Source organism: Pseudomonas fluorescens (assembly GCF_902497625.1).
GTDB lineage: Bacteria > Pseudomonadota > Gammaproteobacteria > Pseudomonadales > Pseudomonadaceae > Aquipseudomonas > Aquipseudomonas fluorescens_BQ.
In genome coordinates, this window is sequence record NZ_CABVGX010000018.1 from 57,672 (window position 1) to 105,579 (window position 47,908).

A 47,908-nucleotide genomic window follows, 5' to 3' on the forward strand; every position below is an offset into this window, starting at 1 on the left:
TCGGCGAAGAGAGAATGCGCGCACTGACCGAGGCGGGAGCACTGGACGGCGACCCCTTGCTGTCTACGGTATTGCTGTTTGTACTGTTCGGATTTTTTGCCAAGTTCTGGACCTGGTCGGGTCAGACCCTGGGCATGCAAGTGTGGTCGATTCGCGTGCAGAATGCCGATGGCTCCTCAATCAGCCTGTGGCAGGCGCTACTGCGATTTGTCGTGTCGATCGCTTCGCTACTGTGTGTCGGGCTCGGGTTCTTCTGGTCGGCCTTCGACAAACAGAAGCGCAGCTGGCATGACATGTATTCCAACACGCAACTCGTCCGCATCCCGAAGAAGACCAAGTGATTGCGCAGAGCAAAAAATCACTGCGGGAGCGAGCCTCCTCGCGAAGACGGCATATCAGCAAACATTAATGTCGACTGACACTCCCTCTTCGCGAGCAGGCTCGCTCCCACAGTTTATGCGACGTGACTGACAGACCTCAGGCGTTCCCCGCCAACTTCATGCGCGCGGCCTGGTTAAAGTCCAGCATCCGCTTCAGAGGTCTAATGGCTTGCGGGATCAAGGCTGGATCGACAAAGATTTCGTCCGTACCCTCTTTCAGGCACTTCAGCATGCGCTCAAGCGTATTCATCGCCATCCACGGACAATGCGCGCAACTGCGGCACGCCGCGCCGTTACCGGCGGTTGGCGCTTCTATGAAGACCTTGTCCGGACACAGTTGCTGCATTTTGTAGAAAATACCGCGGTCGGTGGCAACGATCAGCGTCTTGTTCGGCAGACTCTGCGCTGCAGCAATCAACTGACTGGTGGAACCCACGGCGTCCGCGAGTTCGATGACCGAAGTGGGCGATTCCGGGTGCACAAGGATCGCAGCGTCCGGGTACAGCGCCTTCATGTCTTCGAGCTGCTTGGACTTGAACTCTTCGTGAACGATGCAGGCACCGTCCCACAGCAGCATATCCGCGCCGGTCTTTCGCTGGATGTAGGTGCCCAGATGCTTGTCCGGCCCCCAGATAATCGTTTCGCCGTTGTCCATCAGGCTTTCAACGATTTCGAGGGCGCAACTTGATGTCACCACCCAGTCCGCCCGGGCTTTGACCGCTGCCGACGTGTTGGCGTAAACCACCACGGTACGCTCCGGGTGCTGATCGCAAAACGCCGAAAACTCTTCCACCGGGCAACCCAGGTCCAGCGAACAGGTCGCTTCCAGGGTCGGCATCAGCACACGTTTTTCCGGGTTGAGAATTTTCGCGGTTTCACCCATGAACTTGACGCCGGCAACCACTACGGTCTTGGCCGGGTGAGCATTGCCAAAGCGGGCCATCTCCAGTGAATCGGAGACACAACCACCGGTCTCTTCGGCCAGAGCCTGAATAACCGGATCACAATAGAAATGAGCAACCAGCACTGCGTCCTGAGCTTTGAGCTCGGCGGCGATGGCGGAACGGTAATAAGCCTCCTCATCAGCGGTCAGCGGCTTGGGCTGCTTGGCATCGAGGTGGGCTTGCACCAGAAGGCGTTCGGAAATCTGCGTCATGTTCGCAAGACCTGCAGGCGCATTCGCGCGAAAGTCGAGTATACACCCGGCTCCGGACCCATCAGGGTACCGCCGGGAAAGTGAGTATCATCAGGCACGGACATCGTTGTGGCTGCGCAAGGCTACAGAATATCCCGAGGATGCAAAAGATGATTCTGACCTGTGTTACGCGGTGCAGCTCAGTATCGGTTCGAACTCAAATCGCGGGCAAAAAAAAATCCGGAAATCCTCACTTGCGTGGGCCTTCCAGACTTTTAAAACTGCTACAAAAATGGTGGGTCGTGTGGGATTCGAACCTACGACCAATTGGTTAAAAGCCAACTGCTCTACCAACTGAGCTAACGACCCGCTGTGTGGTGGCGCGTATAATACTGATTTCTAAGGACTATTCAACACCTAATTTGAAATAAATCAGAAATAAGGCGTTGGATCGGTGATTCCAGCCGCTGCGAAGCCTTCTGCACGCAATCTGCAGCTATCGCATTTACCGCACGCACGGCCGTTATCATCAGCCTGATAGCAGGAAACAGTGAGACCGTAATCAACCCCCAGCTTTACGCCCGCCTGGACAATCTGTGCCTTGCTCAGGTTTTGCAGCGGCGCCTGAATGCGGAAACCGTTGCCTTCCACGCCGGCCTTGGTTGCCAGATTGGCCATGCGCTCGAAAGACTCGATGAATTCAGGGCGGCAATCCGGGTACCCGGAATAGTCCACGGCGTTCACACCAATAAAGATGTCACGCGCGCCGAGCACTTCAGCCCAACCCAGTGCCAGCGACAGGAATACCGTGTTACGCGCTGGCACGTAAGTGACTGGAATCCCCTCGCCCAGCTCCTCCGGAATGTCGATGCTGTTATCTGTCAGTGCCGAGCCACCCATGCCATCCAGGTTGAGACCGATCACCTTGTGCTCGACCACACCGAGGTCTTTGGCAACACGCGCGGCGGCGTGCAATTCGGCATGCGAGCGCTGCCCGTAATCGAAGCTCATGGTGTAGCAGCGGTAGCCTTCGTCGCGGGCCATGGCCACCACAGTAGCTGAGTCGAGGCCACCGGACAGCAGGATAACCGCACGTTTTTCAGCAGTATTCAGTGGTTCAGTCATGTCAGCGCCCCGGTTCATCATTCCAAAGATATTTATGTAGCTGCAATTGCAAACGCACTGGCAAATTGTCAGCTACGATCCAATCCGCCAGTTCGCGCGCATTCAAATCATGGTGACTTGGCGAGAACAGGACTTCACCGGCGCGTCGGTCGAGACCGAACTGAATCAGCTTGGAAACCGCCCAGTCATAGTCCTCCCGCGAGCAGATGACAAACTTCACCTGATCGTTCGGCGTCAGCAGTTCGATGTTCTCGTAGCGATTGCGATGAGCTTCTTTCGAGCCCGGCGTTTTCAGATCGACCACGCGACTGACCCGGGAATCTACCGCCGAGATATCGAGAGCACCACTGGTTTCCAGTGACACCTCGTAACCGGCGTCGCACAACTGCTTGAGCAATGGAATGGCGTTGGGCTGAGCTAATGGCTCGCCGCCCGTGACGCAAACGTAACGCGGACGAAAACCGGCCACTTGCTCAAAGATGTCGTCGAGCGAGCGTACAGTACCGCCACTGAAGGCGTAGGCGCTGTCACAGTATTGGCAACGCAAGGGACAACCGGTGAGGCGTACAAAAACAGTAGGCAGCCCGGCCGTCCGTGTTTCACCCTGTAACGAGTAAAAAACTTCGGTGATTCTCAATGTGTCTTGCATATTCGCCACGGGCGTAACAGCTAAACAGGCTGTCCGCCTCCGTCAGGCACTTCCAGAAACCCCGCCAACGCGCAGGCCCCAGGAAGCGTGTTTCAGAAAAAGGGCGTAAATTCTAACGAAAAAACCCGCGACAAGCGCGGGTTTCTTCGAAACCAGTCAAGCAACCTTACATGCGCTGCAGATCGCGTTGGGCGAGCTGAGCAGCGGAAGTACCCGGGTACTGCGACACCACCTGCTGCAGAATGCCTTTGACCTTGTCGGCATGACCAAGGCGGCGCTCTACATCAGCCAGCTTGTACAGCGAGTCAGGCACTTTGTTGTGCTTGGGATACAGCTGCGAAACCTTGGCAAACGCCTGACCTGCACCTTGCAGATCGCCTTTGGCCAGATTGACTTCGCCCAACCAATACTGGGCATTGCCCGAATACTGACTGTTAGGGTATTTGCGCAGGAAAGCGGCGAAGGCCTGACTGGCCTTGTCGAAATCCTTGGCTTTGATCAAGTCGAAGGCTGCATCGTAATACAGTTTTTCCTTCGCTGGATCAGCCGGCTCGCTACCTGCGGCCGGTGCAGTGGCAGCGGTGGCCGCCCCAGCGCCAGCTGCGGCACCAGGATCACCACCGGTTGAAGAATTCTCAGGAGTTGCGGCTGGTGCTACGCCGGATCCTATGCGCCGATCAAGATCCTGGTATCGCTCCAGGCTTTCCTGCTTCATGCGCGCTACATCGTTTTGCAGAACTTCGATGATGCCTTGTTGGCGCGAGATCTGCTCCTGCATCGATTGCAGTTGGTTGAACAGCTCGCCCTGTGCCGAGACAGGGGCCGAAACCCCTCCCCCGGCATAGGCGCCGTTCGTACCGTAACCCGCAGGCGGATAACTACTCCCGCTATTGTTATAGCCGGTATTGTTGTCGACCACAGGAACCGCAGCCCACACCGCAAGCGGTGCGAGACTGAGGGCCAAAACAGTTACAGCACGACGGCACGTTCGCATGGCGAATTACTTACGCAGTTCGACGCGACGGTTTTGAGCCCAGGACTGCTCGTCGTTGCCGGTAGCAACTGGACGCTCTTCGCCGTAGGAAACCAGTTCCAGCTGAGCTGGGGAAACACCTTGCAGTACCAGGTAACGCTGAACGGCTTTCGCACGACGCTCGCCCAGTGCCATGTTGTACTCACGAGTACCACGTTCGTCGGTGTTGCCTTCCAGAACAACGCGAGCGCCGTTTGCTTTCAGGTCTTTGGCGTGAACGTCCAGAGCGCGCATGGCTTCTGGCTTCAGGTCCGAACTGTCGTATTCGAAGTAGAAGGTGGTGATTGCGCGCAGAGCAGCTTCTTCGCTCAGGGAACCGTCAACGGCACCGGTATTTGCGCCGTAACCAGCGTTTGGATCAACAGCTGCGCCTTCACCGGCATTGTCGCCGCCTTTAGACGAGCAACCAACGGCTACGGACAAAGCCAGAGCCAGAGCAGCAAACTTACCAAACTTCAGCATTTCCATCGTGAAACTCCTAATGAACCCCAGTGTGTGTCAAGTAAAACGGTAAAGCGCCGCGTCAGTTCAGGTAAGGGGACCAGGAAGGTTCTCTGACTTCGCCTTGTGCGGTAGGAAGCGGGAGCCTTACGCGTCCATTAATGGACACGAGCATCAAGACTCCCCGGCCCTGCTGGCGGGTGGCGTAGATTACCATGGTGCCGTTGGGCGCAACAGTAGGCGACTCGTCCAGAGTGCTATCAGTTAGAATTTTTACACTTCCGCGCTGCAAATCCTGGGCCGCGACCTTGAAATTAGTGAAGCCGTCCTGACGATGGATCATCACCAGGGTCTTCTCATCAGCCGAAAGCTTCGGATTTGCGTTGTAGTTACCGATAAAGGTCACGCGTTCCGCACCACCACCACTTGCGCTGGTTTTATAGATTTGCGGTTTACCGCCACGGTCGGAAGTGAAGTAGATAGTCGAACCATCCTTGCCCCAGAACGGTTCGGTATTGATGCCAGGACCATTGGTGACGCGAGTGATCTGACGCGAACCCAGGTTCATCACATAGATGTCCGGGTTGCCGTCTTTCGACAGTACGAAAGCCAGGCGATTGCCATCCGGCGACCAGGCCGGGGCGCCATTCAGGCCTTCGAAGTTGGTGATCTGCTCACGGCGACCGGTGTCGATGTTCTGCATGAAGATGCGTGGACGCTTCTGCTCAAACGAAACATAGGCGATGCGCTTGCCATCCGGTGCAAAACGCGGCGACAGGATCGGCTCGCGCGATTGCAGCAGGGTCACGGCGCGCGCACCGTCGTAGTCTGAACGTTGCAGCGTGTAGCGCGTGTTTTTCTCGGAGAAGCGTTCGGCCGTCACGTACAGCAGACGAGTCGAGAACGCACCTTTGATGCCGGTGAGCTTTTCGAACGACTGGTCGGCAATGTAGTGGGACATGTCACGCAACTGGTCAACACTGCCCGACACGCTGCCGGTCAGCACTTGCTGCTCGGTCGCGACGTTGAACAGGGCGTATTGAACCTGCAGGCGACCGCCCGCAGGAGCAATGCTGCCGACCATGACGTACTGGGCACCCAACGCCTTGAAGTCACGGAAGATGATTTCGCTGGCCTGACTCGGCTGGCTGATCATGTTCTGCTTTGGAATCGGCGCGTAATAACCCGAATTACGCAGGTCATTGCCGATGATCTCGGCCATGTCGTCCGGCAGCACGCTGCCGCCCTGGTTGCCGAACGGAACGATGGCGATAGGTGCCGCGCGGTCACTGCCGCTGGTCACCAGAATGTTTTTTTCATCAGCTGTCGCGATACCTGCCAGGCAGCAGATAACGACAAGCATTCCTCGAAGAAGGTTTCTCACAAGGCTAGATCCTCAGGTGTGAATGTCATCTTGAATGAACGATACGGAGCGAAATCGCTCGGCTTCATTCCCTGCATTTCTGTCAAACGTCCAATATTCTTGACCGCTGCAACTGCTGAAGCGTCAAACGGACCGTCGCCACTGGACTTGCCTACGCTGACCGAGGTCACCGTACCGTCCGGCAACATGCCGATTTGCAACACGACCGTCATGCCTTTGCGCGCCGAAGGAGGGCGAGCCCACCCTTCCGCAGCACGGGCACGAATCAGGTCATCGAAACTGCCAGCGACTTCGTCACCCTGCTCATCTGCCAGGGCCTGCTGACGCTGCGGCGTGTCGGAAAGCAGATCTGCCAAGGCCTGAGCCTTTTTCTCTTCGGCGGATTTGCGTGCCGCTTCCTGCGATTTTTTCTTCGCAGCATCGGCAGCAGCTTTCTTCTTCGCGTCTTCGGCGACTTTCTTCTTCGCCTCTTCAGCTTCGGATTTTTTCTTGGCGTCTTCTGCAGCTTTCTTCTTGGCGTCTTCGACGATCTTTTTCTTCGCCTCTTCCGCCGCCGCTTTCTTGGCCTCTTCTTCCGCTGCTTTCTTGGCTTCTTCTTCGGACTTCTTCTTGGCTATATCAGCCAATTGTTTCTCTTCGGCCTTTTTGGCTTCGGCGGTCTTTTTGGCTTCGTCGGCTTTCTTGGCTTCGTCAGCCTTTTTCGCCTCTTCCGCCTTCTTGGTCTCATCGGCCTTCTTGGATTCTTCGGCTTTTTGAGCGGCGTCTTCCTTCTTTTGTTCCGCGGCCTTGATCGCTTCCTGCTCGATCTTCTTCTGTTCCATCTGTTCGACTTCGGTCTGGCGCGCGGCGGATTTCTTCGCCTCACCCGCGATCTTCTGATTGGTCTGGGTGGTCGCCTGACTTTTCGATTTCAGTTGGTAAAGGGTCGCCTGAACAATCGGTTTTGCGGGCGGCAGTTCCGGTGTGAAGGCAAAACTGACGAACAGCATGCCGAACACCAGCACGTGCAGGAAGATCGCCCAGACACTAGGCCAGAAGTAGCTTTCCGAGGCGGACGGCTCTCGCATTTGCTGCATCAGGGCGCCTCGGTAATCAAGCCAACATTACCGACCCCGGCTTTCTGCAATCCGCCCATGGCACCCATGACGGCACCGTAATCGACGGTCTTGTCGCCACGAATGAAGACCTGGGTGCGCTTGCCGCCCTCAGTACCGGCGCGAATGATCTTGGTCACCGCGTCCGTCATCTGCGGCAAGGTCATGGCCTTGTCCTGCTGCTTTTCGGTGTCGACTTCGCTGCCAAGGTTCCAGTAATAGGTCTTGTCAGCCTTGATCGAAATGGTCAGGACCTGGGTGTTGTTGTCCTGCGGCAAGGCTTCGCTGGAAACCTTGGGCAGATCAACTTTCACGCCCTGATTGAGCATCGGCGCGGTCACCATGAAGATGACCAGCAGTACCAGCATCACGTCGATGTAAGGCACCACGTTCATCTCGGCAACCGGCTTGCGCTTTTTGCGAGCTCGAGCGATTAAAGCCATTGGAAATTACCTGCTTATTCTTCGCTGGTGTGCACTTTGCGGTGCAGGATCGCCTGGAATTCATCGGCGAAGGTGTAGTAACGGCCCAGCAAGGTTTCACTGCGCGCAGCAAAACGGTTGTAAGCGATAACGGCCGGGATGGCGGCAAACAGGCCGATTGCCGTAGCAATCAGTGCCTCGGCGATACCCGGAGCCACGGTGGCCAGGGTCGCTTGCTGAGCGGTGGCCAGGCCACGGAAGGAGTTCATGATGCCCCAGACGGTGCCGAACAGACCGATGTACGGGCTGACCGAACCTACGGTGGCGAGGAACGGCAGGCTCTGCTCGAGCTTTTCTTCTTCGCGGGATATGGCGACGCGCATGGCACGGGCCACGCCTTCCATGATTGCTTCCGGATCAACGCCTGGCTGCTGACGCAGACGGGAGAATTCCTTGAAGCCGGCGCGAAAGATCTGCTCGACGCCCGAGTCCGGATCTGGATTGCTGCCCGCCTGACGGTACAGTTTGGACAGGTCGATACCCGACCAGAAGCGCTCTTCAAAGCTCTCCAGGGCGCGTCGACCGGCACGCAGCAAGTTGCTGCGCTGAAAGATCATGATCCATGAGGTCACCGATGCGGCTACCAGGATCAACATTACCAGTTGCACCACGATACTGGCATTGCTGACCAGGCTCCACATGGAGGAATGGTCGACGACGTTAGCTTCCACGCTTTATCTCCTGCTTTGAGTGTGTACCCGCGCCGCTCACGTCGGCAAAGGCCGCACGTAGAGCTTCGGGAATGGCCCGGGGTTTTAAACTTTCGGTGCGCACGCAGGCCACCCAAAACTGCCCTTCGCAGAGCAGCGCATCATCTGTAGCCCGCCTGACCTGCTGTTTGAAACGCAGGCTGACACGGTTCAATTCGATTACTTCAGCACTTACCAGAAGCTCGTCGTCCAGTCGCGCCGGCGCGAGGTAGCGCGCTTCGCTGGAATGCACGACAAACAACAGGTCCTCCCCTGCCAGCTGGGACTGGGCAAAGCCCAGCTCCCGGAGCCGCTCGGTTCGAGCCCGTTCCATAAACTTGAGGTAATTGACGTAATACACGATGCCGCCCGCGTCGGTGTCTTCGTAATAAACGCGACAACGATGTGCGAACGACTCAAGCCCGTTTTGCGCGCGCATACTCTAGTGCTTACTCCTCAGGTTGCCAATCCGGCCAGGCAACTGTTTTTCATTGTTCTGCGGCTTTCTGGCGAAAGTACGGTCCTAGGACAGCACAATGCCCGAAAATTCATTACGCAAACGTTAATTAATCGTCCACTGCATCGAGGAATTCGTCTACCACGGGCATCTCGCCCAATCGTGACGGAATGTTTAAGCCGAAATGCAGATAGGCATGCCGCGTTACCACCCGCCCCCGCGGAGTGCGCATGATGTAACCCTGCTGGATCAAATAGGGCTCCAGCACGTCTTCAATGGTGTGACGTTCTTCACTGATCGCCGCGGCAAGGCTATCGACCCCGACGGGCCCGCCATCGAACTTCTCGATCATAGTCAACAGCAAGCGTCGATCCTGATGATCGAAACCTCGCTCGTCGACATCCAGCAGATTCAGGGCCAGGTCGGCAATCGGTTTGGTGATGTGCCCCTTGGCCCGGACCTCGGCAAAATCGCGCACCCGTCGCAACAGACGGTTGGCGATCCGCGGAGTTCCACGGGCACGTCGGGCAATTTCAAAGGCGCCTTCGGGATCCAGTGGCAAACCGAGGATGGTTGCCGAGCGACTGACGATGGTTGCGAGGTCGGCGGTGCTGTAAAACTCCAGCCGCTGAACGATGCCGAAACGATCGCGCAACGGGTTGGTCAGCATGCCGGCACGGGTGGTCGCCCCTACCAGCGTGAAGGGTGGCAAATCCAGCTTGATGGAGCGTGCCGCTGGCCCCTCACCGATCATGATGTCGAGCTGAAAATCCTCCATCGCCGGGTACAGCACTTCTTCTACGATCGGCGACAGACGATGGATTTCATCGATGAACAGCACATCGTGCGGCTCGAGATTAGTCAGCAATGCCGCCAGGTCACCGGGACGCTCAAGCACAGGTCCCGATGTGCTTTTGATCGAGACGCCCATTTCCTGCGCAATGATGTTGGCCAGCGTGGTTTTACCCAGGCCTGGCGGGCCGAAAATCAGCGTGTGGTCCAGGGATTCGTTACGACCGCGCGCCGCCTGAATGAACAGTTCCATTTGCTCACGAACGGTCGGCTGACCAATGTATTCGGCCAGGCTGACAGGACGGATCGCCCGGTCTTGCACCTCTTCACGGTCACGGGGGGCAGGCGTGGCGGCAATCAGACGGTCAGCTTCAATCACTTAAATCATTCCCTTCAGGGCACGGCGAATCAGGTCTTCACTGCTCAAGCCTTTCTCCTTGATCGCGGAAATCGCCTTGCTGGCTTCCTGTGGCTTGTAGCCCAGAGAAATCAGCGCGCTGACCGCGTCATTTTCGGCAGTTGCGACGGCTGCCGGCGCATCCGGCCCGTCCGGCTGGTTCGGCACAAGGGCAAACATCGCCGGCACGGTTTCCCACGCCTTGAAGCGATCCTTGAGCTCAACCAACAGACGCTCGGCGGTTTTCTTGCCCACCCCCGGCACCTTGGTCAGCGCCGAGGTGTCCTGGGATTGCACGCACCGCACCAGCTCATCGACTTCCAGACTCGACATCAAGGCCAGCGCCAGTTTCGGGCCTACCCCATTTAGACGGATCAACTCGCGAAAGAAGTCTCGCTCACGCTTGCTCGCGAAACCATAGAGTAACTGCGCGTCTTCGCGTACGACCAAATGGGTGTGCAGCGTCAGCGGTTCGCCGACCGACGGCAGGCGATACAGCGTAGTCATGGGCACTTCCAGCTCATACCCCAGACCGTTTACATCCAGAATCAGGTGCGGCGGCTGTTTCTCAGCCAAGGTGCCGCGCAAGCGTCCAATCACGTTTCAGATCCTTGAGCGTTGGCCAACCAAGGGCTGGCGACTGACAGAACAAGGGTTTCGCGCCGACGACCCAGGCGCAAAACCCTCATCCCTTTAAAATGACTGCTGATGCTATCAGAGACGCAGGCGCCCGCCACGACTGCGTGCGGCTCCCAAGCCGTGTGGTAACAGACTGGAGCGAGTGTGGGCATGACAAATGGCGATCGCCAGGGCGTCCGAGGCGTCGATCTGCGGTTTGCTGGTCAATTTCAGCATATGCATGACCATCATTTGCACCTGTTCCTTATTCGCCGCGCCGGTGCCGGTCACGGCCTGCTTGACCTGGGTCGCAGTGTATTCGGCAATTTCCAGGTTTTCTTCGGCACCGGCAACGATGGCCGCGCCGCGCGCCTGGCCGAGTTTCAACGCAGAATCGGCGTTACGCGCCATGAACACTTTTTCGATGCCCATGGTGACCGGGCCGTAGGTCTGAATGACTTCACGGACGCTGCGATAGACGATTTGCAGCCGCTCGTGCAGCTCGCCTGAACCGGTGCGGATGCACCCGGACGCCACGTAAACACAGCCGCGCCCGGTGTCGCTTACCACGCCATAACCGGTGATGCGCGAACCGGGGTCGATGCCAAGTATTAAAGTCATAACGCCTGCAGGTTGGGTAAAGCACGAAATACAGCTACACGAACAACAAATGTGGGAGTAAGCCTGTGTGGCGAGGGGCTTGCCCCCGTTGAGTTGCGCCCCCCTCACTTGATGGAACTACTGATACCCAACGGGAGCAAGCCCCCTCACCACAAGTCGCTCCCGCATTGGATCTTGGTCGCCCCTTAGCCTAGCTGAGCGGCCACGTCTTCCGGAATATCAGCATTGGAATAGACGTTCTGCACATCATCCAGGTCTTCGAGCATGTCGATCAGCTTGAGCACCTTCTCGGCACCTTCCAGATCCAGTTCGGCGCTGGTTGTCGGCAGCATGACGATTTCCGCATCATCGCCCTTGAACCCGGCCGCTTCCAGCGCATTACGCACGGAATAGAAACCGGCGAACGAGGTGAACACGTCAATGGACCCGTCTTCCTGAGTCACTACGTCATCCGCATCAGCTTCCATGGCCGCTTCAATCAGCGCGTCTTCATCGACGCCCGGCGTAAAGGAAATTTGCCCCTTGCGCTCGAAAAGATAAGCCACTGAGCCGTCGGTGCCGAGGTTGCCGCCGCACTTGCTGAATGCGTGGCGCACAGCAGCTGCGGTGCGATTGCGGTTGTCGGTCATGCACTCGACCATCACCGCCACACCGCCTGGCCCGTAGCCTTCGTAGGTCAGTTCGACCATGTCATCGGTATCGGCAGCACCGGCACCGCGAGCAACGGCGCGATCGATGATGTCGCGACTCATGTTCGCACCAAGGGCCTTGTCCAGTGCCAGACGCAGGCGCGGGTTGGAACCCGGGTCACTGCCGCCTTGACGCGCGGCGACAGTCAGCTCACGAATCCACTTGGTGAATATCTTGCCTTTCTTGGCATCCTGACGCTCTTTGCGGTGCTTGATGTTCGCCCACTTGGAATGGCCAGCCATAACACAACTCCGAAATTCTCTAGAAACCTTATCAACCCCGCCCCAGGCGGTCTTTTCTCTTTACTGCAGCTCTTGTAACGCAAAGGCGCATCCGAAGATGCGCCTTTGACTGTGTAAAACCCTATCGCGCTTTCACGCAGCAGCCTTACTCAGCCTTCGGCGTCTCGCGCAAACGGATATGCAACTCGCGCAGAGCCTTCGCATCTACAACACCCGGTGCCTGCGTCATCACGTCGGCAGCACTCTGGGTTTTCGGGAACGCGATCACTTCACGGATCGACTGGGCGCCGGTCATCAGCATCACCAGACGGTCAAGGCCGAAGGCCAGACCACCGTGTGGCGGCGCGCCATATTTCAGGGCGTCGAGCAGGAAGCCGAATTTCTCTTCCTGTTCCGCTTCGTTGATGCCCAGCAGACGGAATACCGATTGCTGCATTTCCTTGCGATGGATACGGATCGAACCGCCACCCAGCTCGGTGCCGTTCAAGACCATGTCGTAGGCCCGGGACAGAGCGCCAGCCGGGTTGGCTTCGAGCTCTTGCGGCGTGCATTTCGGCGCGGTGAACGGGTGGTGCAAGGCGCTGAAGCTGCCGTCGTCGTTCTCTTCGAACATCGGGAAGTCGACGACCCACATCGGCGCCCACTTGCACGTCAGCAGGTCGAGGTCGTGACCCAGCTTGATCCGCAGTGCGCCCAAGGCTTCGCTGACGATCCTGGCCTTGTCGGCACCGAAGAACACGATATCGCCATCGACCGCACCCACGCGATCCAGGATCGCGTTCAGGTTTTCCAGCGGAATGTTTTTGACGATTGGCGACTGCAGCCCTTCAACACCGTTGGCGCGCTCGTTGACCTTGATGTACGCCAGGCCCTTGGCACCGTAGATGCCGACGAACTTGGTGTAGTCGTCGATCTGCTTGCGCGGCATGCTCGCCCCGCCTGGAACGCGCAACGCAGCGATACGGCATTTCGGGTCATTGGCCGGACCACTGAACACCTTGAAGTCGACTTCCTTGAGCTGATCGGCCACGTCTACCAGTTCCAGCGGGTTACGCAGGTCTGGCTTGTCGGAACCGTAGCGGCGCATGGCTTCTTCGAAGGTCATGTGCGGGAATTCGCCGAACTCCAGGTTGAGGACTTCCTTGAACAGGTTGCGGATCATCTGCTCGGTCAGGCCCATGATCTCTTTTTCATCGAGGAAACTGGTCTCGATGTCGATCTGGGTGAATTCCGGCTGACGATCGGCGCGCAGGTCTTCGTCGCGGAAGCACTTGGCAATCTGATAGTAGCGGTCGAAGCCGGCCACCATCAGCAATTGCTTGAACAGCTGGGGCGATTGCGGCAAGGCAAAGAAGCTGCCGGCGTGAGTACGGCTCGGCACCAAATAGTCACGTGCGCCTTCCGGCGTTGCACGGGTCAGGATCGGCGTTTCGACGTCGAGGAAACCATTCTCGTCGAGGAAGCGACGGATGCTGGTGGTCATGCGCGAGCGCAGACGCAGCTTCTCCGCCATCTCCGGGCGACGCAGATCGAGGAAGCGATACCGCAGGCGAGTTTCTTCGCCGACGTCGGAGAACTCGTTGAGCGGGAACGGCGGAGTTTCCGACTCGTTCAGCACTTCCAGTTCGTAGCCCAGCACTTCGATCATGCCCGACGCCATGTTGGCGTTGGTGGCACCGGCCGGACGCAGGCGAACCTTGCCGGTGATCTTCACCACATATTCGCTGCGCACGCGATCGGCGGCGGCGAAACTTTCGGCGCGATCGGGATCGAACACCACTTGGGCCAGACCGTCACGATCACGGATATCGAGGAAAATCACCCCACCGTGGTCACGGCGACGGTGAACCCATCCGCAAAGGGTAATTTCCTGGCCTTCCAGGCTTTCGTTCAGTTGGCCGCAATAATGGCTGCGCATCATGGTCGTGGTCACTTCTCGTAATTCGAAATTCGGTTTGAGCCCTTGCACCCATCAAACTGCTGGACGATGCAAGAACCCGCACGTATGGATCAACCCGGCTCCAGGCCCTAGTCAGCTTTGTCGCCGCCGGCCAGGTTCTTCTTGGAACCGGTCTTGAAATCGGTCTCGTACCAGCCGGTACCGCTAAGGCGGAAGCCCGGCATGGACAGCATCTTTTTCAGCTCTGGCGCCTGACAGGCAGGGCAGTCGACCAGCGGTGCTGCGCTGATCTTTTGAATGGCTTCCAACTGATGACCACAGGAAGCACATTGATAGTCGTACATCGGCATGGGGGTTGTCTCGGCGATCAGATTGCTACCGCGCACGCTGGGTTTTGCGGCAAAGAGCGGGATTATATCCATTAAATGCAGCCCGTGCAGCCGTAAGTCCGCACAGACTGCCACTGGCTGCTGTCACCTGGTCAGGCCGTGATCACGCGATTTCCTTCATTCAGGCTATGGACGACGCAGACAACCCGCACCAGCCCACTGAAATTTTTTACGCCACCGTGCCGCAAGTGCACTTCACGGTCCACGTGCGAGAGTAGCGAACTGATCGAACAGCAATTGACCTTGGCCATCTCGGCGAGAATATCCCAATAAACCTGCTCCAACCGCAGACACGTGGCAAAACCATTCAAGCGCACTGATCGTGACAACGGCTGCGCCAGCCCCATATCGAATTCCCGGATAAACGGATCGACCCTTGCGTCCTTAAGTGATCCGACCCGGTTCGCTTTTCGTCCGTCTTCATAAACCATATCGCTGACACTCCTTTGCCATTTCCGGTTTTCTAGAACTCTGTTGCCAGTCCTATAAAAACGCAGGCGCGAAGTTATCTCCAGATGACTTTATGACCGTCAACGTAGGATAAACCAACAACTTCAGGCGGATAGTGGAGAGCGTCCTAGTCCAGAGGATTTCCTACACAAACATGGGAAGTTTCATTCAACCGGCGGTGGATAAAACGATTGCGCGAACAACGCCAACGGGCATCATTCGCGCAACGCGGTTACTGATCCAGGAGCGAGCGCAACATCCACGCGGTTTTCTCGTGAACCTGCATACGCTGGGTCAGCAGGTCTGCCGTCGGCTCATCACTGACCTTGTCGAGCAGCGGGAAGATACCGCGAGCGGTGCGCGTGACCGCCTCCTGACCCTCCACCAGTTGCTTGATCATGTCTTCGGCGCTTGGCACACCCTCTTCTTCCTTGATCGAAGACAGGCGTGCGTATACCGAGTAAGCACCAGGAGCTGGAAAGCCGAGCGCACGAATACGCTCGGCGATTGAATCGACGGCCAGCGCCAACTCGTTGTACTGCTCCTCGAACATGAGATGCAGCGTCCGAAACATGGGGCCCGTGACGTTCCAATGAAAATTATGGGTTTTCAAATAAAGTACGTACGTGTCTGAGAGCAGACGAGAAAGCCCGTCAACAATGGACTTGCGATCTTCTTCGCTGATACCGATATCAATTGCCATGTTTTTTCCCCTGAAAGGTGGTCATATTCATCGGACAGATGCACGACCACTCTAGCAAGCCTGTCGCCACACTGCAGCCCTGGGCACCCCTTGGCAGTGCGACAAATTGCCATGCGCACACCGCTGGACTGCCTGATTTGAGTAGCCACCAGCTTTGCTGTTAAATAGGCGGGGTGTCGCCGACGCCTATTTTTCCGGGCCCTGCGCATAGGCTGATACCGGGTACGTGTCCAACGCCTCTTTTTATCCTGGAGCGAACCGCACCTCCATCAGCTCTTCCTTGTGATCCGTCTTAACGTGAGTTAATCAAAATGTTGAAAATCGTTCACTTGCTAATGGGCGCAGCTGCCTTGTTGCTGTCCTTCATCCCGAGTCTGGGATCCGACGCCGTACCTTACCTGCAACAACCCGATGCGCTTTATCTGGCCTTTTTCGGCCTGCTCAACCTCACCCTCGCGCCTGTCATCCCGTACTGGAACAAAGGCCCGCGCCATCAATTGCAAAACCTCGTCAGCGTATTGCTGGTACTGGCGGTGGCGTTGCAAACCCTGGCGCTGCTCGCGCCGATGCCGTTCATCGCCGATCAACCGGCCGTGCTGTTCAGCCTCGTTGTTGCACTGATCGCCGTTCTTCTGCACCTGGCCATCAGCTTCTACAGATCGTCACCGGCTGCGGCCTCGCCAAACTACGACATGACTAACCGCGATACCGGCACCGTCAAGTGGTTCAACACGTCCAAGGGCTTCGGCTTCATCTCCCGTGATTCGGGCGATGATATTTTCGTGCACTTCCGGGCCATTCGTGGCGAAGGCCACCGCGTTCTGGTCGAAGGCCAGCGCGTGGAGTTCTCCGTGATGAACCGTGATAAAGGTCTGCAAGCCGAAGATGTGATTGCTGCGTTGCCGCGACGCTGATTCGCCCCCCAAAAAAAACCGCGACTCGTCGCGGTTTTTTTTGCCCTTCATTAATGACAGGCACCTTGTTCCTTAATAATGCGGCGGTGGCGCTTCCTCTTCGGAAGACTCGAACTGCCCGACCATTTCTTCTTGCCGCTTGAGCAGTGCCGCCATTTGTAGCTGCAGTCGCTCGACCTCGCGCTGCTGGACTGCCAGCACATCGCTCAACGCCTGGATGGTGTCATCCTGAAAAGCCAGCTGGCTTTCCAGATCGGTAACGCGATGCTCCAGATTCATGAACCATCCTCCAAAAACGTGAAATCATTGGTCAACACCAGACGCAAGCGCTCGCGAATCGCTGCGACCTGCTCTGCGTCATAGGGTTCGGCCACATGCTTGCCCCAGACTGGAGCGGGCCATGCCACATCATCACGTTTACGCACAATCACATGCATATGTAACTGGCTGACCACGTTCCCCAGCGCCGCAACATTCAACTTATCGGCGTCGAACGTGTCTTTGAGAATTTCTGCCAACGCCGTGGTTTCTTGCCACAACTGCAGTTGATCAGCGACATTCAACTGAAATATCTCACTGATAGCTTCGCGTCGCGGCACCAGGATGAACCAGGGATAGTTCGAGTCATTGGACAACAGCAATCGGCAGAGCGGAAAGTCTCCGATCGCAAGTGTGTCTTGTTGAAGCCGTGGATCTAAGGCGAACACTATGTGCACTCCGTGTTGTCATCAATTCCAGCTTGGAGGCGCCCCGCGAGACGACGCATCAAGCGACAGGACTCAAGCATACCTGCGAACGGGTTCAGCTTCACGAAATCGCGAGTCATTGATGCGCACTTCGCGCCCCGACACGAGCCGTTATTTGCGCCTATGCACCATTTCGGCCCCTGTGTTACCGAATGCGCGCACAGAATCGCAGGGGAACCGTCTGCCGTCCGCTTGCCGCCATGGACCGCGAGGAGAGAATCCGGTGACACACAGATTTTTTTTGCACCAAAACCGAACATTGCGTCTACGCTCAGTGCGGCAGGCATCCGCCATTTACTCACTGAAGGGTGAACGGGTAACGTTTTTTGTTGTCGCCTCAGCCGGGTGGTCGAACCACCACACTGGCAAGGATGCCGTCAAGCATGATTAAAAGCGGCGTGTAACCCCCGGTTTTATGGGGTTTTTACCAACGCCGAACGACTTCTCGAAAAAAAAATCCAGAGGGTGGAGTTTTGAGCACGCTTGTTGCATCACCCCACACATCGCCTCTTAAGCGGCCGCTGGAAGTGGAGCGCTCAGAGGCTAATAAATAAACGTGGCAGGGCTGCCCGGCGGAGATCCACACGTGTTGCCAAGGGACTCCTTTTTAACGATGACCAAGCCTGGAAATACCGGTGCTGAAGTTGTCAAAAAGCATTGTATCGGGGCTTTAAATTTGCGACGTCTACCCAACTGTTTGCGACAGGGTCGTAAAGAAGTTGAAAGGTCAGATTAGCAAGTATCGCCAACAAGGTCGGCGTGATATAAGTTTGCGTCGACACAAAAAGAAAGAGCCGCCCAGATAAAAAAACAGGTGGGACGGCAGTACTCTTCTAAAAACCAAAGGAGCAAATCACGATGCGCGTGATGAAGTGGAGCATAATCGCACTGGCTGTTGCAGCAGGCACCTCGCAGTTCGCAGTAGCTTCCTCTCAAGAGGAATCCAAGGGCTTTTTTGGCGATCAAAGCCTTAAGCTGAAAACCCGTCTGCAATACATGAACCGTGACTTCCGTAATGGCGCCGGCAACATTTCCAATGGCGACGGTACGTTCAAAAGCGGTTACCGCGAAGATACCGGTATCAGCCAACTGCTGACCTACGAATCGGGCTTCACTCAGGGCACCGTTGGTTTTGGTCTTGACGCCATGGCCATGGGCTCTGCACGTCTGGACGGCGGCGAAGGCCGTACCGGTAACGGACTGTTCGCCAACAATGACGACGGCGAGCCAGAACACAGCCAGGGTAAAACCGGCGCTGCGGTCAAACTCCGCCTCTCCGACACCACGCTGAAATACGGTAACCAATTCGTAGCCAGCCCGGTCTTCGCTACCGATGACAGCCGTCTGCTGCCAGAAGTCGCAACCGGCACCCTGATCACCAGCAAAGAGATCGAAGGTCTTGAGCTGAGCGCCGGTCGCTTCACAGCACTGAGCGCACAAACCGGTATGGGCAGGGACTCCATTAACGGCCGCCACACTCAGGGCCTGACCAGCGCCAACATCGTGGGCGCGACCTACCAGTTCAACGACAGCCTCGTGGGTACTGTTGCAGCGTCGGATATTGACGAGTACTTCAAGAAACAGTACGTCAACCTGAACTACACCTTGCCGATCGCCGACGCCCAGTCGCTGAACTTCGACTTCAACGGTTATCGCACCAAGGGCCAAGGCCAGGAACGTGCCGGCAACGTCGACAACAAAATCTGGTCCCTGGCTGCTGCCTATAGCCTCGGCGCACACAAGTTCACTATCGCTCACCAACGTTCCAGCGGCGACGCTGGCTACTACTACGGTGTAGACGGCGGTAGCGCTGTGTTCCTGGCCAACTCCATCCAGATCTCCGACTTTAACGGTAAGGACGAGCGCTCCTGGCAGGCTCGTTACGACATCAACATGGCGGAGTTCGGTGTTCCGGGCCTGAGCTTCATGACCCGTTACGTCAAAGGTGACAACATTGACACCGGCGGTGATTCCGACAGCCAGGAAACCGAACTGAACTACGAGGCCAAATACGTGATGCAAGAAGGTCCTGCAAAGGATCTGTCTTTCCGTCTGCGTAGCGCCGTGTACCGCGCCAACAGTGATTACAACAACGACAACAACGATGTTCGTGTAATCATCGAGTACCCGCTGAGCATCTTGTAATAAAGATGTGAGTCGGCGATAACTCAGAGCTTTGCTCTAATCCGAAAACCGCCCCCTTCTTTGGAGGGGGCGGTTTTTTTGCGTGACTGGTTACCGACAAAAAAGCCCGAAAGAATAATCTTTCGGGCTTTTTGCGTTTTACTGCCGTGGAAAACAGGAGTTGATTACTGCGGCGCAGCTTCCTGAACAACGCGTATCACTCGTTGCGGAAACGGGATATCGATGTCTGCCGCCTTCAAACGATCACGAGCCTGTTCATTGAACATGAACATCACACTCCAGTAATCGCCGGTTTTAACCCACACGCGCAGGGAAACGGTAATGGAGCTGTCGCCCAACGTAGAAATTACCGCCTCGGGCGCCGGGTCAGCCAACACCCGAGGATCCTTGGCCAGCTCCAGCAATACTTCCCGGGCTTTTTGCAGATCGGCTTCATAATCGACGCCGACATCAAACACCACCTTGCGCGTCGGTTGACGGTTGGTGTTGGTGATGATGCCGTTCGACAGATTGCCATTGGGCAGGATGATGGTTTTATTATCGCCAGTGCGCAGTACGGTGTGGAAGATCTGGATGCTGTCAACGGTACCGGCCACGCCCTGCGCTTCGATCCAGTCACCAATGCGGAACGGACGGAACAGCAGTATCAACACGCCACCGGCAAAATTCGCCAGACTGCCCTGCAACGCCAGACCGATGGCCAGACCCGCGGCACCAATTGCGGCCACGAATGAGGTGGTTTCCACACCTATCATCGACGCCACGCTAACAATCAGCAACACCTTGAGGATGATGTTCGCCAGGCTGCTGATAAACCCTTGCAGCGCCAGGTCGGCATTGCGCAATGCGAGCAGACCTCCCAGTTTCTGCGTCACTTTGTTGATCAGCCACCAGCCGATGGCCAGCGTGATGACGGCCAGCAGGACACGGCTGCCGTATTCCATGATCATCGGGATCCAGGCTTGGGACGCCTTGACCAGGTGATCCATTTCAGCATTCAAATCCATCTACGTTCTCCTGATTTGCGTCTAACCCGGCAGAAAATGAACGACAGAAGGTCGAACCCGAAGGCTCAACCGTCCCTGCCGGTACTTGGGCCTCGGACGCCGAAAACGCCGAGAGGTTCCACCTGAAGGTCAGTCGCGGAAGTTGTTGAATTGCAGCGGCATGTCGAACGTCTTGGCGCGCAAGGCGGCGATCGCTTCCTGCAGGTCGTCACGTTTCTTGCCGGTAATGCGCACTTGCTCACCCTGAATGGCGGCTTGCACCTTGAGCTTGGCGTCCTTGACGTGCGCGACGATTTTCTTCGCCAGCTCTTTGTCGATACCTTCCTTCAGGACAGCTTCCTGCTTCATCAACTTGCCCGAAGCGTACGCATCCTTGACTTCAAGGCACTGCACGTCGATTTTGCGCTTGACCAGCGCCAGCTTGAGGATCTCAATCATTGCTTCGAGCTGAAAATCGGCTTCAGCAGTCAAGTTGACGGTGAGCTCTTTTTCCTTGAATTCGAAGGTGCCTTTGCCTTTCAGGTCATAACGACGATCGAGTTCCTTGACGGCGTTTTCGACCGCGTTGGTGACTTCGTGTTTGTCCAGTTCGGATACCACGTCGAACGACGGCATGTAATCTCTCCAGTAAAGGGCGGTTCGCTGTTGATCGAACACGCCTGGCTTGCGGTTAAAATCCGCGCTGATTATAACGGTCTTTTCAATCATTCACTGAGAGCCTCGAATGCGCGCCTCAAACAGAGCAAAAAGCTGATGTCCACCCTTTGGCATGTTCTGGGGGCCGGCAGTCTCGGCACGTTGTGGGCGACACGTCTGGCCCGGGCCGGGCAGCCGGTGCAACTGATCGTGCGGGACGCGGCGCGTCTCAAGGCGTATCAGGCGGCGGGCGGCCTGACGCTGGTGGAGCAAGGCAAAGCGACGACTTACGCCGTGCCCGCCGAGACTGCCGACAGCAGCGAGCCGATCCGGCGTCTGCTGGTCGCGTGCAAAGCCTACGATGCCGAAAAGGCCGTTGCCCAACTGGCCCTGCGTCTGACCCCGGACGCCGAGGTCATCCTGCTGCAGAACGGTTTAGGCAGTCAGGACGCGGTGGCGGCGCGAGTGCCGCAGGCACGCTGCATCAGTGCTTCAAGCACCGAAGGCGCGTTTCGCGACGGCGAATGGCGCGTGGTGTTTGCCGGCCACGGCTATACCTGGCTGGGGGACGCCAGCCATCCGGACGCGCCGATCTGGCTCGAAGACCTCACCACCGCCGGTATTCCTCACGAATGGAGCCCTGACATTCTCACCCGGTTATGGCGCAAACTGGCGCTCAATTGTGCGATTAACCCACTGACCGTGCTGCACAACTGCTGCAACGGCGGCTTGCAGGATCATCGATGCGAAGTGGCCACGCTCTGCGCCGAACTCGCTGAATTGCTCGAGCGTTGTGGTCAGCCGGCCGCTGCAGAAAACCTGCAGCAGGAAGTCGAGCGAGTGATTCACGCCACCGCCGCCAATTATTCCTCGATGTATCAGGATGTCAGCAACCAACGGCGCACCGAAATCAGCTATTTGTTGGGACATGCCTGCAAAGTCGCTGCTCGACATCAATTGAATTTGCCGCACCTTAATCAATTGCAACAGCGACTGATCAATCATCTGCAAAGCCTTGGATTGCCCAGCGACTGAGCAGCGGCTACGCTGCCCACTTGTTCCTCAGCAGCGAAAAACCTGATGCCACTGCGCCAGCGTCTCGAAAACCTTCCGGTCGGCCAGAAACTCCTCGCCGCACTTTTGGTGTTGTTGACCACGGTCCTGCTGGTCGCCAACCTGACCTTTATCAGTGCCGCGTATTACATCTCCCAGGAAAGCATGGCGCCGCAGGCGCTGCAGACCATTGGCCGGCTGGTTTCCAACCCGAGCCTGATATCTGACGCACTGAAATCGCCGCAAAGCGCAGAGCGTCTGCTCAACGAACTCAACAGCTATTCACCGTTGCGCGCCGCCGCTCTCTATGACGGCCAGGGTGAGCGTCTGGCGCAATTGCAAAATGGCGAAAAACTGAGATTGCCCGGGCACTACCGGCAGATCGAATCCTGGCAGGCCACCGAGTTTCGCAGTAACCAGATCATCACCCTGCCCCGCCCCGGCACGGCACCTGGCCATCTTTTACTGGTGGCCAGCAGCGAACTGCCGATGGCGTTTTACACCGGCACCCTGACCGCCAGTCTCGGCATTCTGATCTTCAGCGTATTGCTATGGCTGGTGATCGCCCGGCAGATCAAACGACTGATCACCCGGCCGATCCATCAGCTGGAAGAGCTCTCCCGCCAGGTCACTCGGGAGGAGAACTACGCACTGCGGGCTTCGCGCGGCAATCATGATGAAATCGGCAGCCTTGCCGAGGCGTTCAACACCATGCTCACTCGCATCGAAGCCCGCGAGCACCAGCTTAAACGCGCACGCGACGACTCCCAGGCCGCTTATGACCAGGCTCAGGGCCTGGCCGAGGAAACCCGTCACACCAACCGCAAGCTGGAACTCGAAGTCCAAGTGCGCAGCAAGATCGAGAAGAAACTCACCGGTTTCCAGAATTACCTGAACAGCATCATCGACTCCATGCCCTCGGCGCTTATTGCCCTGGATGAGCAACTCTACGTGACACAGTGGAATCAGGAAGCCAGCGCCCTGTCCGGCACGCGCCTTGATGAAGCGCTGAATCAGCCGATCTTCCTCGCCTTCGAACCGCTGAAACCGTTTTTACCGCAACTTAAGCAGACCGTGGAACAACATACGGTGGCGAAAATCGAACGCGTAACCTGGTTCAAGGATGACGAAGCCAGGCACTACGCACTGACGTTTTACCCGCTAATGGGCGGGGCCGGGCGCGGAGTGGTGATCCGCATCGACGACATCACCCAGCGTCTTTCACTGGAAGAAATGATGGTGCAGTCGGAAAAGATGCTCTCGGTCGGTGGCCTGGCTGCGGGCATGGCCCATGAAATCAATAACCCGTTGGGGGCCATCCTGCACAACGTGCAGAATATTCGCCGTCGCTTGTCTCCCGACCTGCCCAAAAATCTTGAGCAAGCCGAGCTGATCGGCATAGAGCTGGACACCGTGAACAAGTACCTGCAAGCGCGAGAAGTGCCGCAGTTACTCGACGGCATTCAGCAGGCGGGCGCCCGCGCGGCAAAGATCGTCACGCACATGCTCAGCTTCAGCCGCCGCAGCACCCGGCAGATGGCGCCGTGCGACTTGCCGGCGCTGATCGACCAAGCCGTGGAAATTGCCGGCAATGACTTTGACCTGGCGATCGGTTTTGACTTCAAGGGTCAGGCCATCATCCGCCAATTCGATCCCGCATTGGGGCCGGTACCCGGAACCGCCAACGAACTGGAGCAGGTGCTGCTCAACCTGTTGAAAAACGCCGCACAAGCCATTCACCAACGCGAAGATGATCGCGAACCGGGGCGGATTATTCTGCGGACGCGGCTGAACCCGCCGTGGGCGGAAATCCAGGTCGAGGATAACGGCATCGGCATGAGTGAAAACGTGCGCAAACGCACCTTCGAGCCATTCTTCACCACCAAGGAGATCGGCCAGGGCACCGGGCTTGGCCTGTCGGTTTCCTACTTCATCATCACCAATAACCACAAAGGCCAGATGGAAGTGCAATCATCGCCAGGCCAAGGTACCTGTTTCACCCTGCGTCTGCCTTTGGCGAGCACCCCGCTCGTCTCCGAAGAAATCAATCAAACAACGAGGTAAACCATGGGCTTTCGCTTGTCGAAGATATATACCCGCACCGGCGACAAAGGCGAGACCGGACTGGGCGACGGCCGCCGCGTGCCCAAGGACCATCCGCGCATCGAAGCGATCGGCGAAGTTGATACGTTGAACAGTCAGGTCGGCGTATTGTTGGCCGGACTGGCGGTAGAATCGGCTGTCTATCCGGGGCTTGGGGAAGTGATCGAAATATTAGCGCCGTGTCAGCACCGGTTATTCGATCTTGGCGGCGAATTGGCCATGCCGGAATATCAGGCCCTGAACGCTTCGGAGATTGAGCGCCTGGAGGCGGCGATCGATGTGTGGAACGAGGAACTGGGGCCGCTGAAGAACTTCATTCTGCCTGGTGGTTCGACGCTCATCGCCCAGGCGCATGTATGTCGAAGCCTGGCACGCAGTGCCGAGCGACGCTGTCAGCATTTGAACGCGGTCGAACCTTTGGCCGGGGTGGGTTTGGCGTATATCAATCGGTTGTCGGATTTGCTGTTTGTGGTGGCGCGGGTGATTGCGCGGCGCCAAGGTGTTGCGGAGATTTTATGGCAAGCGGCGGTGAAGCCTCAGGAATAAACCGCGCCTGTAAAGCCACTTACGCGAGCAGGCTCGCTCCCACATTGGATCTGTTTACGCCACTAACCCTGTGGGAGCGAGCCTGCTCGCGAAGAGGCCAGCTGCTACACCAATGAATCAGGCCAAAACGCGCGGATCCCTGCGACACCTTGTGCCCCGGCCGCCCAGGCTTTGTCCTGCTCGGCCGGGCCAACGCCTCCCAGCAAAAATACCGGCCTGCTGAACCCTTCAATCAGTGTCGAAGCCTGCTCCCAACCCAACGGCAGTGCATCCGGATGCGTCTGGGTCTTTTGCACCGGCGACAGAGTCACAAAGTCCACGCCCATCTGCTCCGCCAACGCCAACTCTTCAGCGTTATGGCAGGACGCCGCCAACCAGCGTGAGGCTGGCAACGGCCGCCCGGCGCCAGCGTACTTGCGCAGTTGCGCCGAAGTGATATGCCAACCGGCCGATGGAAAATCGCCCAGCCATTCGAGGGGCCCTTTGATCATCAACTGCGCCTTGCCGGCACACAGCCCTGCCGCATCCACCGCCAGATCACGGTATTTCGGATCGTAGCCGTTCGGCGCCCGCAGCTGGATCAGTTTGATGCCGCCGGCGATCGCCTTCTGAATGCCGCGCAACAGCGCCGGCGTTCCCAGGTCTTGCGGAGTAATCAAGTATTGCGCAGGCAAGCGAGCCGCCGCGACAATCGGCTGATTGGCGGCCGGAAAGTCGTAACTCGGCAGATCACGCGGGGCGACCCATTCCAGCGGCTGGCCTTCGGCGCCATGGGGCTCGCCGGTAAAAGCCGAGACTTCCCAGACATCCAGCAACACTTGCTTGTCCGGGTAGTCATGGTGAATCTTTATCAACGGGCGTGCGGCACTGACCGCAATCCCCAATTCCTCTTCAAGCTCTCGGGCCAGCGCGATCTCGACCGATTCATCCGCCTCGACCTTGCCGCCGGGGAACTCCCACAGTCCGCCCTGATGTTGGGAATCGGCACGGCGGGCGATGAGGATTTTGCCATGGTCGTCGCGGATGACGGCGGCAGCTACGTGAACTCGTTTCACTGCCCGACCTCCTGCAGACCTGCCTGTTGCCACGCCTTGAAGGCAGGCCACTGATAGATCGTGTTGATGTAAGCCTCGTCTTCGTCGCCGACGTTTACCTGATAGGTACGCAGGCGCACGGCAATTGGCGCGAAGAACGCATCGGCAAGGGTTGCGCGACCGAACAGGAACGGGCCGCTTTCGCTCGCCGCGGCGCGGCACTCGGCCCACAACGCCAGCATGCGGTCGATGTCCGTCTGCACTTCAGCCGACATAGGCGACAGCATTGCATCGTGACTGAGGTCGAATGGCATGTTGCTGCGCATCGCGACAAAACCACTGTGCATTTGCGCACAGGCCGAGCGCGCCTGGGCACGGGCCGCAACGTCGGCCGGCCAGAGCTGGGCGTCGGGGAATTGTTCAGCGAGATATTCGGCGATCGCCAGGGAATCGGCGATGATGCCGTGTGCGGTTTTCAGCAGCGGGACTTTCGCGGTGGGCGAATGCTTGAGCAGCTGTTCACGGGTGTCGGGCTGGTTGAGTTTGATCAACTCTTCGGTGTAAGTAGCGCCGGCCAGTTCAAGGGCCAAAGCGCCGCGCAGGGACCAGGAAGAATACAGTTTGTCGCCGATGATCAGGTGCAGGCTCATGTTCGGGACCTTTTGATGAAGAAAACAGGCCAGTCTGAGTGGTGACTGGCAGTCCGCCTTCGCGAGCAGGCTCGCTCCCACATTAGATCCTGCAACAAACACCTTTTGTGTTCACTGAGATCCCTGTGGGGATTCTGCAGCAGGCACCTTTGGTGTTCACTGAAATCCCTGTGGGGATTCTGCAGCAGGCACCTTTGGTGTTCACTGAAATCCCTGTGGGGATTCTGCAGCAGGCACCTTTGGTGTTCACTGAAATCCCTGTGGGGATTCTGCAGCAGGCACCTTTGGTGTTCACTGAGATCCCTGTGGGAGCGAGCCTGCTCGCGAATGAGACGACTCGGTATAGAAAGCGTTAAGTACGATACTCAGCGTTGATCTTCACGTACTCATGGGACAAATCCGTGGTCCAGATGGTTTCGCTGCAATCGCCGCGTCCCAGTTCGATGCGGATGGTGATTTCTTCCTGTTGCATCACCGCTGCGCCCTGGGCTTCTGTGTAAGTCGCGGCGCGCGCGCCTCGGCTGGCGATGCAGACCTCGCCGAGGAACACGTCGATCTTGCTAACGTCCAGGTTCGGTACGCCGGCGCGGCCAACGGCTGCCAGAATCCGGCCCCAGTTCGGGTCGGAAGCGAACAGCGCCGTCTTGATCAATGGCGAGTGCGCCACGGTGTACCCGACGTCCAGGCATTCCTGATGGTTGCCGCCGCCGTTGACCTGCACGGTGACAAACTTGGTCGCGCCTTCGCCGTCGCGAACGATGGCCTGGGCGACGTCCATGCACACTTCGAATACAGCCTGCTTGAGCTTGGCGAACAGCTCACCGCTTGCCGAGGTGATTTCCGGCAATGCCGCCTGGCCGGTCGCGATCAGCATGCAGCAGTCGTTGGTCGAGGTGTCGCCGTCGATGGTGATGCGGTTGAACGACTTGTTGGCGCCGTCGAGCAGCAGGTCTTGCAGCACGTCGCGCGCAACTTTGGCGTCAGTGGCGATGTAGCCGAGCATGGTCGCCATATTCGGACGAATCATGCCCGCGCCTTTGCTGATGCCGGTGACGGTGATGGTCACGCCGTCATGCTGGAACTGGCGGCTAGCGCCCTTGGGCAGCGTGTCGGTGGTCATGATGCCGGTGGCCGCCGCTTCCCAGTTATTCACCGACAGGTCATCGAGCGCGGCTTGCAGCGCGCCTTCGATCTTCTCGATCGGCAGCGGCTCGCCGATGACGCCGGTCGAGTACGGCAGCACCAGACTGGCGTCGACGCCGGTCAACTCAGCCAGTCTGGCGCAGGTGCGTTCGGCGGCGGCCAGGCCAGGTTCGCCGGTGCCGGCGTTGGCATTGCCGGTATTGGTCAGCAGGTAACGCACCGGTCCTTGCACACGCTGTTTGGCTAGGATCACCGGCGCCGCACAGAAAGCATTCAGGGTAAACACGCCGGCCACGGTGGAGCCTTCGGCACAGCGCATGACCACGACATCCTTGCGCCCCGGGCGCTTGATGCCGGCCGAGGCAATACCGAGTTCAAAACCGGCAACCGGGTGCAACGTTGGCAAAGGACCAAGACCAACAGCCATGAATGCGCTCCTTATCAATGATGTCAGCACCGTTTTCAGGAATAACGGTGGTTTGAATGGCAAAACGCCGCGACGGCTATGGCCGGTCGCGGCGCGGGTATTTCAGCTTCCGGAACGGGTTTTACTGGATCTGCCCGTGGCAATGCTTGAATTTCTTGCCCGAACCGCAGTAGCACAGCTCGTTACGGCCCAGCTTCTGCTCATTGCGGACCGGCACGGTGGCGAGGGCTACATCGACCTCTTCACCGAGAATTTCCGGTTGCTCGAGACCCGGGGCTTCATCATGCTGGAACTGCATGCGGGCGGCCAGGGCTTCAGCTTCCTGACGCAGGCGCGCTTCTTCTTCGATCGGATCTTCGCGGCGAACCTGAACGTGCGAGAGCACACGAATAGAGTCGCGTTTGATCGAATCGAGCAGCTCGGAGAACAGCGTGAACGACTCGCGCTTGTATTCCTGCTTCGGATTCTTCTGGGCGTAGCCACGCAAGTGGATGCCGTGACGCAGGTGATCCATGGTTGACAAGTGGTCTTTCCACAAATCATCCAGCACGCGCAGAACGATCTGCTTCTCGAAGGTGCGCAGCGCTTCCGCACCCGCCTGGTCTTCTTTCTCGTTGTAAGCGGCGATCAGCTCGTTCATCAGCTTCTCGCGCAGGGTTTCTTCGTACAGGTGGTCGTCTTCGTCCAGCCACTGCTGAATCGGCAACGTCACACCGAAGTCGCTCTGCAACGCAGCTTCCAGACCCGCTACGTCCCACTGCTCCGGCAACGATTGCGGTGGAATGTGCGCGCTGATGGTCGCGTTGAGCACGTCCTGACGGAAGTCGGCGATGGTCTCGCCTATATTGTCGGCGGCCAGCAACGTATTACGCATGTGATAGATCACTTTACGCTGTTCGTTGTTGACGTCATCGAACTCGAGCAACTGTTTGCGGATGTCGAAGTTGCGCCCTTCAACCTTGCGCTGGGCCTTCTCGATAGCGTTGGTCACCATGCGGTGCTCGATCGCTTCACCGGACTGCATGCCCAGCGCTTTCATGAAGTTCTTCACCCGGTCAGAGGCAAAAATACGCATCAGGCTGTCTTCCAGCGACAGGTAGAAACGGCTGGAACCGGCGTCACCCTGACGACCGGCACGACCACGCAGCTGGTTGTCGATCCGGCGCGATTCGTGACGCTCGGAAGCGATTACCTGCAAACCACCGGACTCGAGCACTTGCTGATGGCGTTTCTGCCAGTCGGCCTTGATCTGCGCGATCTGCTCCGGCGTCGGGTTGTCCAGCGAAGCCACTTCCACTTCCCAGTTACCGCCCAACAGGATGTCGGTACCACGACCGGCCATGTTGGTGGCGATGGTCAGTGCACCTGGACGACCCGCTTGGGCAATGATCTCGGCCTCCTTCTCGTGGAACTTGGCGTTCAAAACCTTGTGTTCGATGCCTTCCTTCTCGAGCAGATTGGACATGTGCTCGGACGTTTCGATGGTTGCAGTACCCACCAGCACCGGACGGCCCTGGGTCATGCATTCCTTGATGTCGTTGATGATTGCCGCGTACTTCTCGTCGGCCGTCAGGAACACCAGATCGTTGTAGTCCTTGCGCGCCAGCGGCCTGTTTGGCGGGATAACCATCACCGACAAACCGTAGATCTGGTGGAATTCGAATGCTTCGGTGTCCGCCGTACCGGTCATGCCGGACAGCTTGTTGTACAGGCGGAAATAGTTCTGGAACGTGGTCGATGCCAGGGTCTGGCTTTCGGCCTGGATGTTCAGCTCTTCCTTGGCCTCGATCGCCTGGTGCAGGCCCTCGGACAAACGACGGCCCGGCATGGTACGACCGGTGTGTTCGTCGACCAGTACGACCTGACCGTCCTGCACGATGTATTCAATGTTGCGATGGAACAGCTTGTGCGCACGCAGGCCGGCATAAACGTGAGTCAACAGGCCCAGATTGTGCGCCGAGTACAGGCTCTCGCCTTCAGCCAGCAGACCAACGCGAGTGAGCATGTCTTCGATGAACTGGTGACCGGCTTCGTTTAGCTCCACCTGACGAGTCTTCTCGTCAACGGTGTAGTGACCCGCCTTGGTGACTTCGCCTTCAACTTCCTCGACGTGCAACTCCAGCTGCGGGATCAGTTTGTTGATCTCGACATACATCTTCGAGCTGTCTTCGGCCTGACCGGAAATGATCAGCGGGGTACGCGCTTCGTCGATGAGGATGGAGTCGACTTCGTCGATCACGGCAAAATTGAGTTCGCGCTGGAATTTTTCTTCCATGCTGAACGCCATGTTGTCGCGCAGGTAGTCGAAACCGAATTCGTTGTTGGTGCCGTAGGTAATGTCGGCAGCGTAAGCCAGACGTTTCTCTTCAGGCGGCTGGAATGGCGTGACCACGCCGACCGACAGGCCGAGGAATTCATAGAGCGGGCGCATCCAGTTGGCGTCCCGGCGAGCCAGGTAGTCGTTCACCGTCACAACGTGCACGCCCTTGCCGGACAGTGCGTTGAGGTAAACACCCAGCGTCGCTACCAGGGTCTTGCCTTCACCGGTGCGCATTTCCGCGATCATGCCTTCATGCAAGGTCATGCCGCCGATCAGCTGGACATCGAAGTGACGCATACCCATGACGCGCTTACCGGCTTCGCGGGCGACCGCGAACGCTTCTGGCAGCAGTTTGTCGAGGGTTTCCCCTTTGGCGATGCGGGCCTTGAACTCGTCCGTCTTGGCACGCAATTGATCGTCCGAAAGGGCTACCATTTGCTCTTCGAAGGCATTGACGAGTTGCACCGTCTTGAGCATGCGTTTGACTTCACGCTCGTTCTTGCTTCCAAAAAGTTTCTTTAACAAAGGCGCAAACATATCGGCAGGATCTTCCACACTAAAGGGATGGAGGGCGGCCCCATGAGTCGCCCGAGCAGCCCTCATGGCCGCATGCGAACGAGCATTCTACCCGGAAACGGTGGTGAGGAAAGTGGCGTTATTCCACGATGCTGGCACAGCGCTGTGACGGGGCTCATTTAAAATAGGGGCTTTTTGCTGAACTTCAAGCCGTTCACGACAGAAGTTACTCATTGATTTAATGGGTAAACCCGGCGCAATGCAATGGGTCGGGTGGATCAGGCGCTTTCTGCTAAGATGGCCGCTCTGTTACTTCAGGTGTCTGATCATGGCATTTCGCCCTCTCACGGCCAGAGCACCCGCCGTTCTGCTTCGCGAAGCCAAACCGCTGAAAGCCATCTTCGGCCACGCTCAACGCCTGGGTCATTTACAACGTTTATTGGAAAGCCAGCTGCAGCCCGCCGCGCGCGAGCATTGCCATGTGGCATCCTGGCGCGAAGGCAGTTTGCTGTTGATTGTCACTGACGGCCATTGGGCCACTCGTTTGCGTTATCAGCAGAAGCGGCTGCAACGGCAATTGCAGATGTTTGATGAGTTTGCGAGTTTGACGCGGATATTGTTCAAGGTTCAGCCGCCAACTGTGCCGCAGGGTGCGGTGGGACATACGATGGATTTGTCGACCGATGCGGCCGCGACCATTCAGGCCACGGCCGACGGGATCAGCGATCCAAATCTGCGCGCTGCGCTGGAGCGGTTGGCGGCTCATGCCAAACCCAAGACATGAAGAATGTTTAATGTTGGGGATTCTGAGCTGCCAGGGGATCGAGGGTGTACTCGGTCCACTGTGTGAGCTGGCCTGCCGGCGATGGCCATGTCTTAGGCGCTTAGGGTTTGTTGGTGTGCACATCCGTTTCTTCGGTGATGGCGGCTATTGGTTCCGCTCTTACAGCGGGTCACTTGGAAGAGCGCCAAGTAACCAAGCGCTCTTGCCCCTGACGTCCGGTGGCTCGCTAGCGCTCGCCATGCCTTCGCTCCGGTCCTGTTTCCACTGATCTCATCCCGCAGATAGCGGGAGACCTGAGCAGCCTCAGCGCTTTTTACTGCCACCCAACAACGAACCCATCAACCCGCGCACCAACTGTCGGCCCAATTGATTCGCCGCCTGCCGCATCGCCGATTTCAGCGCCTGCCCTGCCGCTGTGCCGAGGAATTCGCCGGCCTTGTCGGTCAGGCTTGGCTCCTGTTTTTGCGGAACTGCCTGCGGATCAGGCGCAAGTCCTTTGCGTCCCATCAAAATTTCATAAGCCGACTCGCGATCGATCGGTTTGTCGTAGCGCCCCTTGAAGGGTGAACCGGCGATTAGCAGGGTGCGTTCGGTTTCGCTCAGCGGCCCGATCCGCGACTGCGGCGGAGCTATCAGCACGCGCTGGACCATTTCCGGCGTGCCCTTTTCCGTCAGCGTCCCCACCAGCGCTTCGCCGATTCCCAGTTCGGTCAAGACCGACAAGCTATCGAAGGCCGGATTCGGTCGAAAGCCATCCGCGACGGCACTTAGCGACTTCTGCTCCTTGGCCGTGAAGGCGCGCAAACCATGTTGAATTCGCAGCCCTAACTGAGCCAGCACGTCATCCGGTAAATCCCCCGGCGACTGCGTGACGAAGTACACACCCACGCCTTTCGAGCGAATCAGTCGCACCACTTGCTCAAGGCGTTCCTGCAAAGCTTTCGGGGTGTCGGCGAACAGTAAGTGCGCCTCATCAAAGAACAGCGCCAGCAGCGGTTTGTCGGCATCGCCACGCTCTGGCAGTTGCTCGAACAGTTCCGCCAGCAGCCACAACAGGAACGTCGCGTAGACCTTTGGCGCTTCGTGCACCAGGCGACTGGCGTCGAGCAAATGGATGCGCCCGCGACCGTCAGCGGCCGGCTGCAACATGTCTTCAAGTTGCAGCGCCGGTTCGCCAAACAGCGCGTCGGCGCCCTGCTGCTCCAGGGTCGCCAGACGCCGCAAGAGCGCCTGGCTGGAACCGGTGGTCATCAGCGCCGCGTCATCGCCGAGCAGTTCCGGGTTGTCACGCAAATGGTTGAGTAACGCCTTCAGGTCCTTGAGGTCGAGCAGCAACAAACCTTCGCGGTCCGCGACCTTGAACGCGGCATACAGCGCCGACTGCTGACTGTCGGTCAGCTCCAGAAGACTGCCTATCAGCAGCGGCCCCATTTCACTCAATGTAGTGCGCAACGGATGACCGGACTGACCGTGGATGTCCCACAGGGTGACCGGATAAGCCTGAGGTATATGGTTCAGCCAGGGCATGCCGGCGATGCGTTCGGCGACCTTGCCCTGAGGGTTGCCGGCTGCACCAAGCCCGCACAGGTCACCTTTGATGTCCGCCGCAAACACCGCCACACCGGCATCGCTGAAGGCTTCAGCCAAGCGTTGCAAGGTGACTGTCTTGCCGGTACCGGTGGCACCCGCGACCAGGCCATGACGGTTGGCGAGCCGCATGGCCTGGGCGATGGGCTGCCCCGCAGGATCAGCACCGATAAGGAATTGCGATGAGTCATGCATTTGGTCACCCATAGTTAATCTTTGATCCTTCACGGCCGATATAAAAGAGTGAAAGGCGTCGGTTATTCCCTAAGGAGAGGATGGAAGTATCAGCTTGTTTTCAATACCGCCCCCTCGCGTTCCTTTATAAAAGCACGCCTTGGGCATTAAGACCTTAGCGGACCCCATGCCATGAATAAAAATCTGCGCTTCAGCCATAAGATCCTGCTTGCCGCCGCCCTCATCGTCATGGCTGCTTTCGCCTTATTCACGCTGTACAACGATTATTTGCAGCGCAATGCCATTCGCGAAGATCTGGATAATTACCTCAACGAGATGGGCGACGTCACCGCCAGCAACATTCAGACCTGGCTGACCGGCCGTGTTCTGCTGATTGATAACCTCGCGCAGAACATTGCCATCAACCCGGAACCGGCCACCGTCAGCAGCCTGCTCGAGCAGAAAGCGCTGACGTCGACCTTCATGGCCTCCTACCTGGGCGATGCCACCGGCAGCTTCACCATCCGGCCTGACGCGAAGATGCCCGACGGTTTCGATCCACGCGTTCGCCCCTGGTACAAAGGTGCCGAAAGCAGCGGCACCGCCACCCTGACCGAACCGTACATTGATGCGGCGACCGGCCAGTTGATCATCTCTATCGCCACCCCGTCGAAAAAGGCTGGCCAGAGTGTCGGCGTGGTCGGCGGCGACCTCAGCCTGCAGACCCTGATCGACACCCTCAGCGCCCGCGACTTTGACGGCATGGGTTACGCCTTCCTGGTCAGTGCCGATGGCAAGATCCTGGTGCACCCGGACAAAACCCTGGTGATGAAGACCCTCGCCGAAGCGTACCCGGGTAATACACCGCGCATCAGCACCGACTTCAGTGAAATCGAGGTCGAGGGCAAAACCCGCATCGTCAATTTTACCCAGATCAAAGGCCTGCCATCGGTCAACTGGTACATCGGTCTGTCCGTGGATAAAGACAAAGCCTTTTCGATGCTCAGCGAATTTCGCACCTCGGCGGTGATCGCGACCATCATTGCTGTCGTTATCATCATCGCCTTGCTGGGCATGCTGATCCGCCTGCTGATCCAGCCGCTGCACGTCATGACTCGCGCGATGCAGGATATCGCCGACGGTGAAGGCGACCTGACCAAACGCCTGACCATCCAGAACAACGACGAGTTCGGCGTGCTCGGCACCGCGTTCAACCGCTTCGTGGAGCGCATCCACGGTTCGATCCGCGAAGTGTCGTCAGCCACCGGCCAGGTCAATGAAGTGGCGTTGCGCGTCGTGGCTGCTTCCAATTCCTCGATGTTCAACTCCGACCAGCAAGCCTCGCGCACCAGCAGCGTGGCAGCGGCGATCAATCAACTCGGCGCTGCGGCGCAGGAAATCGCGCGTAACGCCGCGCAGGCCTCGAGTCAGGCCAGCGATGCGCGCAGCCTCGCCGAAGATGGTCAGCAAGTGGTGGAGCGCAGCATTGCCGCGATGAACAAACTGTCGAGCATGCTCAGCGCTTCCAGCAGCAACATCGAATCGCTGAACAGCAAAACCGTGAACATCGGGCAGATTCTCGAAGTGATCACCAGTATCTCCCAGCAAACCAACCTGCTGGCGCTAAACGCCGCCATTGAAGCGGCACGCGCCGGTGAAGCCGGGCGCGGTTTTGCGGTGGTCGCGGATGAAGTGCGCAACCTCGCGCACCGCACGCAGGAATCGGCGCAACAGGTGCAGACCATGATCGAGGAGCTGCAGGTCGGCGCCCGCGAATCGGTAAGCACCATGGGCGACAGTCAACGCCACAGCCAGGACAGCGTCGACATCGCCAATCTGGCCGGTGAACGCTTGAACAGCGTGACACTGCGCATCGGTGAGATTGACGGGATGAACCAGTCGGTGGCGACGGCGACCGAGGAGCAGACGGCGGTGGTGGAGTCGATCAACGTCGACATTACCGAGATCAATACGCTTAACCAGGAAGGCGTGGAAAACCTGCACTCGACGTTGCGTGCCTGCTCCGATCTGGAGCAGCAGGCAGCGCGGCTGAAGCAGTTGGTGGGCAGCTTCCGCATCTAGCGTCAGAGCAGACGTCATCGCGGGCGAGTCGAATCGCCCGCGATGACGCCTGTGCATCCCGCGCGCCTCTCAAACCCTGTGTCAGCAAACCCCGAACGAACATCTATCCTTCATAAGGGTCAACCTAGGGAGACCAATGGACCGGAGGGATGTTCGCCGTGCATATCGCTGACATAACCATGTTCTACGCCCCTGCCAGCGGTGGCGTGCGCACTTATCTGGATGCCAAACACCGTCGTCTCGGGATCAAACCCGGCATTCGCCACAGCTTGCTGATACCCGGCGCCAACCTCACTGAACAGGATGGTGTCTACACGGTCCCCGCTCCCGCCCTGCCCTTCGGCAAAGGTTATCGCTTCCCCGTTCGCCTGGCGCCTTGGCGCAATGTCCTGCAGAACCTGCAGCCCGATCTGATTGAAGTCGGCGATCCATATCTCACCGCTTGGGCGGCACTTGATGCCCGGCGCCAGCTGGATGTTCCGGTGATCGGCTTTTATCATTCGGACTTGCCGCTATTGGCCAGCAATCGCATGGGCAACTGGGTAACGCCGAATGTCGAGGCCTATGTCCGCAAACTCTATGGCAATTTCGACCGGGTGCTCGCGCCGAGCCAGATCATGGCGGACAAATTGATCAGTCTCGGCGTGAGAAATGTGTTCGTGCAACCTCTCGGGGTCGACCTGCAGACGTTCAATCCAGCAGCGCGCGATCCTCAGTTACGCGCCGAACTGGGTATTGCAGAAGATGCGCACCTGCTGATTTTTGCCGGCCGCGGCTCCAAGGAAAAGAACCTGCCAGTATTGCTCGACTGTATCAAACACCTCGGGGGGCGCTATCACCTGGTCCTGGTGGGTTCGTCGATGCCGGCCGCAGTTCCGGATAACGTCACAGTGGTCGATGAATTCTGCCCGGCTGCACAGGTGGCGCGGTTGATGGCCAGTGCCGATGCGCTGCTGCACGCCGGCGATCAGGAAACCTTCGGGCTGGTAGTCCTCGAAGCCATGGCCTGCGGCATTCCAGTGATTGCCGTCGCTGCCGGGGCGTTTCAGGAAATCGTTACTGAACACTGTGGCGTGCTTTGCGCGCCGAACAACCCGTTGGCCATGGCTAACGCCGTGCGGGACTTGTTCAGCGTCGATGTCGCCACCTTGGGCAAACAGGCGCGCAGCCATGTCGAACGTCTTTACGCATGGGACGCAGTGGTTAACAGCTTGCTGGGCCATTACCATGCCGTGCTCGGCGATCAGTTGCCGATGATCGCCAATGGCTGAGTTTATGAACGCGCCCGCCGTTTTGTTGGTTTTACACGACGTGGCCCCGCAAACGTGGGACGACTATCAGCCGTTCGTGGAAGCTGTCGATGCTCTTGGCGCGGTACCAATGACGTGGCTGGTGGTGCCGGACTTCCACAAGCACAATGCACTGGACGCCCATCCGGCCTTTTGTCGTGTGCTCAGTGAACGCGTCGAGCGCGGCGATGAACTGGCATTGCACGGTTACTTCCATTGCGACGAGGGCCCGATGCCCGGCACGCCGCGTGACTGGTTCATGCGCCGTGTCTATACCCACGAAGGTGAGTTTTACAGTCTGTCCTGTGAGGACGCGCTCGCCCGCCTGCACGCCGGTATCGATATGTTCAAACGTCACCACTGGCCACTTGAAGGCTTTGTCGCGCCCGCCTGGCTGATGAGCGATGGCACCCGCGAAGCCTTGCGCGTGTTACCGTTGAGCTACACCAGCGATCCGCAGCACTTGTATCGGCTGCCGGATTTTTCCGTGATTGATGCGCCGGGACTGGTGTGGAGTGCGCGCAGTGCCTGGCGTCGCGGCGTGTCAAAGCTGCTCAGCGACCAGCGCGAACAGCGCTGGCGACAGGCGTCGGTGATTCGCCTGGGCCTGCATCCGGTGGACATGCGTCATGAATTTTCACGTAATTATTGGCTGCGCACTCTTAAACGTCTGCTCGATGAAGGGCGTATGCCAATGACCAAGGCCGGCTGGCTGGCATCGCAAGATGCAATAGTGGGGCGCGTAGCGTGAGTCGCGGGGTTCTGTTGTGCATTGCCTTGCTGGTTGCGGTGATGATTCCGGCCTTGCTGGGCGGTAATGAAACCTGGTATCGCCTGCAAAGTTTTCCGCTGCACTGGTTGTTGATCATGTTCGCCATGATTTTGCTGTGCTGGGTGCTGAACTCGATGCGCCTGCGTCTGTTGCTGGGCGAGGAGCGCAGCAAAGTCAGCCGGCGCAAAAGTCTGGCGGTGGTAATGGCTGCCGAGTTCGCCTACTGCGCGACGCCCGGTGGCAGCGGTGGCCCGCTGACCATCATGGCGCTCCTGGCACGCCAGGGTGTACGACCTGCTCGGGGCAGCGCGGTGTTTGCGATGGACCAACTGAGCGACCTGCTGTTTTTCCTCTGTGCGCTGATCGGGATCCTGATTTACGCCTTGTTCCAACACCTCAGCCAGCGCATGGAGTGGCTGCTGACGGTCAGCGCGGTTTCGATGTTCGGCGGGTTGTTGGGTTGCCTTTTCGTCGCCCGTTACCACCGTTTGTTGATCCGCCTGAGCGGGCGTCTGCTGGCGCGGCTTAACGTCAAAGCAGCGACACGTATGCGCTGGGCGCGAAAACTCCTGCATTTTCTGTCAGCGTTTACCGACACCTTACGCTTGCCAATGCAGACATTGATCACGGTATTTGCGCTGACCTGTTTACATTGGGGGCTGCGTTACAGCGTGTTGTATCTGGCCTTGCGCGGGCTGGGGGCGGATGTGCAATGGGCCTGGAGCTTTTTGATTCAAATGCTTTCGCTGAGTGCCGGGCAGTTCAGCCTGCTGCCGGGTGGCGCCGGCGCAGCGGAGCTGACCTCGGCGGCGCTGTTGGCGCCAATGGTGGGAAAATCCACGGCCGCGGCGGCAATCCTGATCTGGCGGGCGGTGACGTATTACTTTTATCTGCTGGTAGGCGGGCCGGTGTTTTTGCTGATGCTGGGGCGGCCGCTGTTGAAGAAACTGATGAGGTTCAAGCAGGTTTAGTTGGGTTTGTTATTCCTGCGTTGTGTACGCAAACTCTGTAGGAGGAACTGAGCTTGCTCGCGATAGCAGTGTGTCAGGCGACCTCCTGACCGCACCGTCTGATTTTACGACTGCTCTGCAGCCGGACGCAGGCTGCGCCAGCTGCTACGGGGTTTTGTGGTGCTGCGCAGATTTGGCGCAACGCCTGGGAGCCAGGTCGGCTATCAGGCCGCCTCGGCGGCTGTGGCGGTGAGCGGCCCGTCGGGAGGCTGAGTGGAGGTTCTGCGCAGTGGGTAACCCGGCATGGGTACCCGGTTAGGCGCGCAAGGCCAAGGATGGCCGATCGCGCCGGGCCCACGGAGCAGGACCGGAGCGAAGGCATGGCGAGCCTTAGCGAGCCACCGGACGTCAGGGGCAAGAGCCCTTGGTTACTTGGGGCCGGGCCGCGTAGGCTTTTCCAAGTGACTCGCCGTAAGGGCGAAACCAATAGCCGCCCTTATCGCCGCAATGGTATGTACACCAAAAAAACTTACGCGCCCAAGACGCAGCCATCGCTGGCAAGCCAGCTCCTACAGGGGACCGAGTACACCTTGTAGAATCCAGCAACATGGAAGAACGCCTTCGCAAGCAAGCTTCGCTCCTACGTGGGCTGATCATCCCCGGACTCACCCCCCGCCTCAGGATGCAAAGCCTCCCACAAGGCCTCAGCCCCTGGAAACTCCGTACCGTCCTCCGCGCTCAGGTCATCCGGATCGTAACGGCTCAAACACCCCTCGCCCAGCGTCGCAGGGGCCCGGGCGGTCGCTTTGTCCAGTGGGTCGGCCATGATCAAATCCTCATACAGAAACGGCGAAGGGCCTGAGGCGATTGAACGCCCAGGCCCTTCGAATTTCAACCCTGTCGCGCGCCTATCAGAACACGACGGTCTTGTTGCCATGCACCAGCACCCGGTCTTCGAGGTGATAACGCAGGCCGCGCGCCAACACCATCTTCTCGACATCGCGACCGAAACGCACCATGTCTTCGATGCTGTCGCTGTGGCTGACACGTACCACGTCCTGCTCGATGATCGGGCCGGCGTCCAGCTCCTCGGTCACGTAGTGACAGGTAGCACCGATCAGCTTTACACCACGCAGCGACGCCTGGTGATACGGCTTGGCGCCAACAAACGAAGGCAGAAAACTGTGGTGGATATTGATCACCTGGTGAGCATATTCGCGGCACAATGCCGGCGGCAGGATCTGCATGTAACGGGCAAGTACCACGACTTCGGCATCGTGCTGTTTGACCAGGCGCGAGACTTCGGCAAACGCCGGCTCCTTGTCCTGCGGATTGACCGGCACATGGTAATAAGGAATGCCGTGCCACTCGACCATGCTGCGCAAGTCGTCATGGTTGGAAATCACACAAGAGATTTCGCAGTCCAGTTCATCGCTGTGCCAGCGGTGCAATAGATCAGCCAGGCAGTGAGATTCACGGCTGGCCATCAGCACCACACGTTTTTTCTGCGCAGTGTCGGTGATGCGCCAGTCCATGGAAAACGCTTCGGCGATCGGCGCAAACGCTTCGCGGAGTGCTTCGATGCCGAATGGCAGCGAGTCGGCACGAATTTCGTGACGCATGAAGAACCAGCCGCTCTGATTATCCGAGTGGTGGCTCGCTTCAGTGATCCAGCCGTTATGGGACGCCAGAAAGTTACTGACTTGAGCAACGATGCCGACGCGGTCCGGGCAAGCAATCACTAGCCGAAAGGTGCGCATGAGGGGGAGACTCCAGAACTTCGCAAAGGCCGCCATTCTAGCGATTGCGCGGCAAAACTGCAGTATTGATCAAGCATTTGCTGCAAACGGATCGACGCAGCAGACCCGGCAGATACACATTTTCCCGGAAGAAGTGTTTTTGATGTGGATCTCCACAAACCCAATTGTGAAGATCTGTGTTGCACTATTTAACTGCGCCTGCAATTGGTCGTCTGTACATAGCCAACAAATTAAATAAACACGTGTTAAATGTTTACTTGATGAAACAGCCTGACTATTATTGCCGCACTGTAACCTGCCACCCAGCGTCCAACATAAGGTAGTCCCAATGTCCTTGATCAACGAATATCGCGCCACCGAAGAAGCTATCAAAGAGCTGCAAGCCCGTTTGAAGAATCTTTCCCAAGACGACAAACTGCAAACCGAGCTGGAATTTGAAGGCAAATTGCGCACCTTGATGGGCGAATACTCCAAGTCCCTGCGTGACATCATCGCGCTGCTGGATCCGGAATCCAAAAGCAAGGCTCCACGCGGTGGCGCGGTAAAAACTACCGGCACCAAGCGCGCGCGCAAAGTTAAACAATACAAAAACCCGCATAACGGTGAAGTCATCGAAACCAAAGGTGGCAACCACAAGACTCTGAAAGAGTGGAAAGCCAAGTGGGGCGGTGATGTGGTCGAAGGCTGGGCGACTCTGCTGGGCTAAGCCACTGATGGCGCACCAAAAAAAACGCCAGCAAATGCTGGCGTTTTTTTATGCCTGAGTTTCAGCCCTGCCGTGACAGGTTCGAGGTTCAGAGACTCAAACGTGTGCGCAATGCTTCGACATAATTACGCCATTCACTCAGAACCTCCTTCTGAAAAGGCGTAGCAGTAATATCCAGTTGCGCAGCTGCCTCTATGAAAGATTTCAGCGTATTGGGTGCGCCCCATTGCGGATCTGACAGACGCTGCTGACAGAACAAACGCCAACGTTCCTGTTCTTCGAAATTCAACGTATCGGGGAAGTTGCGGGCGCGATATCGAAACAATAGTTCAGGCAAACGTTCATCATCGAACGGCCAATGCTCTTGTGCTAATTGTGCAGGTTCAGCGGACCTGACTTGCTCGCATAAACGTCTATCTCGATCGCCGATAAAACCGTCGTATAACTGTTGTTCAGGATCAGCGCTCTGAGAAAAATCCTCGCCGGCATAAATCGCCTGCACTTTATCTCGCCAGATTTCCTGTGCGTCACTTAGCCGCAGTGTTCGCTCACGCTCAAGCGCCATATCCAGTCCGAGTCGTTGTCGATCTGCGACACGCAGCACGGACAGCGGTGCCACCACCGGGCACTTGTTGATGTGAATGAGTTTGAGCGGCACCGGCAACTCGCCCTCTGCCAGATCATCACGGCGTGTATATAAACGTTGGCGCAACGTTTCTGCATCCAGATCAAGCAAAGCCTGGGGATCCAGATGCAGGTCACAGACAATCAAGGCGTTTTTGTTGCGCGGGTGCCACGCCAGCGGGAGCACCACACCGAGATAACTGCGCGCCGCCGAAAACCGTCCGCAAATGTGCACCATCGGCTGCAGCAATCGAATCTGATCCATCACCCTCGACTTACTGCGCAGCTGGAATAACCAGTCATACAGCTTCGGTTGTTTTTCCCGGATCAATCGAGCGAGGGCAATGGTCGCGCGAACATCGGACATTGCTTCGTGGGCATTGCCATGATCAATACCGTTGGCGGCGGTCAGACGCTCGAGTTTCAGCGTGACGCGGCCCTCTTCATCCCTCGGCCAGACAATGCCGTCGGGACGCAGGGCATAGGCCGCACGCACCACATCAATCAGATCCCAGCGGCTGTTACCGCCCTGCCACTCGCGAGCATAGGGATCGAAAAAATTGCGATACAAGCTGTAGCGAGTCATTTCATCGTCGAAACGCAAGGTGTTGTAACCCGCGCCGCAGGTCCCCGGAGCCGCCAGTTGCGCATGCACCCGCGTCATGAAATCCGCTTCACTCAAACCCTGCTCCGCTAGACGTGCGGGGGTAATGCCGGTGATCGCACAGGCCGCCGGATGCGGCAGGATGTCGTCACCAAGCCGGCAGTAGAGATTGACCGGTTCGTCTATTTCATTGAGATCGAAATCGGTGCGAATCCCCGCTACCTGCAGCGGGCGGTCGCAGCGGGGATTAATACCCGTCGTTTCATAGTCGTACCAGAAGATCGAGGTCACGGGCCATTCCTGAACTGAAGATGGACAAAGTCTAGGCGTTCACGTCCTGCCACGACCAGCGTCTCGTGATGCCATGACTTCCAGCAACGCACCATCCAATACATAGTTATGTCGTTTTCCCCCGAGAGACTGCTAGCATCGGGCGCACAGAGAGTTTCCGTTCAGGCCCCGACATCAGGTTGCCCATGCTCGATTGCACAGCACGGCCAGGAAAAGCGACGTCGCCCCCGCCACTGGATACGCGGTATCAGGTTGAAACGCCGGAAGGCATTGACCTGCCATTGCGCCCGGCGGGGTTGATGGTGCGCGCACTGGCTTTTTTCATCGACCTTGGTGTGCGCGGGCTGATTCTGGGCGTGCTCTTCGTTGTCCTGGCATTCCTCGGCAAGCTTGGCGCCGGGCTCGGTTCGATTCTGTTGTTCGTTGTCAGCTGGTGGTACATGGTGCTGTTTGAAGTGCTCAATCAAGGACGCTCACCGGGCAAGCTCTGGATGGGTCTGCAAGTGGTGCAGGATGACGGCACGCCAATCGGCTGGTCCGCATCGCTGGTGCGCAACCTGTTGCGATTTGTCGACATTTTGCCGTTCGGCTATTTTCTGGGTGCTATCAGCTGCCTGCACCATGCCAGCTTCAAACGCCTGGGCGATCTCGCCGCCGGTACGCTGGTGATCTACCGCGAACACCCGGTGACCCGCCCGCAGCTGCCCGAAGCCGAACCAAGATCTGCTGCGGTCACGCTGACGCTGAACGAACAACGCGCCATTCTCAATTTTGCCGAACGTCAAGGCGAACTCACCGCAGCGCGGGTCAGCGAACTGGCGACGATCCTCGCCAAACCCATGCAGGTCGCGGCTCCCCGCGCAGTGGCGGAACTCAACGGCATCGCCCGCGGGCTGTTGGGCAGCGCATGAAGCAAAGCCTGTTTGAGAGTCGCCATAAAGCTGAATGGGAGCGGTTTGCCCTGATGCTCGAGAGGCTGGAACGAAGCAAGGACACCTCCCGCCTCGCCAGTTTTGCCAAGGATTACCGACGACTTTGTCAGCACCTCGCCCTGGCTCAAGAACGCGGTTACAGCAGTTTCCTGATCGACTCTTTACAGCAGCAGGTGCTGCGCGGGCATCAACAGCTTTATCGACATCGCAGCCGCCTGGGTGCCAATGTCGTGGCATTCATACTCGCCGATTTTCCGCGACTGGTTCGTCAGCAGTGGCGCTTTGTGCTGGCCGCCAGCCTGCTGTTTTTTGGCAGTCTGGTCGGCTTTGCCCTGTTGGTCTTCCTGTTCCCGGACCTGGTCTACAACCTGATCCCGGCCGAACAGGTCAGCCAGATGCAAGCCATGTACGACCCCGAAGGCGGGCACCTGGGCCGCTCGGCCGACCGGGCAGCCAGTGAAGACTGGGTGATGTTCGGGTTCTACATCATGCACAACATCGGCATCGCGTTTCAAACCTTCGCCAGCGGTCTGCTGTTTGGCCTGGGCAGTGTCTTCTTCCTGCTTTACAACGGTTTGATGATCGGCGCAGTGGCCGGGCATCTGACGCAGATTGGCTATGGCCAGACGTTCTGGTCGTTCGTGATCGGGCACGGCGCGTTCGAACTCAGCGCGATTGCCCTGGCAGGCGCCGCCGGATTGCAACTGGGCTGGGCCCTGATCGCGCCGGGCCGTTTGCCGCGGGCCGAAGCGCTGCGATTGGCGGCGCGGCAAAGTATTGTGCTGATTTGCGGGGTCATGCTGTTTCTGCTGATTGCAGCGTTTGTAGAGGCTTACTGGTCGTCCATGAGCGAGCCTGCGCCGCTTGCCAAATATCTGGTCGGCGCACTGCTCTGGATATTGGTCGCCACGTATCTGCTGTTTGCCGGACGGTCACGCCATGCGCCTGAGTGACGCGACAATGGTCATCCGCCCCCGCCCGACCTGGGAAGCCATGGACCTGGGGGTATTGTTGAGCCAGCGCCACCGACGGCTGCTGATGACCAGTTGGGCGATCATCACCGTGCCGGTATTCGCCTTGCTCAGCCTGGTTTTGTGGGATTCACCGTCGCTGGCGGTGTTCATCTTCTGGTGGCTCAAGCCGGCATTCGAACGGTTACCGCTGTACATCCTTTCTTCGGCGATGTTCGGAGAAACGCCGACGTTGGGTCAGGCACTGCGCCAGTGGCCGCGACTGCTCAAGCCGCAATTGCTGGCAAGCCTGACCTGGCGGCGCTTGAGCCTGACGCGCAGTTTCCTGCTGCCCGTGATGCAGCTCGAAGGGCTGAGCGGCGACGAACGACAACAGCGGCTGCAGGCATTGGTGCAGCGCGACGCAGGTACCGCGAGGTGGCTGACGATCATCGGCGTGCATCTGGAAACCGCGCTGTGGATCGGCCTGATGCTGCTGTTTTACCTGTTGCTGCCGCAGCAGATCGAGCTCGACTGGAGCTGGCAACGTTTGCTCTCGGTCGCGTCGCAGGACTGGCTCTGGCTGGAACACCTGACGAATGTGTTCTACCTGCTGGTTCTGGTGGTGTGGGAACCCGTCTACGTCGCCTGCGGGTTTAGTCTGTATCTGAATCGGCGCACGGTGCTCGAAGCTTGGGATATCGAATTGGTGTTTCGCCGCCTGCGTCAGCGCCTGAGTGGCGCGGCCTTGATTGTGCTGCTGGGCACTGGTGCGCTGTTGCCGCTCGGTCAAAACGCGTGGGCCGCTGAGCCAGTCGTGACGCCAGAGTCTGCGCGGCTTCTCTCGCAGCCTTTGACCAGTCAGGGGGCACAGGACAGCATCAGGGCAATCCTCGACCAGCCTCCGTTCAAAAACAGGGAAACGGTCACCCATTATCGCTTTAGCGAGGATCAGCCCGCTGCCGATGCAGCGGACAGAGGCAAGGTGCCGCTATGGCTGAAAACCTTGTTCGGCCTGCTTGACGGCCAACACTTCAGTGCAGCTGCAACGCTGATTGAAGTGGCGTTGTGGACGGCGTTGATTGCGGGAATCGGCCTGTTGGTCTGGCGCTATCGGGAGTGGCTGCAGGCGTTCGTCAGCCGCCGTCCGGTGGAGAAACCCCGACTCGTCGCGCAGCCAGGGCCGCGACAAGCGTTCGGCTTGGATCTCAACCGCGACACCCTGCCTGGCGACATTGCCAGCAGCGCCGAGCAACTCTGGCAAAGCCACCCGCGCGAGGCACTCGGTTTGCTTTACCGCGCTCTGCTCAGCCACTTGCTGCACGATCACAACATGCCTTTGAGCGCTGCTGATACCGAGAGCGAGGTGCTGCGGCGCGTCGAACGACTGCAGCAACCCGCTTTGCTGGCGTTCAGCCAAGCGCTGACGACACACTGGCAGAACATGGCGTACGGGCATCAACTGCCGCCCGAGCACATGCAATATGAACTGTGTGATGGCTGGCGCGCCCTGTTTGGCCCGGGAGGCGCAGGTTGAACCGGCGATTATGGCTGTCGGTCGCCCTGGTTGCAGGCGTTTTGTGCTGCGCATTGAGCGTTTGGCTGTACCTGAAGGCGACACCCTATCAGGCAGAAATCGACCATGGCCCGGCGCCCGAGGCACAGGCCAACCCCTATCTGGCCGCCGAGCATTTCCTGCGCAAACAGGGCCTTGCCGTCAGCCATGCCAACAGCCTGGATGTGTTGCCGACGCTGGAACCCCATCATAACAGTCTGCTGTTGCTCGGCGAACGATCCAGCATGTCGCCGCGCCAGGTCGATCAGGTGTTGAACTGGACCCGCGCCGGCGGCCGTCTGCTGTTTGTCGCCGAAGCATTGTGGGACGAAAAGCTCGGTCAGAGCGACGACCTGCTACTGGACCGGGTGCAGTTGCATCAGTCAATGAGTAAAGACCTCAAGGATCCACCGCCTGACACCCGCGGCGAGCCGCTGCCAAAACTGACCAAGCTCTATCTCGAAGATGAAGACGCCCCGGCCTACGCCGGTTTCGACACCGCGTTCCATCTTGACGACCCGAAGAACCTCGCCCAAGCCTGGGCCAACAGTGGCAAGGGTACGCACATGATGCAACTCGCTCATGGCCTGGGCTCGATCATCGTTGTCACTGACGCCGAACTGTGGAAAACCCCAGCCATCGATCACTATGACAACGCCTGGCTGCTCTGGTACCTCACCGCTGATACCCACGTGACGCTGCTGTTCAACACGGAGCACGACGGCCTGCCGACCTTGCTGCTGCGTTACTTCCCGCAAGCTCTGGTTGCGCTGATCGCTCTTATCGGCCTGATCGGCTGGCATTTCGGCGTGCGTCACGGGCCATTGATTGAACCGGCACCGAAAGCGCGCCGACAACTTCAGGAACACCTGCGCGCGAGCGCTGAATTCATGCTGCGCCACAGCGGTCAGGAGAGCCTTCTGCAGACCTTGCAGCAAGACATCCTGCGTCGCGTCCGGCACCGACATCCCGGTTATGACCAGCTCGGCGTCGCCGAACAATGGTTGGTGCTCGCACGTCTGAGCGGTCAACCCACACGCGCTATCAGCCAGGCCATGAGCCCACGACCGAAGCAGCGGCTTTCCAGCGTTGAATTCAGCCGTCAGGTCGCCCACCTGCAAACCTTGAGGAATGCGTTATGAGTGAACAGATCGAGCCCGGCGCACCCAGCCACGCCGCGCAACAACGTCAGCGCGCAAGTCAGCTGGCGCAGGCTGTCAGGGCTGAATTGCAGAAAGCCGTCATCGGTCAGAACAGCGTGGTCGACGACGTATTGACCGCCCTGATCGCCGGCGGTCATGTACTGCTCGAAGGGGTTCCGGGGCTGGGCAAGACCTTATTGGTGCGCGCCCTCGCCCGCTGTTTCGGCGGTGAGTTCGCACGTATTCAGTTCACCCCTGACCTGATGCCCAGCGACGTCACCGGGCATGCGGTGTACGACTTGCAGACCGAGCAGTTCAAATTGCGCAAGGGACCGCTGTTCACCAACCTGCTGCTGGCCGACGAAATCAACCGCGCCCCGGCGAAAACCCAGGCGGCGCTACTCGAAGCCATGCAGGAACGGCAAGTCACCCTCGAAGGCCGCGCGCTGCCGATTGCGCAACCGTTCATGGTGCTCGCCACGCAGAATCCGATCGAGCAGGAAGGCACCTATCCATTACCGGAAGCCGAGCTCGATCGCTTCATGCTCAAGGTGCGCATGGACTACCCCGACGCCGATCAGGAACTGGACATGGTCCGTCAGGTCAGCCGCTCGACCCGCGCCGACATGCTCGATGTGCAACCGCTGCGCACGGTACTGCAGGCCAAGGATGTGCTGGCCCTGCAACGTATCGCCAGCGATTTGCCGCTGGACGATCAGGTGCTTGATTACGCCGTGCGCCTGGCCCGTACTACCCGCAGCTGGCCCGGCCTGATGCTGGGCGCCGGGCCTCGAG

The 47,908-nt window shown here is 58.3% G+C and carries 47 protein-coding genes and 1 tRNA gene (1 of these 48 running past the window's edge); 17 read left to right on the top strand and 31 right to left on the bottom strand.

Going from position 1 to position 47,908, the window contains the following annotated elements; genetic code table 11:
- A protein-coding gene (locus tag F8N12_RS13035; protein ID WP_150580787.1) for an RDD family protein crosses the window boundary here: on the top strand, window positions 1-341 show its 3' portion. Its footprint begins 148 nt before the window's first position; only the last 341 of its 489 coding nucleotides appear in the window; its start codon lies off the left edge, out of view; its stop codon occupies window positions 339-341.
- Between the two features lie 136 nt (window positions 342-477).
- Here F8N12_RS13035 and nadA read toward each other — a convergent pair whose 3' ends face one another.
- The 19 genes from nadA to F8N12_RS13135 all read right to left on the bottom strand — a co-directional run bounded on the left by nadA (window position 478) and on the right by F8N12_RS13135 (window position 15,671).
- On the bottom strand, window positions 478-1,536 hold the full coding sequence (nadA, locus tag F8N12_RS13045) for a quinolinate synthase NadA (protein WP_150580789.1): 1,059 nt from the start codon (window positions 1,534-1,536) through the stop codon (window positions 478-480).
- A 272-nt stretch (window positions 1,537-1,808) separates the two neighbouring features.
- Window positions 1,809-1,884: transfer RNA gene (locus F8N12_RS13050), tRNA-Lys, on the bottom strand.
- Between the two features lie 63 nt (window positions 1,885-1,947).
- Complete coding sequence (gene queC, locus F8N12_RS13055) at window positions 1,948-2,640, bottom strand: 7-cyano-7-deazaguanine synthase QueC (RefSeq protein WP_150580790.1); 693 nt, start codon at window positions 2,638-2,640, stop codon at window positions 1,948-1,950.
- A gap of 1 nt (window position 2,641) precedes the next feature.
- Complete coding sequence (gene queE / locus F8N12_RS13060) at window positions 2,642-3,289, bottom strand: 7-carboxy-7-deazaguanine synthase QueE (protein WP_150580791.1); 648 nt, start codon at window positions 3,287-3,289, stop codon at window positions 2,642-2,644.
- Between the two features lie 166 nt (window positions 3,290-3,455).
- Window positions 3,456-4,283 (bottom strand): tol-pal system protein YbgF, encoded by an 828-nt coding sequence (ybgF, locus tag F8N12_RS13065; RefSeq protein ID WP_150580792.1) that lies wholly within the window; start codon window positions 4,281-4,283, stop codon window positions 3,456-3,458.
- 6 nt (window positions 4,284-4,289) lie between these two features.
- Window positions 4,290-4,790 (bottom strand): peptidoglycan-associated lipoprotein Pal, encoded by a 501-nt coding sequence (gene pal / locus F8N12_RS13070; RefSeq protein ID WP_028621922.1) that lies wholly within the window; start codon window positions 4,788-4,790, stop codon window positions 4,290-4,292.
- A gap of 55 nt (window positions 4,791-4,845) precedes the next feature.
- Window positions 4,846-6,147 (bottom strand): Tol-Pal system beta propeller repeat protein TolB, encoded by a 1,302-nt coding sequence (gene tolB / locus F8N12_RS13075; protein ID WP_150580793.1) that lies wholly within the window; start codon window positions 6,145-6,147, stop codon window positions 4,846-4,848.
- Entirely contained in the window at window positions 6,144-7,223 is a 1,080-nt protein-coding gene (gene tolA, locus F8N12_RS13080) for a cell envelope integrity protein TolA (RefSeq protein ID WP_150580794.1), read from the bottom strand. The genes tolB and tolA overlap by 4 nt, the downstream gene beginning before the upstream one ends.
- Entirely contained in the window at window positions 7,223-7,675 is a 453-nt protein-coding gene (tolR, locus tag F8N12_RS13085; RefSeq protein WP_161781290.1) for a protein TolR, read from the bottom strand. The genes tolA and tolR overlap by 1 nt, the downstream gene beginning before the upstream one ends.
- Window positions 7,676-7,698: 23 nt before the next feature.
- Window positions 7,699-8,394, bottom strand: coding sequence for a protein TolQ (gene tolQ / locus F8N12_RS13090; protein ID WP_150580795.1), 696 nt, complete (start codon window positions 8,392-8,394; stop codon window positions 7,699-7,701).
- Entirely contained in the window at window positions 8,384-8,851 is a 468-nt protein-coding gene (gene ybgC / locus F8N12_RS13095) for a tol-pal system-associated acyl-CoA thioesterase (RefSeq protein ID WP_150580796.1), read from the bottom strand. The genes tolQ and ybgC overlap by 11 nt, the downstream gene beginning before the upstream one ends.
- Window positions 8,852-8,978: 127 nt before the next feature.
- Window positions 8,979-10,040, bottom strand: coding sequence for a Holliday junction branch migration DNA helicase RuvB (gene ruvB, locus F8N12_RS13100; RefSeq protein ID WP_028621917.1), 1,062 nt, complete (start codon window positions 10,038-10,040; stop codon window positions 8,979-8,981).
- Window positions 10,041-10,658: a Holliday junction branch migration protein RuvA gene (gene ruvA, locus F8N12_RS13105; protein WP_150580797.1), complete on the bottom strand. Its 618-nt coding sequence runs from the start codon at window positions 10,656-10,658 to the stop codon at window positions 10,041-10,043.
- Window positions 10,659-10,772: 114 nt separating this feature from the next.
- Window positions 10,773-11,297 carry a crossover junction endodeoxyribonuclease RuvC gene (ruvC, locus tag F8N12_RS13110; protein ID WP_064679389.1) on the bottom strand — a complete coding sequence of 175 codons (525 nt, stop codon included), beginning with the start codon at window positions 11,295-11,297 and terminating at the stop codon, window positions 10,773-10,775.
- Window positions 11,298-11,482: 185 nt separating this feature from the next.
- On the bottom strand, window positions 11,483-12,229 hold the full coding sequence (locus F8N12_RS13115) for a YebC/PmpR family DNA-binding transcriptional regulator (protein WP_150580798.1): 747 nt from the start codon (window positions 12,227-12,229) through the stop codon (window positions 11,483-11,485).
- A gap of 145 nt (window positions 12,230-12,374) precedes the next feature.
- Window positions 12,375-14,150: an aspartate--tRNA ligase gene (gene aspS, locus F8N12_RS13120; protein WP_150580827.1), complete on the bottom strand. Its 1,776-nt coding sequence runs from the start codon at window positions 14,148-14,150 to the stop codon at window positions 12,375-12,377.
- Between the two features lie 107 nt (window positions 14,151-14,257).
- On the bottom strand, window positions 14,258-14,479 hold the full coding sequence (locus tag F8N12_RS13125) for an FmdB family zinc ribbon protein (protein ID WP_010457489.1): 222 nt from the start codon (window positions 14,477-14,479) through the stop codon (window positions 14,258-14,260).
- Window positions 14,480-14,610: 131 nt separating this feature from the next.
- Window positions 14,611-14,949 carry a ribbon-helix-helix domain-containing protein gene (locus F8N12_RS13130; protein WP_150580799.1) on the bottom strand — a complete coding sequence of 113 codons (339 nt, stop codon included), beginning with the start codon at window positions 14,947-14,949 and terminating at the stop codon, window positions 14,611-14,613.
- Between the two features lie 251 nt (window positions 14,950-15,200).
- Window positions 15,201-15,671 carry a Dps family protein gene (locus F8N12_RS13135; protein ID WP_123409287.1) on the bottom strand — a complete coding sequence of 157 codons (471 nt, stop codon included), beginning with the start codon at window positions 15,669-15,671 and terminating at the stop codon, window positions 15,201-15,203.
- Window positions 15,672-15,982: 311 nt separating this feature from the next.
- Between F8N12_RS13135 and F8N12_RS28115 the strand changes: the two genes are divergently transcribed.
- Window positions 15,983-16,585, top strand: coding sequence for a cold-shock protein (locus F8N12_RS28115; protein ID WP_150580800.1), 603 nt, complete (start codon window positions 15,983-15,985; stop codon window positions 16,583-16,585).
- Window positions 16,586-16,657: 72 nt separating this feature from the next.
- Here the strand turns inward: F8N12_RS28115 and F8N12_RS13145 are convergent, their stop codons facing one another.
- Both F8N12_RS13145 and F8N12_RS13150 read right to left on the bottom strand, forming a co-directional pair.
- Window positions 16,658-16,864 carry a SlyX family protein gene (locus tag F8N12_RS13145; RefSeq protein ID WP_150580801.1) on the bottom strand — a complete coding sequence of 69 codons (207 nt, stop codon included), beginning with the start codon at window positions 16,862-16,864 and terminating at the stop codon, window positions 16,658-16,660.
- Complete coding sequence (locus F8N12_RS13150) at window positions 16,861-17,292, bottom strand: HIT domain-containing protein (RefSeq protein ID WP_150580802.1); 432 nt, start codon at window positions 17,290-17,292, stop codon at window positions 16,861-16,863. Before F8N12_RS13150 ends, F8N12_RS13145 begins: the two co-directional genes overlap by 4 nt.
- Window positions 17,293-18,189: 897 nt before the next feature.
- Between F8N12_RS13150 and F8N12_RS13155 the strand changes: the two genes are divergently transcribed.
- Entirely contained in the window at window positions 18,190-19,476 is a 1,287-nt protein-coding gene (locus F8N12_RS13155) for an OprD family porin (protein ID WP_150580803.1), read from the top strand.
- A 164-nt stretch (window positions 19,477-19,640) separates the two neighbouring features.
- On the opposite strand, the gene F8N12_RS13165 is transcribed toward F8N12_RS13155, so the two are convergent.
- Window positions 19,641-20,483, bottom strand: a complete 843-nt coding sequence (locus tag F8N12_RS13165) for a mechanosensitive ion channel family protein (protein WP_150580804.1) — start codon at window positions 20,481-20,483, stop codon at window positions 19,641-19,643.
- Between the two features lie 129 nt (window positions 20,484-20,612).
- Complete coding sequence (locus F8N12_RS13170; protein ID WP_008029244.1) at window positions 20,613-21,098, bottom strand: YajQ family cyclic di-GMP-binding protein; 486 nt, start codon at window positions 21,096-21,098, stop codon at window positions 20,613-20,615.
- A 138-nt stretch (window positions 21,099-21,236) separates the two neighbouring features.
- On the opposite strand from F8N12_RS13170, the gene F8N12_RS13175 reads away from it, so the two are divergent.
- From F8N12_RS13175 to F8N12_RS13185, 3 genes are read left to right on the top strand one after another with little or no spacing between them, the layout of a single operon-like run.
- Complete coding sequence (locus F8N12_RS13175; RefSeq protein ID WP_150580805.1) at window positions 21,237-22,154, top strand: putative 2-dehydropantoate 2-reductase; 918 nt, start codon at window positions 21,237-21,239, stop codon at window positions 22,152-22,154.
- Window positions 22,155-22,199: 45 nt separating this feature from the next.
- Entirely contained in the window at window positions 22,200-24,236 is a 2,037-nt protein-coding gene (locus tag F8N12_RS13180; RefSeq protein WP_150580806.1) for a HAMP domain-containing sensor histidine kinase, read from the top strand.
- Window positions 24,237-24,239: 3 nt separating this feature from the next.
- Entirely contained in the window at window positions 24,240-24,821 is a 582-nt protein-coding gene (locus F8N12_RS13185; protein WP_150580807.1) for a cob(I)yrinic acid a,c-diamide adenosyltransferase, read from the top strand.
- A gap of 104 nt (window positions 24,822-24,925) precedes the next feature.
- On the opposite strand, the gene F8N12_RS13190 is transcribed toward F8N12_RS13185, so the two are convergent.
- The 4 genes from F8N12_RS13190 to secA form a co-directional block, all read right to left on the bottom strand.
- The gene (locus F8N12_RS13190; protein WP_150580808.1) at window positions 24,926-25,876 is read right to left on the bottom strand and encodes a Nudix family hydrolase; all 951 of its coding nucleotides are present in this window, start codon (window positions 25,874-25,876) and stop codon (window positions 24,926-24,928) included.
- Window positions 25,873-26,505: a glutathione S-transferase family protein gene (locus tag F8N12_RS13195; RefSeq protein ID WP_150580809.1), complete on the bottom strand. Its 633-nt coding sequence runs from the start codon at window positions 26,503-26,505 to the stop codon at window positions 25,873-25,875. Before F8N12_RS13195 ends, F8N12_RS13190 begins: the two co-directional genes overlap by 4 nt.
- 352 nt (window positions 26,506-26,857) lie before the next feature.
- Complete coding sequence (gene argJ, locus F8N12_RS13200; RefSeq protein ID WP_150580810.1) at window positions 26,858-28,075, bottom strand: bifunctional glutamate N-acetyltransferase/amino-acid acetyltransferase ArgJ; 1,218 nt, start codon at window positions 28,073-28,075, stop codon at window positions 26,858-26,860.
- A gap of 121 nt (window positions 28,076-28,196) precedes the next feature.
- On the bottom strand, window positions 28,197-30,932 hold the full coding sequence (secA, locus tag F8N12_RS13205; protein WP_150580811.1) for a preprotein translocase subunit SecA: 2,736 nt from the start codon (window positions 30,930-30,932) through the stop codon (window positions 28,197-28,199).
- 307 nt (window positions 30,933-31,239) lie between these two features.
- On the opposite strand from secA, the gene F8N12_RS13210 reads away from it, so the two are divergent.
- Window positions 31,240-31,695: a DUF721 domain-containing protein gene (locus F8N12_RS13210; RefSeq protein WP_150580812.1), complete on the top strand. Its 456-nt coding sequence runs from the start codon at window positions 31,240-31,242 to the stop codon at window positions 31,693-31,695.
- 303 nt (window positions 31,696-31,998) lie between these two features.
- On the opposite strand, the gene F8N12_RS13220 is transcribed toward F8N12_RS13210, so the two are convergent.
- Window positions 31,999-33,477, bottom strand: coding sequence for a helicase HerA-like domain-containing protein (locus F8N12_RS13220; RefSeq protein ID WP_150580828.1), 1,479 nt, complete (start codon window positions 33,475-33,477; stop codon window positions 31,999-32,001).
- Window positions 33,478-33,648: 171 nt separating this feature from the next.
- Between F8N12_RS13220 and F8N12_RS13225 the strand changes: the two genes are divergently transcribed.
- The 4 genes from F8N12_RS13225 to F8N12_RS13240 all read left to right on the top strand — a co-directional run bounded on the left by F8N12_RS13225 (window position 33,649) and on the right by F8N12_RS13240 (window position 38,570).
- Window positions 33,649-35,538 carry a methyl-accepting chemotaxis protein gene (locus F8N12_RS13225; RefSeq protein ID WP_150580813.1) on the top strand — a complete coding sequence of 630 codons (1,890 nt, stop codon included), beginning with the start codon at window positions 33,649-33,651 and terminating at the stop codon, window positions 35,536-35,538.
- Between the two features lie 149 nt (window positions 35,539-35,687).
- Complete coding sequence (locus F8N12_RS13230; RefSeq protein ID WP_150580814.1) at window positions 35,688-36,809, top strand: glycosyltransferase family 4 protein; 1,122 nt, start codon at window positions 35,688-35,690, stop codon at window positions 36,807-36,809.
- Window positions 36,802-37,578: a DUF2334 domain-containing protein gene (locus tag F8N12_RS13235; RefSeq protein WP_150580815.1), complete on the top strand. Its 777-nt coding sequence runs from the start codon at window positions 36,802-36,804 to the stop codon at window positions 37,576-37,578. The genes F8N12_RS13230 and F8N12_RS13235 overlap by 8 nt, the downstream gene beginning before the upstream one ends.
- The gene (locus F8N12_RS13240) at window positions 37,575-38,570 is read left to right on the top strand and encodes a lysylphosphatidylglycerol synthase transmembrane domain-containing protein (RefSeq protein ID WP_150580816.1); all 996 of its coding nucleotides are present in this window, start codon (window positions 37,575-37,577) and stop codon (window positions 38,568-38,570) included. Before F8N12_RS13235 ends, F8N12_RS13240 begins: the two co-directional genes overlap by 4 nt.
- Window positions 38,571-39,189: 619 nt before the next feature.
- Here F8N12_RS13240 and F8N12_RS13250 read toward each other — a convergent pair.
- Both F8N12_RS13250 and purU read right to left on the bottom strand, forming a co-directional pair.
- The gene (locus F8N12_RS13250; RefSeq protein WP_150580818.1) at window positions 39,190-39,375 is read right to left on the bottom strand and encodes a hypothetical protein; all 186 of its coding nucleotides are present in this window, start codon (window positions 39,373-39,375) and stop codon (window positions 39,190-39,192) included.
- Between the two features lie 85 nt (window positions 39,376-39,460).
- Window positions 39,461-40,309 (bottom strand): formyltetrahydrofolate deformylase, encoded by an 849-nt coding sequence (purU, locus tag F8N12_RS13255; protein ID WP_150580819.1) that lies wholly within the window; start codon window positions 40,307-40,309, stop codon window positions 39,461-39,463.
- 328 nt (window positions 40,310-40,637) lie between these two features.
- Here purU and mvaT point away from each other — a divergent pair, with 328 nt between their 5' ends.
- On the top strand, window positions 40,638-41,015 hold the full coding sequence (mvaT, locus tag F8N12_RS13265; RefSeq protein ID WP_007945872.1) for a histone-like nucleoid-structuring protein MvaT: 378 nt from the start codon (window positions 40,638-40,640) through the stop codon (window positions 41,013-41,015).
- 88 nt (window positions 41,016-41,103) lie between these two features.
- On the opposite strand, the gene sbcB is transcribed toward mvaT, so the two are convergent.
- On the bottom strand, window positions 41,104-42,534 hold the full coding sequence (sbcB, locus tag F8N12_RS13270; protein WP_150580821.1) for an exodeoxyribonuclease I: 1,431 nt from the start codon (window positions 42,532-42,534) through the stop codon (window positions 41,104-41,106).
- A gap of 185 nt (window positions 42,535-42,719) precedes the next feature.
- Between sbcB and F8N12_RS13275 the strand changes: the two genes are divergently transcribed.
- From F8N12_RS13275 to F8N12_RS13295, 5 genes are all read left to right on the top strand, one after another.
- The gene (locus tag F8N12_RS13275) at window positions 42,720-43,445 is read left to right on the top strand and encodes an RDD family protein (protein ID WP_150580822.1); all 726 of its coding nucleotides are present in this window, start codon (window positions 42,720-42,722) and stop codon (window positions 43,443-43,445) included.
- Entirely contained in the window at window positions 43,442-44,419 is a 978-nt protein-coding gene (locus tag F8N12_RS13280) for a stage II sporulation protein M (RefSeq protein WP_150580823.1), read from the top strand. Before F8N12_RS13275 ends, F8N12_RS13280 begins: the two co-directional genes overlap by 4 nt.
- The gene (locus tag F8N12_RS13285; protein WP_150580824.1) at window positions 44,406-45,953 is read left to right on the top strand and encodes a DUF4129 domain-containing protein; all 1,548 of its coding nucleotides are present in this window, start codon (window positions 44,406-44,408) and stop codon (window positions 45,951-45,953) included. The genes F8N12_RS13280 and F8N12_RS13285 overlap by 14 nt, the downstream gene beginning before the upstream one ends.
- Complete coding sequence (locus tag F8N12_RS13290; RefSeq protein WP_150580825.1) at window positions 45,950-47,113, top strand: DUF4350 domain-containing protein; 1,164 nt, start codon at window positions 45,950-45,952, stop codon at window positions 47,111-47,113. The genes F8N12_RS13285 and F8N12_RS13290 overlap by 4 nt, the downstream gene beginning before the upstream one ends.
- Window positions 47,110-47,908: AAA family ATPase (locus tag F8N12_RS13295; RefSeq protein ID WP_150580826.1), on the top strand; the 799-nt coding region annotated here is incomplete at its 3' end. The genes F8N12_RS13290 and F8N12_RS13295, both read left to right, overlap by 4 nt.

What these genes read in the sequence shown, in the direction of transcription:
- queE (WP_150580791.1), bottom strand. Translation starts at nt 3,289, where the DNA reads ATGCAAGACACATTGAGAATCACCGAAGTTTTTTACTCGTTACAGGGT.
- ybgF (WP_150580792.1), bottom strand. Translation starts at nt 4,283, where the DNA reads ATGCGAACGTGCCGTCGTGCTGTAACTGTTTTGGCCCTCAGTCTCGCA.
- F8N12_RS13220 (WP_150580828.1), bottom strand. Translation starts at nt 33,477, where the DNA reads ATGCATGACTCATCGCAATTCCTTATCGGTGCTGATCCTGCGGGGCAG.
- F8N12_RS13285 (WP_150580824.1), top strand. Translation starts at nt 44,406, where the DNA reads ATGCGCCTGAGTGACGCGACAATGGTCATCCGCCCCCGCCCGACCTGG.
- mvaT (WP_007945872.1), top strand. Translation starts at nt 40,638, where the DNA reads ATGTCCTTGATCAACGAATATCGCGCCACCGAAGAAGCTATCAAAGAG.
- ybgC (WP_150580796.1), bottom strand. Translation starts at nt 8,851, where the DNA reads ATGCGCGCGCAAAACGGGCTTGAGTCGTTCGCACATCGTTGTCGCGTT.
- F8N12_RS13135 (WP_123409287.1), bottom strand. Translation starts at nt 15,671, where the DNA reads ATGGCAATTGATATCGGTATCAGCGAAGAAGATCGCAAGTCCATTGTT.
- argJ (WP_150580810.1), bottom strand. Translation starts at nt 28,075, where the DNA reads ATGGCTGTTGGTCTTGGTCCTTTGCCAACGTTGCACCCGGTTGCCGGT.
- F8N12_RS13250 (WP_150580818.1), bottom strand. Translation starts at nt 39,375, where the DNA reads ATGGCCGACCCACTGGACAAAGCGACCGCCCGGGCCCCTGCGACGCTG.
- F8N12_RS13125 (WP_010457489.1), bottom strand. Translation starts at nt 14,479, where the DNA reads ATGCCGATGTACGACTATCAATGTGCTTCCTGTGGTCATCAGTTGGAA.
- F8N12_RS13275 (WP_150580822.1), top strand. Translation starts at nt 42,720, where the DNA reads ATGCTCGATTGCACAGCACGGCCAGGAAAAGCGACGTCGCCCCCGCCA.
- pal (WP_028621922.1), bottom strand. Translation starts at nt 4,790, where the DNA reads ATGGAAATGCTGAAGTTTGGTAAGTTTGCTGCTCTGGCTCTGGCTTTG.
- F8N12_RS13170 (WP_008029244.1), bottom strand. Translation starts at nt 21,098, where the DNA reads ATGCCGTCGTTCGACGTGGTATCCGAACTGGACAAACACGAAGTCACC.
- ruvC (WP_064679389.1), bottom strand. Translation starts at nt 11,297, where the DNA reads ATGACTTTAATACTTGGCATCGACCCCGGTTCGCGCATCACCGGTTAT.
- F8N12_RS13175 (WP_150580805.1), top strand. Translation starts at nt 21,237, where the DNA reads ATGTCCACCCTTTGGCATGTTCTGGGGGCCGGCAGTCTCGGCACGTTG.
- F8N12_RS13130 (WP_150580799.1), bottom strand. Translation starts at nt 14,949, where the DNA reads ATGGTTTATGAAGACGGACGAAAAGCGAACCGGGTCGGATCACTTAAG.
- F8N12_RS13210 (WP_150580812.1), top strand. Translation starts at nt 31,240, where the DNA reads ATGGCATTTCGCCCTCTCACGGCCAGAGCACCCGCCGTTCTGCTTCGC.
- F8N12_RS13155 (WP_150580803.1), top strand. Translation starts at nt 18,190, where the DNA reads ATGCGCGTGATGAAGTGGAGCATAATCGCACTGGCTGTTGCAGCAGGC.
- F8N12_RS13115 (WP_150580798.1), bottom strand. Translation starts at nt 12,229, where the DNA reads ATGGCTGGCCATTCCAAGTGGGCGAACATCAAGCACCGCAAAGAGCGT.
- F8N12_RS13195 (WP_150580809.1), bottom strand. Translation starts at nt 26,505, where the DNA reads ATGAGCCTGCACCTGATCATCGGCGACAAACTGTATTCTTCCTGGTCC.
- F8N12_RS13235 (WP_150580815.1), top strand. Translation starts at nt 36,802, where the DNA reads ATGGCTGAGTTTATGAACGCGCCCGCCGTTTTGTTGGTTTTACACGAC.
- F8N12_RS28115 (WP_150580800.1), top strand. Translation starts at nt 15,983, where the DNA reads ATGTTGAAAATCGTTCACTTGCTAATGGGCGCAGCTGCCTTGTTGCTG.
- F8N12_RS13230 (WP_150580814.1), top strand. Translation starts at nt 35,688, where the DNA reads ATGTTCGCCGTGCATATCGCTGACATAACCATGTTCTACGCCCCTGCC.
- F8N12_RS13165 (WP_150580804.1), bottom strand. Translation starts at nt 20,483, where the DNA reads ATGGATTTGAATGCTGAAATGGATCACCTGGTCAAGGCGTCCCAAGCC.
- tolA (WP_150580794.1), bottom strand. Translation starts at nt 7,223, where the DNA reads ATGCAGCAAATGCGAGAGCCGTCCGCCTCGGAAAGCTACTTCTGGCCT.
- F8N12_RS13225 (WP_150580813.1), top strand. Translation starts at nt 33,649, where the DNA reads ATGAATAAAAATCTGCGCTTCAGCCATAAGATCCTGCTTGCCGCCGCC.
- queC (WP_150580790.1), bottom strand. Translation starts at nt 2,640, where the DNA reads ATGACTGAACCACTGAATACTGCTGAAAAACGTGCGGTTATCCTGCTG.
- purU (WP_150580819.1), bottom strand. Translation starts at nt 40,309, where the DNA reads ATGCGCACCTTTCGGCTAGTGATTGCTTGCCCGGACCGCGTCGGCATC.
- F8N12_RS13185 (WP_150580807.1), top strand. Translation starts at nt 24,240, where the DNA reads ATGGGCTTTCGCTTGTCGAAGATATATACCCGCACCGGCGACAAAGGC.
- F8N12_RS13145 (WP_150580801.1), bottom strand. Translation starts at nt 16,864, where the DNA reads ATGAATCTGGAGCATCGCGTTACCGATCTGGAAAGCCAGCTGGCTTTT.
- F8N12_RS13280 (WP_150580823.1), top strand. Translation starts at nt 43,442, where the DNA reads ATGAAGCAAAGCCTGTTTGAGAGTCGCCATAAAGCTGAATGGGAGCGG.
- aspS (WP_150580827.1), bottom strand. Translation starts at nt 14,150, where the DNA reads ATGATGCGCAGCCATTATTGCGGCCAACTGAACGAAAGCCTGGAAGGC.
- secA (WP_150580811.1), bottom strand. Translation starts at nt 30,932, where the DNA reads ATGTTTGCGCCTTTGTTAAAGAAACTTTTTGGAAGCAAGAACGAGCGT.
- nadA (WP_150580789.1), bottom strand. Translation starts at nt 1,536, where the DNA reads ATGACGCAGATTTCCGAACGCCTTCTGGTGCAAGCCCACCTCGATGCC.
- F8N12_RS13180 (WP_150580806.1), top strand. Translation starts at nt 22,200, where the DNA reads ATGCCACTGCGCCAGCGTCTCGAAAACCTTCCGGTCGGCCAGAAACTC.